This is a genomic window from uncultured Mucilaginibacter sp. (assembly GCF_903893715.1).
Classification (GTDB): Bacteria; Bacteroidota; Bacteroidia; order Sphingobacteriales; family Sphingobacteriaceae; genus Mucilaginibacter.
Genome location: NZ_CAITNG010000129.1, coordinates 1 through 57,671, shown reverse-complemented (window position 1 = coordinate 57,671; position 57,671 = coordinate 1). Strand labels below are relative to the sequence as shown.

The 57,671-nt window shown below is 44.8% G+C and carries 48 protein-coding genes (1 of these 48 running past the window's edge); 23 read left to right on the top strand and 25 right to left on the bottom strand.

What is annotated here, in order from left to right:
* Both QZX97_RS14880 and QZX97_RS14875 read left to right on the top strand, forming a co-directional pair.
* Positions 1-968: the end of an MG2 domain-containing protein gene (locus tag QZX97_RS14880; protein WP_295649596.1), read on the top strand. Its footprint begins 1,534 nt before the window's first position; the window shows 968 of its 2,502 coding nt (coding positions 1,535-2,502); its start codon lies off the left edge, out of view; it ends in the stop codon at positions 966-968.
* 277 nt (positions 969-1,245) lie between these two features.
* A complete protein-coding gene (locus QZX97_RS14875; protein ID WP_295649593.1) occupies positions 1,246-1,983 on the top strand; it encodes a rhamnogalacturonan acetylesterase in 738 nt (245 codons plus the stop codon).
* A gap of 110 nt (positions 1,984-2,093) precedes the next feature.
* On the opposite strand, the gene QZX97_RS14870 is transcribed toward QZX97_RS14875, so the two are convergent.
* Complete coding sequence (locus QZX97_RS14870) at positions 2,094-2,516, bottom strand: acyl-CoA thioesterase (protein WP_295649589.1); 423 nt, start codon at positions 2,514-2,516, stop codon at positions 2,094-2,096.
* 195 nt (positions 2,517-2,711) lie between these two features.
* Between QZX97_RS14870 and rpsO the strand changes: the two genes are divergently transcribed.
* From rpsO to QZX97_RS14840, 6 genes are all read left to right on the top strand, one after another.
* Positions 2,712-2,990: a 30S ribosomal protein S15 gene (gene rpsO / locus QZX97_RS14865; protein WP_295649587.1), complete on the top strand. Its 279-nt coding sequence runs from the start codon at positions 2,712-2,714 to the stop codon at positions 2,988-2,990.
* Between the two features lie 126 nt (positions 2,991-3,116).
* Positions 3,117-5,243: a polyribonucleotide nucleotidyltransferase gene (pnp, locus tag QZX97_RS14860; protein WP_295649586.1), complete on the top strand. Its 2,127-nt coding sequence runs from the start codon at positions 3,117-3,119 to the stop codon at positions 5,241-5,243.
* A 198-nt stretch (positions 5,244-5,441) separates the two neighbouring features.
* Positions 5,442-5,717, top strand: coding sequence for a hypothetical protein (locus QZX97_RS14855; RefSeq protein ID WP_295649585.1), 276 nt, complete (start codon positions 5,442-5,444; stop codon positions 5,715-5,717).
* A gap of 50 nt (positions 5,718-5,767) precedes the next feature.
* A complete protein-coding gene (gene rpe, locus QZX97_RS14850) occupies positions 5,768-6,433 on the top strand; it encodes a ribulose-phosphate 3-epimerase (RefSeq protein WP_295649582.1) in 666 nt (221 codons plus the stop codon).
* 200 nt (positions 6,434-6,633) lie between these two features.
* Positions 6,634-7,704 (top strand): 3-phosphoserine/phosphohydroxythreonine transaminase, encoded by a 1,071-nt coding sequence (gene serC / locus QZX97_RS14845; protein ID WP_295664748.1) that lies wholly within the window; start codon positions 6,634-6,636, stop codon positions 7,702-7,704.
* A 77-nt stretch (positions 7,705-7,781) separates the two neighbouring features.
* Positions 7,782-8,732, top strand: a complete 951-nt coding sequence (locus tag QZX97_RS14840) for a D-2-hydroxyacid dehydrogenase (protein ID WP_295649576.1) — start codon at positions 7,782-7,784, stop codon at positions 8,730-8,732.
* A 66-nt stretch (positions 8,733-8,798) separates the two neighbouring features.
* On the opposite strand, the gene QZX97_RS14835 is transcribed toward QZX97_RS14840, so the two are convergent.
* The 3 genes from QZX97_RS14835 to QZX97_RS14825 all read right to left on the bottom strand — a co-directional run bounded on the left by QZX97_RS14835 (position 8,799) and on the right by QZX97_RS14825 (position 11,365).
* On the bottom strand, positions 8,799-9,293 hold the full coding sequence (locus QZX97_RS14835) for a hypothetical protein (protein WP_295649575.1): 495 nt from the start codon (positions 9,291-9,293) through the stop codon (positions 8,799-8,801).
* Positions 9,294-9,378: 85 nt separating this feature from the next.
* On the bottom strand, positions 9,379-10,770 hold the full coding sequence (locus QZX97_RS14830; RefSeq protein WP_295649574.1) for an MBL fold metallo-hydrolase: 1,392 nt from the start codon (positions 10,768-10,770) through the stop codon (positions 9,379-9,381).
* A gap of 124 nt (positions 10,771-10,894) precedes the next feature.
* A complete protein-coding gene (locus tag QZX97_RS14825) occupies positions 10,895-11,365 on the bottom strand; it encodes a helix-hairpin-helix domain-containing protein (protein ID WP_295649572.1) in 471 nt (156 codons plus the stop codon).
* Positions 11,366-11,617: 252 nt separating this feature from the next.
* Here QZX97_RS14825 and QZX97_RS14820 point away from each other — a divergent pair, with 252 nt between their 5' ends.
* On the top strand, positions 11,618-14,119 hold the full coding sequence (locus QZX97_RS14820) for a hypothetical protein (protein ID WP_295649569.1): 2,502 nt from the start codon (positions 11,618-11,620) through the stop codon (positions 14,117-14,119).
* A 52-nt stretch (positions 14,120-14,171) separates the two neighbouring features.
* Here the strand turns inward: QZX97_RS14820 and QZX97_RS14815 are convergent, their stop codons facing one another.
* Entirely contained in the window at positions 14,172-15,137 is a 966-nt protein-coding gene (locus QZX97_RS14815) for an MlaD family protein (RefSeq protein ID WP_295649566.1), read from the bottom strand.
* Positions 15,138-15,187: 50 nt separating this feature from the next.
* A complete protein-coding gene (locus QZX97_RS14810; protein WP_295649564.1) occupies positions 15,188-16,036 on the bottom strand; it encodes an N-acetylmuramoyl-L-alanine amidase in 849 nt (282 codons plus the stop codon).
* 54 nt (positions 16,037-16,090) lie between these two features.
* Between QZX97_RS14810 and QZX97_RS14805 the strand changes: the two genes are divergently transcribed.
* From QZX97_RS14805 to QZX97_RS14795, 3 genes are read left to right on the top strand one after another with little or no spacing between them, the layout of a single operon-like run.
* On the top strand, positions 16,091-18,817 hold the full coding sequence (locus QZX97_RS14805; RefSeq protein ID WP_295649562.1) for a putative LPS assembly protein LptD: 2,727 nt from the start codon (positions 16,091-16,093) through the stop codon (positions 18,815-18,817).
* A gap of 1 nt (position 18,818) precedes the next feature.
* The gene (locus QZX97_RS14800; RefSeq protein WP_295649559.1) at positions 18,819-20,072 is read left to right on the top strand and encodes a competence/damage-inducible protein A; all 1,254 of its coding nucleotides are present in this window, start codon (positions 18,819-18,821) and stop codon (positions 20,070-20,072) included.
* A gap of 43 nt (positions 20,073-20,115) precedes the next feature.
* Positions 20,116-21,837 carry a dihydrolipoamide acetyltransferase family protein gene (locus QZX97_RS14795; RefSeq protein WP_295649556.1) on the top strand — a complete coding sequence of 574 codons (1,722 nt, stop codon included), beginning with the start codon at positions 20,116-20,118 and terminating at the stop codon, positions 21,835-21,837.
* Positions 21,838-21,878: 41 nt separating this feature from the next.
* Here the strand turns inward: QZX97_RS14795 and QZX97_RS14790 are convergent, their stop codons facing one another.
* The 11 genes from QZX97_RS14790 to QZX97_RS14740 form a co-directional block, all read right to left on the bottom strand.
* Positions 21,879-22,358 (bottom strand): hypothetical protein, encoded by a 480-nt coding sequence (locus tag QZX97_RS14790; RefSeq protein ID WP_295649555.1) that lies wholly within the window; start codon positions 22,356-22,358, stop codon positions 21,879-21,881.
* 11 nt (positions 22,359-22,369) lie between these two features.
* Positions 22,370-23,155, bottom strand: coding sequence for a polysaccharide deacetylase family protein (locus tag QZX97_RS14785; RefSeq protein ID WP_295649553.1), 786 nt, complete (start codon positions 23,153-23,155; stop codon positions 22,370-22,372).
* Complete coding sequence (locus QZX97_RS14780; RefSeq protein WP_295649551.1) at positions 23,136-24,086, bottom strand: glycosyltransferase family 2 protein; 951 nt, start codon at positions 24,084-24,086, stop codon at positions 23,136-23,138. Before QZX97_RS14780 ends, QZX97_RS14785 begins: the two co-directional genes overlap by 20 nt.
* Entirely contained in the window at positions 24,083-25,255 is a 1,173-nt protein-coding gene (locus QZX97_RS14775; RefSeq protein WP_295649548.1) for a glycosyltransferase family 87 protein, read from the bottom strand. The genes QZX97_RS14780 and QZX97_RS14775 overlap by 4 nt, the downstream gene beginning before the upstream one ends.
* 192 nt (positions 25,256-25,447) lie before the next feature.
* Positions 25,448-26,698 (bottom strand): GTP-binding protein, encoded by a 1,251-nt coding sequence (locus tag QZX97_RS14770; protein ID WP_295649545.1) that lies wholly within the window; start codon positions 26,696-26,698, stop codon positions 25,448-25,450.
* A gap of 76 nt (positions 26,699-26,774) precedes the next feature.
* The gene (gene cysD / locus QZX97_RS14765) at positions 26,775-27,680 is read right to left on the bottom strand and encodes a sulfate adenylyltransferase subunit CysD (RefSeq protein ID WP_295664747.1); all 906 of its coding nucleotides are present in this window, start codon (positions 27,678-27,680) and stop codon (positions 26,775-26,777) included.
* The gene (locus QZX97_RS14760) at positions 27,677-28,393 is read right to left on the bottom strand and encodes a phosphoadenylyl-sulfate reductase (protein WP_295649538.1); all 717 of its coding nucleotides are present in this window, start codon (positions 28,391-28,393) and stop codon (positions 27,677-27,679) included. Before QZX97_RS14760 ends, cysD begins: the two co-directional genes overlap by 4 nt.
* 3 nt (positions 28,394-28,396) lie before the next feature.
* A complete protein-coding gene (locus QZX97_RS14755; protein ID WP_295649537.1) occupies positions 28,397-29,935 on the bottom strand; it encodes a TSUP family transporter in 1,539 nt (512 codons plus the stop codon).
* Positions 29,936-29,952: 17 nt separating this feature from the next.
* Positions 29,953-32,055, bottom strand: a complete 2,103-nt coding sequence (locus QZX97_RS14750; protein ID WP_295649535.1) for a HEPN domain-containing protein — start codon at positions 32,053-32,055, stop codon at positions 29,953-29,955.
* Between the two features lie 231 nt (positions 32,056-32,286).
* Positions 32,287-32,724: an Rrf2 family transcriptional regulator gene (locus QZX97_RS14745; protein WP_295649533.1), complete on the bottom strand. Its 438-nt coding sequence runs from the start codon at positions 32,722-32,724 to the stop codon at positions 32,287-32,289.
* A gap of 229 nt (positions 32,725-32,953) precedes the next feature.
* The gene (locus QZX97_RS14740; RefSeq protein ID WP_295649531.1) at positions 32,954-33,985 is read right to left on the bottom strand and encodes a GntR family transcriptional regulator; all 1,032 of its coding nucleotides are present in this window, start codon (positions 33,983-33,985) and stop codon (positions 32,954-32,956) included.
* Positions 33,986-34,367: 382 nt separating this feature from the next.
* On the opposite strand from QZX97_RS14740, the gene rhaT reads away from it, so the two are divergent.
* The 9 genes from rhaT (at position 34,368) to QZX97_RS14695 (ending at position 47,548) form a co-directional block, all read left to right on the top strand.
* Positions 34,368-35,495, top strand: coding sequence for an L-rhamnose/proton symporter RhaT (rhaT, locus tag QZX97_RS14735; protein WP_295649528.1), 1,128 nt, complete (start codon positions 34,368-34,370; stop codon positions 35,493-35,495).
* 45 nt (positions 35,496-35,540) lie between these two features.
* Positions 35,541-37,658 (top strand): bifunctional aldolase/short-chain dehydrogenase, encoded by a 2,118-nt coding sequence (locus QZX97_RS14730; protein ID WP_295649525.1) that lies wholly within the window; start codon positions 35,541-35,543, stop codon positions 37,656-37,658.
* A 77-nt stretch (positions 37,659-37,735) separates the two neighbouring features.
* Positions 37,736-38,050, top strand: a complete 315-nt coding sequence (rhaM, locus tag QZX97_RS14725) for an L-rhamnose mutarotase (protein ID WP_295649522.1) — start codon at positions 37,736-37,738, stop codon at positions 38,048-38,050.
* Between the two features lie 122 nt (positions 38,051-38,172).
* Positions 38,173-39,447 (top strand): TIM barrel protein, encoded by a 1,275-nt coding sequence (locus QZX97_RS14720; RefSeq protein ID WP_295649519.1) that lies wholly within the window; start codon positions 38,173-38,175, stop codon positions 39,445-39,447.
* On the top strand, positions 39,448-40,836 hold the full coding sequence (locus tag QZX97_RS14715; protein WP_295649516.1) for an FGGY family carbohydrate kinase: 1,389 nt from the start codon (positions 39,448-39,450) through the stop codon (positions 40,834-40,836).
* 83 nt (positions 40,837-40,919) lie between these two features.
* On the top strand, positions 40,920-44,528 hold the full coding sequence (locus QZX97_RS14710; protein ID WP_295649514.1) for a DUF4450 domain-containing protein: 3,609 nt from the start codon (positions 40,920-40,922) through the stop codon (positions 44,526-44,528).
* A 387-nt stretch (positions 44,529-44,915) separates the two neighbouring features.
* Positions 44,916-46,508 (top strand): arylsulfatase, encoded by a 1,593-nt coding sequence (locus tag QZX97_RS14705; RefSeq protein WP_295649512.1) that lies wholly within the window; start codon positions 44,916-44,918, stop codon positions 46,506-46,508.
* A gap of 130 nt (positions 46,509-46,638) precedes the next feature.
* Positions 46,639-47,130: a hypothetical protein gene (locus QZX97_RS14700; RefSeq protein WP_295649510.1), complete on the top strand. Its 492-nt coding sequence runs from the start codon at positions 46,639-46,641 to the stop codon at positions 47,128-47,130.
* A gap of 61 nt (positions 47,131-47,191) precedes the next feature.
* Entirely contained in the window at positions 47,192-47,548 is a 357-nt protein-coding gene (locus tag QZX97_RS14695) for a helix-turn-helix domain-containing protein (protein ID WP_295649507.1), read from the top strand.
* 6 nt (positions 47,549-47,554) lie between these two features.
* Here the strand turns inward: QZX97_RS14695 and QZX97_RS14690 are convergent, their stop codons facing one another.
* From QZX97_RS14690 to QZX97_RS14660, 7 genes are all read right to left on the bottom strand, one after another.
* Positions 47,555-47,797, bottom strand: coding sequence for a DUF4342 domain-containing protein (locus QZX97_RS14690; RefSeq protein WP_295649504.1), 243 nt, complete (start codon positions 47,795-47,797; stop codon positions 47,555-47,557).
* Entirely contained in the window at positions 47,794-48,168 is a 375-nt protein-coding gene (locus QZX97_RS14685) for a TM2 domain-containing protein (RefSeq protein WP_295649500.1), read from the bottom strand. The genes QZX97_RS14690 and QZX97_RS14685 overlap by 4 nt, the downstream gene beginning before the upstream one ends.
* A 127-nt stretch (positions 48,169-48,295) precedes the next feature.
* The gene (locus QZX97_RS14680) at positions 48,296-49,588 is read right to left on the bottom strand and encodes an asparagine synthetase B (protein ID WP_295649671.1); all 1,293 of its coding nucleotides are present in this window, start codon (positions 49,586-49,588) and stop codon (positions 48,296-48,298) included.
* Positions 49,589-49,778: 190 nt separating this feature from the next.
* Positions 49,779-50,999, bottom strand: coding sequence for an ABC transporter permease (locus tag QZX97_RS14675; protein ID WP_295649497.1), 1,221 nt, complete (start codon positions 50,997-50,999; stop codon positions 49,779-49,781).
* 3 nt (positions 51,000-51,002) lie between these two features.
* Positions 51,003-51,758 (bottom strand): ABC transporter ATP-binding protein, encoded by a 756-nt coding sequence (locus QZX97_RS14670; protein WP_295649494.1) that lies wholly within the window; start codon positions 51,756-51,758, stop codon positions 51,003-51,005.
* Entirely contained in the window at positions 51,755-53,143 is a 1,389-nt protein-coding gene (locus QZX97_RS14665) for an efflux RND transporter periplasmic adaptor subunit (protein ID WP_295649491.1), read from the bottom strand. The genes QZX97_RS14670 and QZX97_RS14665 overlap by 4 nt, the downstream gene beginning before the upstream one ends.
* 11 nt (positions 53,144-53,154) lie before the next feature.
* Entirely contained in the window at positions 53,155-54,477 is a 1,323-nt protein-coding gene (locus QZX97_RS14660) for a TolC family protein (RefSeq protein WP_295649489.1), read from the bottom strand.
* A 179-nt stretch (positions 54,478-54,656) separates the two neighbouring features.
* Here QZX97_RS14660 and QZX97_RS14655 point away from each other — a divergent pair, with 179 nt between their 5' ends.
* Both QZX97_RS14655 and QZX97_RS14650 read left to right on the top strand, forming a co-directional pair.
* On the top strand, positions 54,657-55,277 hold the full coding sequence (locus QZX97_RS14655) for a hypothetical protein (RefSeq protein WP_295649487.1): 621 nt from the start codon (positions 54,657-54,659) through the stop codon (positions 55,275-55,277).
* Between the two features lie 222 nt (positions 55,278-55,499).
* Positions 55,500-56,063 carry a DUF2062 domain-containing protein gene (locus QZX97_RS14650; RefSeq protein WP_295649485.1) on the top strand — a complete coding sequence of 188 codons (564 nt, stop codon included), beginning with the start codon at positions 55,500-55,502 and terminating at the stop codon, positions 56,061-56,063.
* A gap of 251 nt (positions 56,064-56,314) precedes the next feature.
* On the opposite strand, the gene QZX97_RS14645 is transcribed toward QZX97_RS14650, so the two are convergent.
* Positions 56,315-57,277 carry a terminase small subunit gene (locus QZX97_RS14645; protein WP_295649482.1) on the bottom strand — a complete coding sequence of 321 codons (963 nt, stop codon included), beginning with the start codon at positions 57,275-57,277 and terminating at the stop codon, positions 56,315-56,317.
* Positions 57,278-57,671: the final 394 nt, after the last annotated feature.

Below are 57,671 nucleotides of genomic sequence, written 5' to 3'. Positions count from 1 at the left end.
CCGACAGTGCAGGCAGGTATCTTTTTAAAGGCCTAACGGTAGTTGGTAAGCGGCCTATTACATTGGCATCGTTTGATGAAAAGCGCAATAAAGTTGGATGGCTGCAAATGGACTCGATAGACAAAAGCACGCCTCCGACGAGTGTTGTACGCCAATACACCGTGGATGTGGCCACCGAAACGGCTTTTTTTAATGCCGATGCCGTACGTTCGCGGGGCAAGCAAAGGCTTTCCGATACCATAAAACTGAACCAGGTAAACATCAGGGGCAGGAATTACGATCAGTTGTTCGATCAAACTACAACCAAATTCGGCTATCCCGATTTAAAATACGATATCTCATCCAAATACTATTTCTATAATTCGCTGCGCGATTTTATGATACACGAAATACCCGGCGCGCATGTAAACGGTGCGGATTCGGTATATTTTTTAGGCAACCAATTTAACGTAGAAACAAACCGCAATAGCCAGACGCAGATTATACCACGGTTTTTTGCAAACGGGCGCGAAGATGTGGACGACCTGAATAACGGTATGTACCTGGACGTGACCATGGACATGATTAATAAAGTAACCGTAAGGCACGTATTGGGGCAAACGGTTTCGGCCGCTAACAGCTCGGGATCATATGCCACAGGCTCAAACGGCGATGTGTTCATCGTTTTTCTGGATATCAAGCCTAATGCTTTCGATAAGGTACAGTTAAATACCGTCAGTTCGCATATCGATGGTTACTATGAGGCTCGTACCTTTTACAAGCCTTTGTACGATAACGGTAAAGACCTGAACAAGCCAGACATCCGCAGTACCATCCATTGGGAGCCAAACATTGTTACCGATGCCAATGGCGAAGCTACCCTTAGCTTTTTTAATGCCGACCCTAAGAGCAATATCCGGGTAGTAGTGCAGGGGATAACCGACAAGGGTGTACCGGTGTATGCCACGGGGAGTTATTTGGTTAAGTAGCCCCCTAACAATTTTTGAATTTGCATATGTGTAGATGAGAAAATGTGCAAATGTTTTTTGATAAAGCGCACAAAATTTGGTATCTTGTAGTGAATGACAAGTTGTCGATTATGGGCAATAACGATTTGGTAAAACACCCATAAATACCCATAACGATGGAAGACGGAACTGAAACTTTCGAAATAAAAAAAAGAATACCCATAAATACCCATGTACTAATTTGCACATTTACATATCGGCACATTTGCACATTAAAACAACACCCATAAATACCCATATGAAAGCCTTTGCCTGTTTGCTTATCAGCATGATTACCCTGTTGCCCCTTGCCCCAAAACCGCCTGTTAAAATATTTATGATAGGCGACTCGACCATGGCCAACAAATCGCCCGATGTTTTCCCGGAAACGGGCTGGGGGCAGGTGTTCGGCGAGTATTTTACCGGCGATGTTACTATTGACAACCGCGCCATGAACGGCCGCAGCACCAAAAGCTTTATCAACGAAAAACGTTGGGACTCTGTATTGGAAGGCCTTAAACCCGGTAACTATGTTTTTATAGAGTTTGGCCATAACGACGAAAAGGTGGAGAAACCCGGTGTAGGCACCACACTGGATGAATACCGGGCAAACCTGATCAAATTTGTTACCGAAACAAGAGAGAAGAAAGGTATACCCATACTAATGACGCCTGTGGCGCGCCGCAACTTTGTGAACGGTGTTTTGCAGGACACCCACGGCATGTACCCCGATGTGGTGCGCGAGGTAGCCACAAAGTATAATGTAGCTTTTATCGATATGCAGCGTAAAAGCGAAATGGTGATCAGGCAATTGGGAGATGAGCAATCAAAAGCCTTATGGAACTGGGTGGAACCGGGCAAATACAAATATTATCCCAACGGCATGAAAGATAATACCCATTTTAACCCAGCCGGCGCCCGGCGTATGGCACAATTAGCTATCGACGGCCTTTTTGACCTCGACCTGCCATTAAAAAATTATGTAAAGCAAGGGTAGGGAATGTGCATATGTGCAAATTAGAAAATGTGAAAATGATTGGTAAGAAATTAAAAAATTAAACAATTAATAGCATTTGCACATCCGCAAATTTACTAATTTGCACATCGTCAAATGAGGTAATGATCCATTATAGACTCAGGTATCCTGATGCCTTTATTGGTTTTGATATCGATCATCACAAAATCGAACCAGCCATCGGCGCTTATTTTTTCGGTCAGTTTGCTGATGATACTGAAGATGACACGGCAGCCACGTTCGTTGATGGTTTCGATAGCGGTACGTACGGTAAAATATTCGCCAAGGGTTAGGGCTCGTTTAAAGTTGATCTCTACGGCTTTTACCACCCAACCGTAACCTTGTTCCATAAAGGTTTCCATGCTCATGCCATAGCAATGCTCCATTTGATCGTAACGGGCGGCCAATACATAGTCAAGGTATTTGCTGTTATGCACGTGCTGAAACATATCGATATCATCAGGGCGCACGCGCAGTTCGGTTTCGAAGGTTCGGTAAAGGGAATTATGTGGCATAAAAATAAAATAAAGGTCAAAAGTAAAAATTAAAAAGTAATTGCCCAATCGGGCTGAGAATCAAAACCTTTAAAGGATTAACGCTGAAGCCTACAGGTTGTTTTATTTTGCTTTTTGGATTTTAAGTTTTGATTTATTTAGTTACCTTTGCACCCAATTAACAAAATTATTTAACGCTTTAATATTATTCAAGTAATGTATTTAAGTACTGAGTGGAAACAAGAGATTTTCGCAAAACATGGTGGCGCTGCTACCAACACAGGTTCAACCGAAGCACAGGTGGCTTTATTTACACAACGTATTGCACACCTTACCGGCCATTTGAGAAATAACAAGAAAGATTTTTCAACACAATTGTCGCTTCAAAAATTAGTAGGTAAACGCCGCTCGTTGTTGGCATACCTTTACAAAAAAGATATTAACAGGTATCGTGCCATTATCAAAGCTCTCGAGCTGCGCGACATTATTAAATAACTCTTTTGGTATTTTACTAAAAAGCCATCTCTTTTGGAGATGGCTTTTTTACTTTTGTCCGAATAATAAATCACAATAAAAACCGGCACATTCAAAAGATGAAAAGTGTGCCAAAACAAAAACAAAATGAGTTTAAACGTAATTAAAAAAATTATCGATCTTGGTGACGGCCGCACCATCGAAATTGAAACAGGTAAGCTGGCCAAACAAGCCGATGGCTCGGTAGTCATCAAAATGGGTGATACCATGTTATTGGCTACTGTAGTGTCATCGCCGGAAGCAAAAGAAGGAACTGATTTCCTTCCGCTATCTGTAGATTATCAAGAAAAATATGCTGCTACCGGTCGTATCCCTGGTGGATTTTTACGTCGTGAGGCACGTTTATCAGATTACGAGGTTTTGATCTCGCGTTTGGTTGACCGTGCATTGCGCCCTATGTTCCCTGACGATTATCATGCCGACACCCAGGTAATGATTTCGTTGATATCGGCTGATAAAGATATCATGCCCGATTGTTTGGCAGGTTTAGCCGCATCGGCAGCATTGGCTTGTTCTGATATCCCTTTCAACGGCCCGATATCAGAAGTACGCGTGGCTAAAATTGATGGAAAATTGGTAATCAACCCAACTTTAAGCCAATTAAAAAATGCCACATTAGAGTTTATAGTAGCAGGAAGCGAGCACGACATCAATATGGTGGAAGGCGAAAGCGCCGAAATACAGGAAGCAGAATTGGTTGAAGCCATTAAATTTGCCCATACTGCTATTAAAGTACAATGCTTGATTCAAAAAGAATTAACTGCCGAACTGAACAAAACTGTAAAACGCACCTATAACCACGAACACAGCAACGAAGAGCTTAAAAAAGCCATCTACGCTGCCACTTACGATCAGGTTTACGCTGTAGCCAGCGCTGCATCGGGTAAAGACGAGCGTTCCGCAAAATTCAAAGAAGTTAGGGATACGTATATCGCTACTTTAGGTGAGATAGATGACATCACTAAATCGTTAGCTAAAAAATACTATCACGATGTTGAGTATGATGCTATCCGCAACCTTGTTTTAGATGAAGGCAAGCGTTTAGATGGCCGTACCACCACTCAGATACGCCCGATATGGAGCGAAGTAGGTTATTTGCCTTCAGCTCACGGTTCGGCTGTATTTACACGTGGCGAAACACAATCGTTAACAACAGTTACCTTAGGTGCTAAGGATGATGAGCAAATGATTGATGGCGCGTTTATCAACGGTTACCAAAAATTCCTGCTGCACTATAATTTCCCAGGTTTCTCAACCGGTGAAGTTCGTCCAAACAGGGGAGCAGGCCGTCGTGAGATTGGGCACGGTAATTTAGCTATGCGTTCGTTAAAACGTGTATTACCAGCCGATGATCAAAACCCGTATACTATCCGTATCGTTTCTGATATTTTGGAATCGAATGGTTCATCATCAATGGCTACGGTTTGCGCCGGTACACTGGCTTTGATGGATGCAGGTATCAAGATCAGCAACCCGGTATCGGGTATTGCCATGGGTTTGATCACCAACGAAATGGGAACAAAATACGCTATCCTTTCGGATATTTTGGGTGATGAAGACCACTTGGGCGATATGGACTTTAAAGTAACCGGTACCAAAAACGGTATTGTTGCTGTGCAAATGGACTTGAAAATAAATGGTTTATCGTACGAGGTATTGACCAACGCGTTAAACCAGGCTAAAGAAGGCCGTTTACATATCTTAGGCGAAATGGCCAAAACCATTACCGCGCCTCGCGAAGACTTTAAACCACACGCTCCGCGTATTGTTGAACTGCGTATTGATAAAGAATTTATCGGTGCCGTTATCGGTCCCGGTGGCAAGATCATCCAGGAAATGCAACGCGAAACCGGTTCAACCATCTCTATCGAAGAGAAAGACAACCAAGGTATCGTTCAGATATTTGCCGACAACAAAGCCGCTATTGATGCTGCTGTTAAACGCATCCGCGCCATAGCAGCCAAACCCGAAGTTGGCGAAATTTACGAAGGTAAGGTTCGTTCGATTATGCCTTTTGGTGCATTCGTTGAGATCATGCCGGGCAAAGACGGTTTATTGCACATATCTGAAATTGACCACAAACGTATCGAAACAATGGATGGAATATTCAATGTAGGCGATGAAGTTCGTGTTAAATTGCTTGATGTAGACAAACAAGGTAAATTGAAACTTTCGCGTAAAGCGTTGTTGCCAAAACCTGAAGCTAAAGTTTAGTTAAACTTAACTTATATACCAAAAAGCCCTCATTACTGAGGGCTTTTTTTAGTTAGTGCCCTTATACGCCGGATTGTTGTTATTTATTTGTTTTTTTTTGAAAAATGTAAAACAATTGCATAAATTTTAAATTGTAAACAAAGCGCGTTATCAACTATATGTTAAAACTATTGTAAAACCCGATACCTTTTTTCATTAATGGCACTAAATCCTGACGATCCGCTACATTTTATTAATGGCCCAGTAGGGGATGACGATCAGCGCAAATCGGGTACAGATTTGATTACCGACCTTTTATACGAGATCATTAGGGTGAAGGAAATAATAAAATACTACGAGGCAATGCCCGAAGATGAAGGTGTCCTGGCCGCATCCATTTTAACGGAATTGGTGTCAGAGGCGCATCGGTCATTGGTTGACTATGATACGGTTTTGATGCGAAAGTATTACGAACTGCTTTTAAACTGCGATTGATCCCTCGTCCGGCCATTCCCTTAAAGCTAAAATTTGCGTAAGTTTGTATTATGGATCATCTGGTTTCCCCTTCAATTCTAACCGCTAATTTTGCCAACCTGCAAAAAGATATCGAAATGCTTAACCAAAGCGATGCCGACTGGATGCACGTTGACGTTATGGATGGTGTGTTTGTGCCCAATATTTCGTTCGGGTTCGCCATCATCAAACAAATAAAGGCATTGGCCAAAAAACCATTGGATGTTCACCTGATGATTGTTGATCCCGACAGATACCTGCAGGAATTTAAAGATGCGGGAGCTGATAATATTACTGTACATTTTGAGGCCTGTACGCACTTGAACCGAACTATTCAAAAGATAAAGGAATTGGGGTGCAGGGCGGGAGTGGCGCTGAATCCTGCTACACCTGTAGCCATGCTCGACGATATAATTGAGGATTTGGATATGGTATTGATCATGTCGGTAAATCCGGGCTTTGGGGCGCAAAAGTTTCTGGCGGGCACCTACAAAAAAATCACTGACCTTAAAAACATGGCGGCTGGGCGCAACCCCAACCTTTATATTGAAATTGACGGCGGCGTTGATCAAAACAACATCGAAAAATTGGTAAAAACAGGTGCTAATATATTGGTTGCCGGTAATTCGGTGTTTTCTTCAAGCAATCCAAATAAAGCGATATCTGCATTGAAACATTTCGAAAAAATGAACGGCTAAATCTGTGTTCAAACAATCAATTTTTTAGTGTAAAAATTGAAATAATTAGGTGCACCCAATCCCAATTTATTTAACTTCGTGCCATTAAAAAAATGAAAAAAGCAAGTTTTTTTAACATTTAATAAAAATTATACAAAGCCTATAGTTTTAATTTGCATTTTTGTAAAAACTTTGAGCAATTGTATAGCAAAAACATAAATATGAAACATAATTTTGGTGCCGGTCCGGGCATTTTACCACACGAGGTTTTGAAACAGGCAGCCGCAGCTGTTGTCGATTTTAATGGAATTGGTTTATCTATTCTCGAAATATCGCACAGGTCGCCGGAGTTTGAGGCTGTATTAGATGAAGCCGTTCGTTTGGTAAAGGAACTATTTAATGTACCCGAAGGATACTCCGTATTGTTTTTACAAGGCGGTGCCAGTACCCAGTTTGCTATGGTGCCATACAACTTATTACCGTCTGATGGAAAAGCCGCCTATGTGGAAAGTGGCGTGTGGGCTAATAAGGCGTTGAAGGAAGCCAAATATTTTGGTGGTGTGGAAGTGATAGCGACAGCTAAAGAAGATAACTTTAAACATATCCCTAAAGATTTTGAAGTACCTGCTGATGCAGCTTATCTGCACCTTACTTCAAATAATACCATTTATGGTACACAATTGCACTCTTTTCCAAAATCATCTATTCCGGTGGTCTGCGATATGTCGTCTGATATATTCAGCCGTCAGATCAACGTAGCCGATTTTGGTTTGATATACGCAGGAGCGCAAAAAAATATGGGGCCTGCCGGAACAACTTTGGTAATTGTTAAGAATGACATTTTAGGCAATGTCGACCGCAAAATACCTGCTATGTTAAACTATCAAACACAAATTGAAGGTGGTTCGATGTACAACACCCCGCCGGTATTTGCCATATACGTATCTATGCTAACCCTACAATGGCTTAAGGCTAAGGGCGGCGTACCTGCGATCGAAAAAGAGAACAACGCCAAGGCGAAAGCGCTATATCAGGAAATAGACCGCAATCCATTATTTAAAGGCGTATGTGTTCCCGAAGACCGTTCGGCTATGAATGTTTGTTTTGTTACTGAAAACCCTGAGCATGAAAAACCATTCCTTAAACTCTGCGAACAAAAAGAGATAGTAGGTATCAAAGGCCACCGCAGCGCGGGAGGTTTCAGGGCATCTATCTACAACGCATTACCCATTACCAGCGTACATGTGCTGATTGACGCCATGCAGGAATTTGCAGAGAAGAATAAAGCATAGTAAAGTGGTTGATTAAGTTGAGAACTTACTTTCAAAACTTAGTCAACCAAATCAACCGATAAACTTTATAAACCACAATGATTAAAATATTAGCCAACGATGGTATCGACCCTGCAGGCAAAGCTTTGTTAGAAGCAGCAGGTTTTTTTGTTGATACTTTAAATATCCCCCAAGACGAATTACCAGCCAAATTAGGCGCATATGACGCAATAACTGTTCGCAGTGCCACAAAAGTGCGCAAAGCCCTGATAGATGCCGTGCCAACGCTGAAACTAATTGGCCGCGGTGGCGTAGGGATGGACAACATCGACGTTGAATATGCCAAAGAAAAAGGCGTGGCTGTGTATAATACGCCTGCTTCGTCGTCATTATCAGTTGCCGAACTCGTATTTGCGCACCTGTTTACAGGCGTCCGTTTTTTGCAAGACAGTAACCGCAAAATGCCTGTTGAAGGCAGCACCAAATTCAACGACCTCAAAAAAACTTACGCTAAAGGCGTTGAGTTGCGCGGAACAACCATTGGTATACTTGGGTTTGGCCGTATCGGTCGTGAGGTGGCTAAGGTAGCTATTGGTTTGGGTATGGATGTATTGGCTTACGACCTTTTCCCTTTCAATCCTGAAGTTGAAGTGACTTTAGGTGGTGGCTTAGTTGTGAAAGCAACCGTTAAGGCGGCAACCAAAGAAGAAGTGATTGCTAATAGTAATTTCATAAGCATACACACACCGTTTACCGACAAGCCTGTTTTAGGCGCTGAAGAATTTGCGGCGATGAAGAAAGGCGTTGCTGTAGTAAACTGCTCACGCGGCGGAACCATCGATGAACTTGCATTAATTGAAGCTTTAGACAGCGGTAAAGTAAGCTTTGCAGGTTTAGATGTGTTTGATAATGAGCCAACACCTCGCGAAGAAATATTGAAACACCCTAAAATATCATTAACACCACATATTGGAGCTTCGACCAACGAAGCTCAGGAACGCATTGGTGTTGAACTTGCCAATTTGATTATCGATTTCTTTAAGAAATAATAACCTCATTTGTTATTCTAAAACAAAAAGCCCGGAATACCGGGCTTTTTCAATATAATTAAGTTTTTACTGCTGTATTGTGAATAAACCGACCACATTGGCGGTATCGTTTGCTGCCACCAAAACTTTACCCGTAAAATTACCCGACATGTACCCTTTGTTAACATTGATACTATCGATTGTAGCTGTTCCGTAGTTTTGGCTCGATGTAGTTAATAGTGTACCCGATTTCTCTAACACTGTAAGGGCAAGGTTGGTCAGGGTAAAGGTGCCTTTGGCATTGCCGCTAAACTGTATTACACAACTTGTATACTTTTTGCCGTTCTTGCCGGTAACGGTAGTTTGAGGGGTAGTATAGCTGGTGAAAGAAACCGTATCCGACGGCGTAGCTAAAATATGCGTAGTATCGCCTTGGAGGTAAAATTGCATCGTAGCCGATTTAACTGTGGTAGTTGTTGATAAAAGATGCCCGGCCTCTTTAGCACACGAAGCAATGGCGGCAATACCAAAAAAGGCGAGTATGAGGTAAACAACCAATCTTGCAGTAATATTTCTTTTCATGATACCAAATATAGCAATCAAAAACAACAATTAAAATGGTTAACGTTCTTTGTACGTATATAGTATAGTGCCAGGTTGCAATCTTTTATAAATCATAAACCACACCTTTTTGCGGTAGGGTAACCTTATAGCCATCTGGTTGAAGCGCGGCTGCCAGTGCCTGCATGCTTTCGGTTTCGCCATGTACCAAAAAAACATTCTTAAGTTGTTGTGCATCTTGCTGTTTGATGGTGTTCAACAGGTCATCATGGTCGCCGTGTGCGCTAAACAGGTCCGTTTTTTTGATGGTGGCATATACCGCCAGGTCGCGGTCGCGGATGTGTACGATTGGGTCCCCGCGCAATAGTTTGTAACCCAATGTACCCTTGGCACAATAACCTATAAATAAAATGGTGCAGTAGTAATTCTGTATGTTGTGGTACAAATGGTCCTGTATACGGCCGCCCTCCAGCATTCCGGCTGAGGATATGATGATACAAGGCTCAAAATAATTGGATACCTGCCTGCTTTCGTGCAGGTTTTCAACATAACTTAAATTATCAAACTCAAACTCATCGCCTTTGCGGTTATAAAAATCGTGTGCTTCTTCGTTCAGGAGGCTATGGTATTTCCTGAAGATGCCAGTTGAAGCGGTAGCCATCGGACTGTCAACAAAAACCTTAACCGGCGGCAACAATCCGCTGCTGAAAATCTTATTCAACGAAAACACCAATGCCTGGGTGCGCCCGATGCTGAATGCCGGTATAATCAATCTGCCCGACTCTTTGATACAAGCTGTACTGATCACATCTACCAAAGTTTCCTCTATGGTTTTGTCTTTAGTATGATAACGGCCTCCATAAGTCGATTCTGATACGATATAATCAACTTTGGGCAGTTCCTGCGGGTCATTCAGTACGGGGTAGTTTTTTCGCCCTATATCGCCTGTAAAGGCTATCTTTTTTTCGATGCCCCCGTCATTTATGGTAAATATGGCGGCTGCGGCGCCGAGTAAATGCCCTACCGGAATAAACTCCAGTTCAATATCGCCGTTAATGCGGAACGGGCGGTTAAAGCCAATGGTTATAAATCGTTCTACCGTATCCATTACATGCTTTTGCAGGTAGAGCGGCTGCCGGCCCTGGCCCGGCCTTTTGCGGTTATGCTTGCGCGATTTCTCCTCCTTCCGCATAAATATGTTCACCGAATCGAGCAACAACAGCTCGGTGAGCTCGGCGGTAGGTGGGGTACACAATATCTGCCCGTTAAAACCCATACGTACCAACGTTGGCAAATTGCCTGAGTGGTCGATATGCGCATGTGTAAGCACCACCACATCTATTTCCTCCGGCCTGAACGGGAAATCCTCGTTCAGCATTACATGATGGTCCTTTTCGTAATCAAGCCCGCAATCAACCAGTATTTTGTATTTTCCTATCTCGAGCAGGTGCATGCTCCCGGTAACCTGTTGCGCCGCACCGTGTATGGTCAGTCTCATTCAGTATCTTGTATCCTGTTTTTTGTTGCAATATGATGAAAAAGCCGCTCATATTGAACAATGTTAGCATTTTATGTTGGGCTGCCCAACGGTGCGGTAATTTTAAAGCAGACCATCCAAGAAATTATTGTTCAGTTAAAATCCGCTCATGCCAGGCTTTTTGTGGTCGGCTTTCGGGATAACCAAAAGCCTCGCGGAATATTTTGCGCTCGCAGGTAAAGTTCCACCATTGCTTTTTGCTGCCGGGGTTGTTTGCATAATGCACCACCAGCCTAAACTGGTCTTCAACACAGGGGTCGGTCCAAACACCCATCAGGCGTTCGTGCTCGTTCAACAATTGCGCGCCGTCTTTGTCTTTCAGTTCGGCAATGCTGAAATAACCCATGTCCACCAAATCCTGTGCAAATATCGGCCCTACCGAAGGAATGCTTTGAAACTCAATATGTGCCAAAATACATTTGGCCCGGTGCAGGGTGGTACTCAGTATCATCGCCAATTCGTCGGCAGCGTAATGGGCTAGCTCGCTTATGCGTATGCCCGCGTTTTTGAGCAGTATCTTTTCAGTATCGGTCAGGTCGAGTTTGGGTGTTTTCATGGTATTGCAAATTTGTTAATCAAAATCCCGACAGGGGGGGGGGGGATTTTGTAAGATTATTTTACTTGATATTGTTACTTTAAGCTCGATAAATTATGAAAATCATAATTATCTGGCCCTTACTTAATTCTTTACAATATCGCGAAAACGGAGCGTATATGCAAGCGGCGCAGGTAATTTCTGTATCATATTATTGTGGCATATCATGGTTTAAATGGCTATATTTGGTATAACCAAACATAAACCGCTCTTATGCATTTCACTGCAAAGCGTTTAATTTTCCTGTCTTTTATATTGGCGTACAGCTTTACCCTCCGCGCGCAGGACAAACCCTCGTTCAAACTCTTTTTCGAAAAAGTATACCTCCATACAGATCGTAACCTGTACGCCCAGGGCGATACGCTATGGTTCAAGGCTTATCTTGTAAACGCCCAGAACAACCAGCCTATTGGCACCAGTGGCAATTTGTATGTCGATCTGATTGAGCAGGACTCGGCCAAAATCATCAACTCCGAAATCATCCGCATGGACTTCGGCACAGGTAACGGCGATATTTCATTATCCGATTCCATTCCTTCAGGCAAATACACCCTGCGCGCCTATACCAACTGGATGCGAAACTTTGGCGACAATTTTGTTTTTGAAAAGGAGATAACGATCCTCAATACAACAACCAAAAAAGCGGATACTGTTGCTGCCAGCAATAAATCCGCCAACAAAGCGACTAAAACAAGCGCGGCAAAAGTTCCAGCCATTGTTCATATTCCCGTTGCACGCTTTTACCCCGAAAGTGGTTCATTGATAACCGGCGTCAGTTCCATTGTCGCTGTAAAAACCGAAGACCGTTTTGGCAAAGGTATCCCGGCAAAGGGGGCGGTATTAAGTTCGGCAGGCGATACGGTGGCGCATTTCAGTTGCGATACTTTAGGGATGGGTTTGTTTGTGCTTTTGCCGATGCAGGGGCAAAACTATCACGCCATCATCAATACCAAAAACCAACAAGGCCTGAACGCCGATTTGCCACAACCTTTAACCAAAGGCTTTTCTATCCGGGTAAGCCATTCCGACTCCTTAACCAACGTTATCATTAGTTGCAACGATGCTGAATTTGCCGAAGTAAAAGGTCATAGCTTTGCCTTATCGGGAAAACATGGCGGCAAAACATACTTCAATAAAAATATACAAATAAATGACAGTCAATCGCTTATCAGGATAGACAACAACCTTTTGCCAGACGGCATCACCGCCATCACGCTAACCGACGACCAGAACAAACCCCACTGCGAGCGTTTGGTTTATATCAACCACAAATCCGTACCGCTGACCATCATAACCGACAAAACGGAATATCAATCGAAAGAAAAAGTTACCGTCGACATCAAAACCAACGGCGGCAAAGCCAACATTTCAATGGTCGTTGTGGATGCGGGAATCGTCCCCGTGCAGCCCGAAAACATCCAATCCTACCTCATGCTGCAATCGGAATTGAAAGGTGAGATAGAACAGCCAAACCGCTATTTCGATACCACCAACGTAAACCGCCATAAACAACTCGACATGCTGCTGCTAACCCAGGGCTGGCGTGATTTTATATGGCGGCGATTGGCCGATACGGCTATCAGGATTAGTTATAAGGCGGAAGATGGATTTGATATTGTAGGAAAGGTTCGTCAAAAGTTAGCTGATAAAGCAATGCCGGATCTGAATATCACACTCAATGCTTTCAAAGCCAGAGGGACAAAAATATTTACTAACAAAACAGATTCAATAGGCCATTTTTCTATTAATAACGTTCTATTATATGGCCCGCAGGTAATTAAATTGACCACGAGCAATAATGTGGGGAAAAGGGTTGGCTGGATTACTATCGATTCGCTATTTAAGCCATTATCGGGAATAGTTCCCCATTCGAATAATGTCTTAGACTCTGGCTACTCTTCAAATGAAGTATTTTATAAAAGGCTTGCGGACATAAAAAACGGAAAGATTAAGGGTTCGCGGGTTTTAAAGGAAGTAACCATTAAAGCCGATAAAAGGGTAATGATAGGGGATATTATTGGCGTCCATTTCGGCTATCCGGACGAATTTTTTAACATTGAAAAAAAAGATTACTATTTTGAAACTTTAGATAATTGGTTAGCACATAATTTAAAGAACGCGATAGTTATGGATACCCCCGGAGTGGTGTTTTACGGGGTCGAACATCATCATGTTAGAAACACATACATCGAATCTCCTGGGTACCATAAAGTTTATCCACATTTTGTTATTAACGGGCAAGAAGTTTACACACTAAGCAGGCCCGTTATTACAGACGTTGTTACAGATTATGAATTTGATCATATGATCGATGATATGTATATGCCTTATTTCACCTTACCAATGGACAAGGTAAAACAAGTTGTTTATAAACATTTGATGGGTCCGGGTGGGGAAGATTTCTATATGATTTACTTAACTATCACTGATGATGCGTTCGAAAAACAGGATTTTGGTTTGGTTACAACCCAAGTAAAGGGTTATTATCAATCCCGCATTTTTTACAAACCCCTATACGATAGCCCGAAAGACCAAAGTAAAACCGACCTCCGCACTACCATTCATTGGGAACCAAACATAATCACCGATGCCAACGGCCATGCAACAGTAAACTTTTACAACGCCGACCCCAAAACCAAAGTAAGGATTATTGTAGAAGGCATAAAAGCCACCGGCGGCCCAATAACCGGCACGTCAGTTTATACGGTGAAATAAAAGTAAGCAAAAGTCTCTTCACCCATGAACCAGTGAACTAATGAACCAATGACTACTGCGGGTCAGCAGCAGCCTTATTATCCTTCCCTCCAAAAACCGAGAAGTGTACATAACGTTTCGGGTTGGCTTTCAGGTCGATGAGTAGTTTATTGAGGTTGTTGGTAGCGTCGCTCAGGTTGTTGTAAACCGTTTTATCGTTCAGCATTAAACCTATCGAGCCATCTTTACTGTTCATTTTAGCAATGGTAGCTTGCAGGTCGGCTACTGCCTTGCTGGCGTTGTCGAGCGTTTGTTTGATGTTCGATTTGGCAATATCGTCGCTTATCTTGTTAAAGTTCGCCATCGTACCCGTCAACGATTTGTTGCTGGTTTTCAGGCTCGTTGTAATGTCTTCCACATTGGCCATAATATGGTCAATATGGGCGCTTTGCGCACCTACGAGGGCATCTACCTTTTTGGTTGTACCTTCCAACGACTGCAGCGAGTTGGCAATACTGGTAAAGCTGCGGTCAACATTCTTTTGGAACTTGGGGTTCATAATATTGTTCACCGAAGTTAATATTGAATCCATTTTGGCCACAATGGCTTCAGCCTTTTTTTGTACCGGCTCCAGGCTTTCGGCAATGCCGCCTTTTATATCGGCGCGGAGGGTATCTTTGTCGGGCGCCATTTCTTTGCTGGTGCCCAGTTCAAATACAATGGCTTTGCCGCCCAGCAGGTCAGTACCTTCCAATTTAGCTAAAGTGTTTTTCGGGATATCGTATTTCGAGTCTACTTTCAGTTCGCAAAGTGTGCGCCCGTCGGATAGTAAAGTCATATTCGATACCCGGCCTATCGGGAAACCGTTTACCAATACAGGTTTTGATATGGCAAGCCCGTCAACCGAATTATAAATGGCATAAAACCTGTTCTCGTTCGAAAAAACATCATTGCCCTTTAAAAAGCTATACCCTAAAAGCAGGATAGCTAATGATACAACTGTTAATGCGCCGATTTTGGTTTCGTTAGATATTTTCAAAATGATGTGTGTTTATGGGTTTTGGTGGTGTTTGTTTTGGCTTTTTTCAGTCAAATGGGTTCAATCTCCTTTTTGTAATTGATGATGGCCCGCACAATTGATGCCACAATTTGGTTCTGCCCGTCTTCCGAGTTCAAAAAGTCTTCTTCAGCAGGGTTATCAATAAACCCGGTCTCTATCAATACCGATGGCATGGCAGTATGGCAAAGCACGTGTATGCTTTGCTCTAAAACACCATCGCTTGGCCTGCCGTCGGTTTGTACAAACTCATCGTTTACCAAATTGGCAAACAGGATGCTGTTTTTGCGGTATTTGGCCTTAAAAGCGTTTAGTATAATCATTTGCCCCGGGTCGGTAGGGTCAAAACCCAGGTTGGGACCGCCTTTGGTATCTTTTTCATCAAATAAATTCTCGCGAAGGGCAGCGCCTTCTTCCTTATCGCGGCGAAGAATATACACCAACTCTAAAACGCCTTTGCCCGAATGATCGGGTATGCGTACTTTTTTGCCATGTACAATGTGTATTTTTTCGGGCAAGGCATTACAATGGAGCGATATAAACAGATCGCCCTTTGCTTCGTTGGCAATATCGGCCCTGGCTTGCAGCGATACACCATCGGGAGTAGTACGTGTCATCACTACCCTGACATCCTTTATTTCTTTTTGTATGGCTTTTTGCAATTTAAAGCCTAATGCCAGCGTTACTTGTTCTTCGGTAGAATATGTGCCTTTGGCGCCGGTATGGCCGCCGTGTCCGGGGTCTATTACTATTGTGCGTACACGGAAATTATTAGTAGTATCTTTTTTAACAACAGGGTAATATGCGTAAACATGCGATGCTGATAAACAAAGGATTACCCATAAACAACAAATCAATCTTTTCAATGCCTTATTTTTCATTATTTTTGAACCGCGAATAAACATTTTCTGCAAAAATACTATTCATAATCAATTTTGAAATTTATCCGTCTTTTTTTTATCGTACTACTTCTTCTAAACACCCCTGCGTTTGCCGCATCGTATAACTACGTAAAAACAGGTGGTTATAGTATAGCCCGCGATACCATTGTGCAGCTGGATACTGCTAAAGATAGGAAACTATTAAGACAAAGGCGAAAAAAACCATCAGACGCAAGTAAAATTAAAGCACCGGCCGATACCGGAAAGAACAAAAAACCTGCAGTAAACTCTGAAATAAAGGCACATTCGAGTGATAGTACCTCCGCAGACAATGTTAACCAAATAATCTATTTAAAACACGCGGCGCGTGTCTCGTTCGAAGATATTTCCTTAGACGCGGAGTACATCCGGTTAGATAAAAAGAACCATCTGTTATTTGCCAGCGGGCTGATAGACCCTAAAACCAAAGCTTATATAGGCAGGCCCATATTTAAACAAAAAGGGCAGGACCCAATTATCGCCGACTCGCTTATTTTTAATTATATCACCAAAAAAGGGAAGATATATAACGTTGATTCAAAACAGGATGAAAATTATGTTTCGGGCGGAGTGGCCAAACGTTTGAACGATAAAGAAGTGGCGTACCATAACGTGCTGTTCAGTACCTGTAACAAACCATATCCTAATACCGATTTCGGTATTGTGATTACCAAGGGTATTGCCGAGCAGCACGTCATCATTTCGGGTCCGGCTTATCTGGAAATAGAGGGTGTACCTTTACCGCTGGCCATTCCTTTTGGCTTTTTCCCCAAGCCCGACCAGCGCACCTCGGGTTTTATCCTGCCAACCTTTGGCGAAGACCAGCAACTGGGTTTCTACTTGAAAGGCTTTGGTTACTATTTGGCCTTTAGCGATTACCTCGACATGTTAAACACGGGCACTTATTATTCTAAAGGCTCGTTCGATTTGAATACAACGTCGCATTATCTTAAACGTTATAAATACCAGGGCACATTTTCTTTTAGTTATGGTTCGCATAAATATGGCCTCGAAACCGACCCGGCATCAAAGGATTTTAATATTCAATGGACGCACACTCAGGATCCGGATGCACACCCGGGCACCAATTTTTCGGCATCGGTAAATGCGGGCACCTCTACTTTTTATCAAAATTCGCCTGCGCAAACTAATTATAACTTATTGGCCTTAACGCAAAACAACCTGCATTCCAGTATATCGTATGGGCATACCTTTGCCGGTACGCCGTTCAACTTTACCGCCAACTTATCGCACAGCCAAGACCTTACTGCCAAAACTGTAACCCTCGAACTGCCAACCTTTAGCTTGAACATGACTACCTTAAGTCCGTTTGCTACAAAAGATCAGGTAGGGCCGCAAAAATGGTATGAGCGTATCACCATCGGCTATAGCTTACAAGGTACCAATAAAGTAACCTCTGTACCTGAAAATCTCTTGTTTACAAGCCAAACTTTAAGCAAAAGGTTTCAAAATGGGTTTAACCAGAGCATACCGCTCAGCTTAAGCCTGCCTATACTTAACTATTTCCAGTTTAACTCAAGTGTCAACTATAATGAGGTCGATTATTTCCAGACCATCCGCAAGCATTTTGCACGTGGCAGTGTTTCGGGTATGGATTCGTTGGTTACAGATACTGTGCCGGGCTTCAGAAGGGCAGGTTATTATTCGCTGTCAACAGGTCTTTCTACTAAGGTGTATGCTACCAGGTATTTTAAAAGCGGCGCCTTAAGGGCTATCCGGGCGGTAATGACTCCCTCGGTGAGCTTTCAATACCGTCCGGATTATTCGAATCCCAATACCGGATACTATCAAACAATTGTAAGCAATGCCACCATACCTTATCCTTCCACCTATCAAACATATTCCATATTTGAGCAGGGTGTTTATGGGGGCCCTGGCGGGGGCAAATCTGCCGGGTTGGCCTTTAGTTTAGATAATACCGTTGAAGCGAAGATTAGGGCAAGCAAAAATGATACTTCGCAAACAGAACGTAAGATATCGATTCTGCAAGGCTTGTCGTTCTCCACTTTTTACAATTTTGTAGCCGACTCCATGAAGCTTTCGCCCATTAGCTTTTCGGGCCGCACGGCTTTTTTCCACGATAAGCTAGCCATTAGTTTTGGTGGTACCCTAAATCCTTACGTTAATCAGGTGCGCGACTCGGTAACCAACGGGCAATTGATCCGCTACGCGCATCCTATCAATCGCTATACTTTTCAGGATGGCAAGCTGCCTACATTAACCAACTTTAACCTGTCGACAGGCTTTAACTTCAATTCAACGGCACTACATCAGCCGGCAGGCACCAGCGGTCAGCAACAAGTACCTAATAACACGCTGAACGGAATGACAAAGGAACAAGCTGTCAGGCTGGCTATGCTCAACTCGGATCCAAACGCCTATATCGATTTTAACATACCCTGGAACATCAGCATGAGCTATAGTTTTTCGTATAATAACACAGGCGTGTCTACTTTTATCAGTAATACGCTTAATTTTAGCGGCGATGTCAGTGTTACCCCGGGCTGGAAGATTCAATACACTTCCGGGTACGATATAAAAGCGGCAAGGTTTAGTGCTACCTCGCTTTCGCTATACCGCGATTTACATTGCTGGGACATGTCGTTCCAATGGATACCCTTTGGATATTATAAATTTTATAACGTTACTTTAAAGGTAAAAGCCTCTATCTTACAGGATCTTAAGATCAGTAAACGTAAAGACTACTATAACAACAACTAATATGCTGGCCGAAATTATAACTATTGGTGATGAAATATTGATTGGCCAGATTGTGGATACCAATTCGGCATGGATTGCGCAGCAGCTCAATGCCATAGGTATCCGCGTAAAGCAAATCAGTTCAGTATCCGACGATGCCGCCCACATTGTGAATGCTTTAAACGAGGCGAAGACCCGAGCGGATATTATTTTGATGACCGGGGGCCTTGGCCCCACAAAAGATGATATAACCAAAACCACACTCGCCGCTTATTTTGGCGTCGGATTTGTGCAGGACAAAGACGCGCTGGAGAACGTTAGCCGGATATTCGCACGGTTTAACCGCCCGCTGCTCGAAGTGAATATCAAACAGGCCGATGTACCCGAAAATTGCGAGGTCATCCTCAATAAAAACGGTACGGCACCGGGTATGTGGTTCGACCATGAAGGGAAAGTATATGTTTCGATGCCGGGCGTGCCGCACGAGATGATGTACATGATGGAAGAAACCGTCATCCCAAAACTAAAGAATACCTTTATTTTACCATCAATTGTACACAAAACCATCCTTACGGTAGGCGAAGGCGAATCTTTTTTAGCGGAGAAGATAGCTGATATAGAAAGCGCTTTGCCATCGCATATAAAACTAGCCTATTTGCCCAAGCTGGGTTCGGTTAGGTTACGTTTGAGCGCTTTTGGTCAAAATGAAGCCGCTTTACAAAACGAGGTTGATATTTACGCCACTCAACTGGTAAATCGCATCGGTAAAAACGTAGTAACCGATAAAGACGTACCGATTGAAAAAGCCATATTGGACGAAATGGCTGCTCAAGGGCTTACGCTCAGCGTTGCCGAAAGTTGCACCGGCGGTTATATCTCACACCTGTACACGCAGCATCCGGGTTCATCAAAAGTATTTTTGGGAGGGGCGGTATCATATGCCTACGAATTAAAAGAAAGTATACTCGGTGTAACCAATGAAACCCTTTGGAAATACGGCGCGGTAAGCGAGCAAACCGTTGTGGAAATGGTGGAAGGCGCGCTGCGTAATTTCAAGTCAGATTATGCCATCGCGGTAACCGGCATAGCAGGCCCGGATGGCGGTACCGATGATAAACCGGTGGGTACAGTGTGGATTGCAGTTGCCAACAGTAAAAAAACTTTTGCACATAAGTTTGTTTTTGGTAAAAAGCGCATGCAAAACATTGAGCGTACGGCAATTACAGCCATGGGTATGTTGATAAATTTAATGCGCGAAAACAGGCCCCAAGCCTGATTTTATCCTAAATTTCGGGGGTTGATTACTAATGCGACATTGAATGGCTAAATTTAAACTATTGTTGCCCAGAATGGGGGAGAGCGTTGCCGAAGCTACCATTATAAAATGGAACAAAAACATTGGCGACCTGATTGAAATTGACGACGCGGTAATTGACATAGCCACTGATAAAGTTGATTCAGAAGTACCTTCGCCCGTAAAGGGGAGATTGGTTTTGCAGCTTTGCAAAACAGACGAAGTAGTACAGGTTGGAAGTGTGCTGGGCATTATTGAAACCGAAGAAGCCACAGCTTTCACTCCCGAACAAACCAAAGCTATTGAAACCTATACGCCATTTAAAAACGACGAATCTGTAACTGAAGCGGTTATTATACCCGAAACCGAGCAAATAATAGAGGAAGAGATACTTTCGGAAGAGACGGACGAGGATGACGATAACGCGGCCATATTGACCGATATCAACGAAAACGGACACGATGAGGAAATTTTGCCGGATGTTGCGCCTGAAAGCATACCGGGTGTTGAACAACTAAATAACTTGCCGAAACCTGAGGTTCAGAACTTCGGTTCGCGGTTTTACTCGCCTTTGGTGCGTAATATTGCCCATACCGAAGGGATAACCGGTGCAGAACTGGATACTATTCCCGGAACAGGCGCCGATGGCCGCCTGACTAAAGACGATATTTTACTGTATCTGCAAAACCGCAGCAAAGCAGCAGCTAAACCTGCCGCAACTGTAGTTCCGCCAACTACGCCGGTTTCGTCATCCGCTGCGCCATCGCCAAGGCCATCCGAAGCGCTTGAACAGCCAAAGTTTGTTGCACCCATTGCACCACCACCGGTGGTGCCTAAAGTAGAAACGCCAATAGCGTCTACTTTGACCCCGCCGCCTGTTTCGCCATTGCCACCGCCGATTGTGCCGCAGCAACCCAAACCGGTTGCCGCAGCTGCACCGGCACCACAGCCGGAGCCGCCAAAAGCTGCACCTGCCGCATCGACATCCGAACAACCCAAAACTTCTACGCCACCGCCTGTTGCTAAATCAACCGGTGGAAGCGACGAGATCATCGAGATGGACCGTATGCGCCGCCTTATAGCCGACCATATGGTGGCCAGCGTACATACTTCCCCACACGTTACCTCGTTTGTGGAAGCTGATGTAACCAATTTGGTTATATGGCGCGAAAAGATAAAGACCGCCTTCGAAAAACGTGAGGGGACCAAAATCACCTTTATGCCGATATTTATAGAAGCTGTAGCTAAAGCCATAAAGGATTACCCCATGATCAATGTATCAGTTAACGGTACGCAGATCATCAAAAAGAAAGATATCAACATCGGTATGGCAGCTGCCTTGCCAAGTGGTAACCTTATTGTGCCCGTTATCCGCAAAGCCGACGAGCTGAACCTAATTGGCCTGAGCCATGCTGTTAATGATTTGGCCAACCGTGCACGTACCAGCAAACTGGTGCCCGACGAGATACGTGAAGGTACTTTCACTATTACCAATGTTGGTTCGTTTGGTAACGATATGGGCACGCCCATCATCAACCAGCCGCAGGTGGCCATATTGGCCGTAGGCGCCATTAAAAAGAAACCAGCCGTTATCGAAACGGAAACCGGCGATGCCATTGCCATCAGGCACATGATGTTTCTGTCCTTATCGTACGACCATAGGGTTGTGGATGGCGCACTCGGTGGCTCATTTATCCGCCGCGTAGCCGATTATTTGGAAAAATGGGATTTGGATAGGGAAGTGTAGAATTGATGTAAGAGGGCAGATTTAAGATGTTTCATTTCATCTCAATCCGCTATAATAAAACTTGCATGAGTAATTATGTTGTCTTTATCAACATTTATCCTCATAAATGAACCGATGTGGGTTATGCGTGGTTGTTCCATTTTTTTTACGGCCGCGGCCGATGTGTCAAGATTAGGGTATTTAGATTTTAGGGATTTTAATAGCTCTGAGTCTACCTTTAGTTTAGGGCTATATTTACAATCTATGTTATACTCATAAATAGCACCGACAGTTGTTTTTATTGTATCAATCGGCATCCCCAACTTATCAGTAAGATAATCCATTTTAACACCTATCATCAATCGTTTATTCTTTGAAAGGGTATCTGCAAGTTTTTGCCTCAAACGCAAACAACCTGTTGAATCGGACTTCCATTCGGTACAAAATTTGGGGCTAATAAAAGGCAAACAATCTTCCTCTTTATGATGACAAGCGACGAAGATAAATCCCAATAATAACATTAAACTCGTTGTCCTTTTCATAATTTCCAAGATTACTTAGGCGCAATAATCTCCTCTACAAACCTATCTGTTCGGCTGAAAGCGTAGCCTGCTTTCCAACCCCAACGAATAAACTCATCTATCCGCGCAACAAACGCGTCACCGGTATTTTTGGTAACATAGCCCGGGAAGCCATATTTTTCGGGCTGATCAATATTCATAAACTCCCAGGGGTGGAAGTACAGGTTTACGTAGCCATCTTTTTTGATGGTGATTTTGCTCAACCATTTTAGTGTTCGCAAGGGCAGGTTGTGGAAACTCAACCAAAACAAGGGGAAACGTACCACCGGTGATACGGAGGATGGCATTTGCAACACACCATCCTGAAAAAACCATTTACGCGGTTTGCCCAAATTATTGTATCGTCCCGGCAAATACGTCGGGTTTATGGATGAGTTGTACACATATCCCGCCTTTTTTATCTCTTTCTCGTCAACCGGCATCATACGTGCCATTCGGTAGCCCTGTACGGTTTGCCCGGATATTTGCTCCAGCGCGTCTTTCGATTGTTTGAGATGTTCGGGCTTAAAATCGGAATGGTAATAGCCATGCGATGCTATTTCGTGCCCTTCGCTTACTATTTGGCGGATAATTTCGGGCTTGTTATTGGCATAATTGGCTGTGCAGTAAAAAGTAGCTTTTACATCATACTTGCGGAGAACATCCAGTATCTTTAATGTTCCTTCGGTAGACACGCGGAGCTGCTCATCAAAACTGATGGTTTTGCCATACTCAAAGGGCATGTCAAACTCTTCGATATCAAAGCTTAGTAGGATCATCCTTTAAATTTGTTGAACGTATGATATAATTGGGCCTTTGTTTGGCCTGCATAAACAGTTTACCCAGATAGGTACCAATGATGCCAAGCACCATCAGATGCATCCCGCCAAAAAAAGCCACCGTGGCTAAAAGTGATGCCCAGCCCTGAACCTCGTATTGTGGACGAAAGAAATAGCTATACAAAATGTATGGTATATAAAGCAGCGACGCGAACGAGAAAAATACACCTATACCGGTGGCCATATACAATGGCCGCACGCTAAATGCCGTAATGCCCTCAATTGCAAACCGGAACATCTTTTTAATGGTGTATTTGCTCTTACCCGAAAAGCGGGCATCGGCCTGGTAATGTATGGCGTATTGTTTAAAGCCCAGCCACTTGATAAGGCCGCGCATAAACAAGCCGTTCTCATTCAATTGTACCAATACGTTGGCCACCTTGCGGTCAATCAAACGGAAATCGGCAGTGCCCTTTTCCAGCTTGGTTTCCGACAGCGAATTGATCATGCTGTAAAACAGGTCGCTGGTTTTGGTTTTGAATATAGTGGTATCGTCCTGGTATTCGCGGCAGCTGTATACCACGTCATAGCCTTCTTCCCATTTTTCGGTAAATTGAGGGATCAGTTCCGGCGGGTGCTGCATATCGCCATCCATACTGACGATGGCATCGCCTGTAGCAAAATCATACCCGGCCTTTAACGCGTTTTGGTGTCCAAAATTCCGCGAAAGCTCCAGATAGAACAGGTTATGGTCCAACTTGCCAAGGCCTTTCAGTTTTTCAAGCGTGCCATCCGAACTGCCGTCATCAATAAAAATAACCTCATAAGTATAAGGCAGTTTTTTTAAAACAGCTAATAAGCGCGCGGCCAGTTCCTCAATATTGCCTTCCTCGTTAAAGGACGGTATCACAACCGATAGTTTCTTCTTCATGATGCTGTAGCCAATATCGGGGTTTCTTCCTTATTAAAATCCCTTGTCCAGGTTTCGTAAATTATCTTTAGCCATACCACAAACACAGGTAAAGCTTTTAATCCATATTTTTTGGTAACCTGTTCACTCAAATACCGTGGGAACAGGTCCGACGGGGAGAAGCTGGTGATAACCAAAGCAAAAATGATCAAAAAAATCTCAAAATTAGTAACCGGCCGGTCTAAGTTCATATACCAGATGGCCACACCCATAAAAGCGATGATATAAGTTGGCGATTCGGAGCTGCTGCTGAAAATGATGGGGAATATGAGTGTTGAAGCCAATATCAATAACTGAAACTTAATGCTTTTAAAGTTACCGATGCGTATGTACGATGAAAAGAACACGATAACACCCGGGATAAGAACAGTAATATCCGACAATCGGATATCAAATATCCGCCTGATCATGCCCTTAACCCCAATGTCCTGCATCCGCGATGCGTTGTTCTCAATGTCCTTTGCGGCGAGGCTATGGTACCAGTCGTAGTATGATTGTATCACAAAATGCGGGGTAGATACCAGCATGGTCAAGCCCATCAACACAACCGACCAGAACACCAGCCCCCATATCAGTTTCCATTTATGATCGGAAAAGAAGAAGAACGCCAGGCCCACAATGCCGTACAGCTTAATATAGGTACCTATAATAATCATCAGCGCCGCCCAAAAATCCTTTTCCCTGCGGATAAAAATAAAGCTGAACAGGATGAGCGCCGTTATAAAAGGATTAACCTGTACACTAAACGATGATGTCATCAGTTCGTGGGCGCAGATGAGCAGGATGAGCAGTTGTTTTTTAGGATCCAATGGCAGCATGGTAACCGCCTTGTACAACATAAAAGTATTAAATATGCTCCACAGCATTACACCGATATAGTCTGGAAAAACAGAGAATGGCGCGATGATCAAACCAAAAAACGGCCCGTAATGGTGGCAGTCTTCAAACAGCGCCGGGTAGTGCAGGTAAATGTTTTTTTGTTGGATAAGGTGCAGCCACGACCATTTGTACAACAGGTAATTGTTAATACCATGTGTTAACACCTGTTTAAAAGCGGCTAGGGTTGCCAAACCAAACCATAAGCCCAAAACAACATATTTATTGGTAAAAAAAGCCTTAATTTTTTGCATTCAAATGGATCAGGGTAGCTTAACATTGCATGTATGCGTTTACACAGGGGGGGGGGTAAATATGGGTGTTTTTTAATATTTTACACCCGCTCCCCCAAGTTTTGCAACATGCTTTCCGCTGAAACAAAAATACGGATTTTTACCCAAATTATGAGGTATGCACACTTACCTATTAAAGCATGATGCCATCACCTAATCCGCGTTGGCCCTGAACATCAAAGCCCCAACGGTTAAATTGGTGCGGCTGTCTATCAAAATAGCACCGCCATTGGCTTTGTTGTCCTGATAAAGGTCGAAGGCCAAAGGCTCGGCGGTTTTGATGACAATGCGGCCTATATCGTTCAAATTAAAGCTATCGGCAGGAACTTTTTCGAGGGTGTTGATGTTGACCTTGTGCAGCACATCGCTGATCTTGCAGCGGGTGGTTTTGCTGTTGTGTTGTATAAGGTAGGTTAGCGAGGTATCCATCGGCTTGGTGTCCATCCAGCATAAGTCGGCTTCTATGAGTTGAGATACAATAGGTAAGTGATTGGCATTCACTAAAATATCGCCACGGCTAATGTCTATCTCGTCCTGCAAATGCAAGGTTACCGACATACCTGCCAAGGCTTCTTCAGGCTCTTTATCAAAAAACTCCACCTTGCTGATGGTAGAACTAAAACAAGAGGGCAACACGGTAACGCGGTCGTTTACCTTAAACGAGCCGCTGACAACACGACCTGCATAACCACGGTAATCGTGCAATTCGTCGGTTTGCGGGCGGATGATCCATTGTACCGGCATACGGGCATGGTCAGTACTGTCGTCAATTGCCACCGGCACAGTTTCCAAATGATCCAACAGGCTTTTGCCTTTGTACCATAGCATGTTCAGCGACTCGTGCACAATGTTATCGCCTTTTAAAGCACTAACAGGTATATAGGTTACTTCGTTCAGGTTAAGCTTAGCAGCCATGGCCTGGTAAGCTTTAACGATGTTGTTGAATACTTCTTCGCTGTAATCCACCATGTCCATCTTGTTTACGGCAACCACTACGTGCTGTAAGGCAAGCAATGATACTAAATAGGAATGGCGTATGGTTTGCTCAATAACGCCTTTGCGGGCATCAACGAGGATGATAGCCAAATCGGCGTTGGATGCACCGGTAACCATGTTACGGGTGTATTGGATATGCCCAGGCGTATCGGCAATAATGAATTTGCGCTTTTCGGTCTGAAAGTATTTGTAGGCCACATCGATGGTGATACCTTGCTCACGTTCGGCCTTGAGGCCATCGGTCAAAATAGCCAGGTCAATCGTACCATCGTCGTTTTTACGGTTGGATGCTTGCAAAGCTTCCAGTTGATCCTGTAATATCGATTCGCTATCGTACAATAAACGCCCGATGAGGGTACTTTTACCATCATCAACACTGCCTGCCGTTAAAAATTTAAGTATATCCATTTGTTTTTATGTAAGATGGAAGACGTAAGACGGAAGAGGGGTTTTACATTTTCCACCTTCCATTTTACATCTTACATCAAAAGTAACCGCCTTTTTTCCTGTCTTCCATTGCTGCTTCCGACACCTTATCGTCCATACGGGCACCGCGTTCGCTTATTTTGGATGCGCTGATTTCGTCGATGATATCGTCAATCTCAAAAGCGTCGGATGCTACGGCCGCTGTACACGTCATATCGCCAACGGTACGGAAACGCACATTACGGCGTTCAATAACGTCATCCTTATCCATATTAAGCGCTGGGTTAGCTGCCATCAATTGCCCGTTACGGGTAATTACATCGCGCTGGTGCGCGAAGTAAATAGATGGCAAGGGGATATTCTCGCGACGGATATAGTTCCAAACGTCCAGTTCGGTCCAATTGCTTATGGGGAATACCCTTACATTTTCGCCTTTGTGTATCTTGCCATTGTACAAGTTCCATAACTCGGGGCGCTGGCGTTTTGGGTCCCACTGGCCAAACTCATCGCGTACCGAAAATATACGCTCTTTAGCTCTTGCCTTTTCTTCATCGCGGCGCGCACCGCCAATACAGGCGTCGAATTTATATTTTTCGATGGTATTCAGTAGGGTAACGGTTTGCAACGCATTGCGACTGGCGTTTTTGCCTTTTTGTTCTATCACGCGCCCTGCATCAATATCATCCTGTACATAACCTACAATCAGCTTTTCGCCGATACGCTCAATCATCTCATCACGATAGGTGATGGTCTCTCCAAAATTATGTCCGGTATCGATGTGCACCAACGGGAATGGGAATTTACCAGGGCGGAAAGCCTTCTCAGCCAAACGCACCAGGGTAATCGAATCTTTACCACCCGAGAACAACAAGGCCGGTTTTTCAAACTGCCCTGCAACCTCGCGCAAAATGTATATCGCTTCGGCCTCCAGGTCGTCTAAATAGTTTAGTTTATTTCTACTCATTTTTGTTCGGTACTTACTTCATGCAAACCACACTCTTTCTTCGACTGATCTTCCCACCACCAACGGCCGGCACGGAAATCTTCGCCTTCGGCAACGGCGCGTGTACAAGGCGCACAGCCAATGCTGGGGAATCCTTTATCATGAAGCGGATTATACGGTATATTGTATTGTTTTATGTATGCTTTAACTTCGTCTAAGGTCCAGTTGTAAATCGGGTGGAACTTGATGAGTCGGTGTATCTCGTCCCATTCCAAATCGCTCATACCCTGCCTGTTGGCCGATTGTTCGGCGCGGATGCCGGTTACCCAAACATCGTTCCCGGCAAGGGCACGGTTCAATGGCTCGACCTTACGGATGCTGCAACATTCCTTGCGGTTCTCTACCGATTCATAAAAGCTGCTTGGCCCTTTGGTGCTTACCATACGTTCCACAGCTTCAGTATTGGGATAGTAGGCGTGGATATTTTCTCCATAACGCTCTAAAGTGCGCCCCCAGGTATAATAAGTTTCGGGGAAAAGGCGGCCGGTCTCTAAAGTAAAAACCTTAATGGGCAGCTTGTTGGCAAAAATCATGTGGCTAATTACCTGGTCTTCCCAGCCAAAACTGGTAGAAAAAACGATTTTTCCGGGGAAAAGGTCAGCCAATAATGCCAATGCCTCCACCGGATCGAGGCCGGCAATCTGCGCGCTTATTTTATTTATCGAACTTTCCATGTCTTACAACACTTTCACAACAAACTTCTCGATGCTGTAAATACTGATCAAAATTACGATAACCCCAACAGATACCATAATGGCTTTGGTAGATATTTTATTGGATACCCTTGCGGCGATAGGCGATGCCAAGGCGCTGCCGATAACGAGGCCGAATACTGCTTCCCATTTTGAATGAGAATTGGCCAACATAGTGATGAAAGTTATCGAGCTGATTAACGCGATAAAAAAGCGCGAAAGCTTAACAGTTCCCAACGAAAATCTTGGACTACGACCACCCGCAATTAACGATGATAATACGATAGAACCCCAGCCACCGCCACCAACGGCATCGATAAAACCACCGCCAAACCCTAAGAAGGCAATGCGTTTAATTTTACCAGCAGCTTTTTTGTATTTGGGTTTAAAAGCTTTTGACAGGATAACCCAACCTAATATCAGGGTGTACAATGATACTACCGGTTTTGTATACATGCTGTAATGCTCCAGCGACGACAGAAGAAAAGCACCTAAGCCTGCACCAACGGCGCCGGGCACCAACAACAGCCAAAACAGGCGCCAGTTGATATTGCCCATGCGATAGTGCATCCAGCCGGCAATACCGTTGCTCATTATTTCGGAAATATGCACGCCCATGCTGGCAACAGCGGGAGGGATGCCCATGCTTAACGAGAAGGTAGTTGATGTTACACCGTACGACATACCGATGGCGCCATCAATCATGGCGAAGACAAAGCCTGCCCCTAAAAAGTAGTAGAATATCGGCTGTATGTTTTGTAAGTAGCTTTGAAAACCGGGGTCTTTTAACCAAAACGCGTAAATAACAATGGCTAACGATGCCACGATGGAGCACCACAATATCCATTTAAAATTTTTTCCTTCGGTAACGGTTTCTTCGGCCTGCTGTTCTTCAACGGGCTCTACCAATATCGATGTAAGTTCGTTCAGTCGTTGCACTTTGAATGCGAAATCGCCTTTCAGCGTGTCGCGCAACTGGCTCATTTGTTGAAGCGTTGTATCCAACTCTTCGGGTATACTTTCGTTTAACACTTGTTTTAGTCTTTTGGCAATGGTTGGCGATTTGCCGTTTGTAGATATGGCCACTTTGAGGTCGCCTTTTTGTACGATGGAACCTAAATAAAAATCGCAAAGCGATGGTTTATCGGCCACGTTGATCAGTAAATTATGTTGTTTGGCTAATTGCCTGATATAGGTGTTTAGCGAATCGTTACCGGTGGCAACCACTACAAGGTTCACACCTTTCAGGTCGTCTTCAGCAAAAGATTTTTGCAATACAGTAACCTTCGGAAATTTCGCGGAAAGCTCATTAACTTCTTCCGATACCTGCTCGGCAACAATGGTGACCTTGGCTTCAGTACTGTTGCCAAGTATCGCGGTCAGTTTTTCGAGACCGATAGGCCCTGCGCCAACCAACAAGGTATGCAGCTCGTTCAATTTCAAAAATACAGGGAATAGCTGGTTACCATCCGGTTTTTTATCCGGAGCCAATGTAGGTGCATTGTTTTTTGGTAACGTGCTCATGGGTATTTATGGGTATTTTATAATTGAATCAAAGCCTCGCGCTTGTCTTTAACGGTTTGCAGGAACACTTTGGCTTGTAGCAGGTAGTGTGTTGCAAAAGCTTCAGTCGGTTCGTTTTTATTGATTTGTAAAATCAGTTCATCAAATGTACCATCCAGTTCAATTTCTCCGGTTGTTACGTAATTGGTATCAAACTCGCGGATGATCCCTGCCTGTGTGGAACTGTTAATGCCCTTATCCAACAACAAAGCTTTAGCCGCGCTGATAAAGGTGCTATAGGCATGGTAAATGGCGTCGGCGTAAGCTTTTCTTTCAAAGGCTTGTTGTGCCCAGCCAAATTTTTCTTCTGCCTCAAACAATAGAGTTGCAATCAGGTCTATCACCACACCGGCACATTCGCCAACACCAATGGCGGTTTCAAATGTCTCTTCGTGGCCCCAATCAACAAATTCTTCATCTTTCAGGTTGGTCAGATCGGCGAGGGGTTTTAGCATCTGGTAAAAATAGTCTTTGCCTTGCCTGTCGTAGTATGATAAGAATGTTTCCCCCTCGTTGGTATTGGCCTGGTAGTCGTTCAATACGGTCCTCAACACATCTGTAGCGCGCTTAGCGGGTACTTTTATTACCTTATCGGCGGCGCGGCCAAGGCCATCGCCAACAATACCACCACCCAACAATACCTGCATTGATGGCAGTACTTTGCCCATGGCCTTTAACGAGCTGCCATGAAAGCCGATATGCGCCAGGCCATGCTGTCCGCAGGAGTTCATGCAGCCGCTTATTTTTATTTTGATTTCGCGGTTGTAAACCAGGTCTTCGTATTCGTTGTAGATGAGGTCTTCCAATACGCGCGCAAATGTCATGCTGTTGGATATGCCGAGGTTACAGGTATCCGTACCGGGGCAGGTGGTTATATCGGCAACGCTATCGAAACCGGGTTTTGCCAGCCCTAATTCGTCCAATTTGTTATACAGATGCGGCAAGGCTTCTTTGCGCACAAACTTTAACAATAAGCCCTGGTTTATGGTGATGCGTATCTCATCGGCCACATATGGGCTGATGGCCTCAACTAATTTGCGTGCCTGGTCTGTAGGGATATCGCCAACCTCAACTTTAATATATACGCCGTAAAAGCCTTTTTGCTTTTGCTCAAAAACGTTGGTGGCTAACCAATGCTTATAATGTGTTGGCTTGCTTATTTCTGCTTCAGGATAGTTGGTGTTTTCGGGTAAAGCAGGTTGCGGAACGGTATTCCTATCGATAACAAAACTTTTCGATTTGATGGCTACGCGTTCTTCTTCAACCAAACGTAAAACTTCGCCGAGACCTAATTTCTGGATCAGGAACTTCATGCGAGCCTTGTTGCGGTTGTTGCGTTCGCCATAACGGTCGAACACGCGGATAACGGTTTCGGTATAAGGTATCAGTTGGTCTTCGGGTAAAAACTCGTGCACCACATGCGCCAATACCGGCTGTGCGCCTAAGCCGCCGCCTAATAGCACTTTAAAACCGCGTTTTTCTTCACCGTTTTCTGTTCTTACTTTCGGGATAAAACCCAAATCGTGGATAAAAGAAAATGCCGTATCCCTTTCGCTCGATGAGAACGCTATTTTGAATTTACGGCCCATTTCCTGACAAATAGGGTTGCGCAAAAAGTACTCGAAAGTGGCTTGTGCGTATGGCGAAACATCAAATGGTTCGTCCGGGTCGATACCGGCATTGGGGGAGGAGGTTACGTTCCTTACGGTATTTCCGCAAGCTTCGCGTAAGGTAATATCGTCCTGCTCCAATTTGGCCCAAAGTTCGGGTGTGCGGCCGAGGCTTACGTAATGTATTTGTATGTCTTGACGGGTAGTTAAATGCAGGTTGCGACTGGCGTATTCATCGGATATATCGGCAATCTTTAACAATTGTTTAAAAGTAACCTTACCGAACGGTAATTTGATGCGGACCATTTGCACGCCTTGCTGGCGTTGCCCGTAAACGCCGCGGGCCAGGCGCAGGCTCCTGAACTTTTCATCATGTATTTCGCCGTCGCGAAACATGCGTATCTTTTTTTCAAGGTCAATAATGTCCTGTTCAACTATCGGGTCCTCTAACTCGGTCCTGAAACTCTGCATATTGTTGTATTGATGCTTATCTAAAAAAAATCCCCTTCGAGTGCGTTCTGAAGGGGCGTTTGTAATATTTCTCTGTCTAACTCCGCCTTGCCGCAAAAATACCGCTATTGAACTACAAATTATGTAATGATCGCGTTATATTTTGTTTTCGCGCTACAAATATATATAAAGCATATAGAAATGATAGTCTTTATTCAAAAAATTTCACTCTTCTGACTTTTGCCTGTTAGTTTAGGCGTCGGCTATTAAGTTCATTTCGCGGCTGATGATATCGGCAATGCTGGTTTCGCTCAATATGTGCAGGGTGGCGTCGCGCACATCAATAAACACGCTGCGGATGCCGCAGGTCCCTTCGGCTTTACATTCTTCGCATTTGTGATAAAAGTTGAGGCTGGCGCAAGGTACCATGGCAATGGGGCCATCGGTTATTCGCATAATTTGCACCAGGAAAATATCCTTAGGGTCTTTATTGAGGCTATAACCACCGCCGGCACCCTTTTTACTGTAAAGATAGCCGGCATTACGCAGGTCTAACAATATCTGTTCAAGGAACTTTTTTGGGATTTTTTCCTGTTCTGCAATTTTTGAGATCTGTACCGGTGGATTTCCGGCATTTTTGCCCAGGCTAACCAAAGCTTTAATTGCATATTTCGTCTTTTTAGAAAGCATATATCGAAAAACGTAAGAATTATGATATAAAGAAAGTCAAATTATTGGTCTTCGCAAAATTTAAAAACAAAATATGGATATACTATACCTGAATTGTCGTTAAAATTAACAAAAATCCTAAATTTTTCTTTTATAACGCCTCAAAAGCAAAATTGGTTGGCTCGTTGCAATAAAAAAACTGAAATTATAAAAATTATGGCCAAATAAAACGAGGTGTGCGGTGGCGTTCTTACAATGATGCCCTTAGTGTAAGGTAAAAAGGCGTCTCGATATGGTCTGTCAGGTTGTTCAGTATGAGTTCTGCTGTTTTGCGCCCCATATCTTCAAAATCCGACGAAATGGTGGTCAAACCATCGAGGATTATTTTCTTAAGCGGGGTTTCATTATAGGATATCACGCCGACATCTTTCCCCACTTTCAATTTGGTCGAAATGATGCGTTCTATCAGCGTAACCAGGTCGCTTTCCATCAGGTTGATATATGCCTCACCTGTCCCTATCTCTTCAGCTTCGATGTGGTGTACTACCTTACAATTAAATGCATACTGGTGGCAAAAATTATAGTATCCTTTTAAAATTTCGCCCGGGTAATAAGAGTTTTCAGGGAAAATGATTTTGATGGTATGGTATTTACTCAATTGCTCCAGGCCTTGTTCCAGGGCGTGATAAATATCGTGTTCAAAATTTTCGTAAACCGCAGCAAAATTGCCTTCCACCCCGGGTATCAGTTTGTCCAATAGTATGAGCTTTTCTTTCGGGATGGTATTGATGATTTCGTGCGCCTTTTCGCCCCCTTCAACAAAGTGGGGGATAATTACATAATGCGTATAATCGTCGCTTTTGTTTTGGAGCAGTTTTTTAAAAAGGGTGTAGTCGTTGTTATATATATAGAGGTCAACAGCTGCCATCTCACCCAGCGACTCGACAATGGAATCGTAAATGAGTTTTTTGTGATAGCTTAACTTGTTGAATAGCAGGAAAACTTTGAGTTTATGACTCCTGTCGGTACTTTTAACATAATAGCCCTTACCGGGGACAGAACCCAACAGGCCTATCTTTTTAAGGTACTTATAGGCTTTTTCGGCCGTATCGCGCGATATCTCGAAATTATAGCTTAGCTCGTTTATGGATGGTAAAATATCGTTCTTGCTAATCTTGCCATCGGATATGCCGGTAATGATGGAATTTGCCAACTGCAGGTACTTTGGTGTCGACGAATAGTAGTCAATAAAAATACATTCAAAAATTGGGGGCTGTTTCATCGAATACCTGTGCGTTATTAAATTAAAACTACTATCATTTCACTTCCTGTCAACAATGTTGACTTGCAAAATTATCACTAATATTTGCCATAACCCAGAAGAAAATATAGTTTTCGGATGTTTTTTTAAGCATTGCAAGCAATATTTTACACACAAAAACTAGGGCTCACGATAGTTTGCGCTATAATTGCAGCTGCAATTATAATGAATAAGGAGTAATAAACGAAGCTTGGTTAAATAAGGCTTATTTTTTGTCCGATTTAGTAATTAAATTTAACCAAAGGTTAAAAATGTATAAAAACATGACAGTCCATGACGGCTATATTACAGGCCTTTTCTACTTTTAGTTCCTCTTTGTAACCAGTTATAAACAATAAAATAAATGCAAGTAATTTTTGGTGTTATTTTCCATTTTTTTGGCGGCTTCGCCTCGGGTAGTTTTTATTTACCATACAAAAAAGTTAAAGGTTGGGCCTGGGAAAGCTTTTGGATAGTAGGCGGTATATTTTCGTGGCTCATCGTTCCGCCATTGGCAGCTTATTTAACCATTCCTGCTTTTGCTGATATTATAAAAGCAACCGATGGGAAAATTATATTGCTCACCTATTTCTTTGGCCTTTTATGGGGAATAGGCGGCTTGACATACGGATTGGGCGTGCGGTATTTGGGCGTGTCGTTAGGCAGCACTATTATACTGGGCCTTTGCTCGGTATTTGGCGCGTTGGTGCCGGCTGTTTTCTATCAATTTTCACCTCAAAACGGTAAGGACAGCATCGGTATGATGCTATCTTCGGAATGGGGGCATTATGTATTGATAGGCATACTGATATGTGTTGTCGGTATTATTGTATGCGGCAGGGCCGGTACACTAAAAGAGCGCGATTTGGCTAAAGATGGCGCCGCTGCTAACGAGAACAAAGACTACCGTTTTGGTATGGGTATTTTTGTGGCCATCGTATCGGGCGTTTTAAGTGCTTGTTTTAATTTTGGACAAGAGGCAGGCAAGGCCATGGCCGATGATGCCAACCATTTATGGCAGGTGGCACACCATACTACCGATAGTTTTCTGTTCCAAAACAACGTAATCTACGTGGTAATACTGTGGGGCGGTTTAACCACCAATTTTATTTGGTGCATGATACTGAACAGTCGCAATAAAACTTTTAGCAACTATACCGACAAAAAAACACCCTTATTAAAAAACTATATCTTCTCGGCCTTAGCCGGCACAACCTGGTTCCTGCAATTCTTTTTTTACGGCATGGGTGCCAGTAAATTAGGAAATGGCGCCAGTTCGTGGATATTGCACATGGCTTTCATTATCCTGATTGCCAATATGTGGGGCATCGTTTTAAAAGAATGGAAGGGTGTAAGCAAAAAAGCCCTTACCACATTAATAGCAGGGATAATTGTTATTATCCTTTCAATTTTAATGGTAGGCCGTGGCAATTACATTCACGACCAGCTGAAAGACGCGCCAAAAACAGCGCAACTGCAATCAAACAAATAAGCAAAAACAAAAAATCATCACATAAGCTATTAACAACACACAAAAATGTCTACTACAAAACAATTCAAACACGTGAGCTATTTATGGGACGACGCGGAGGCCGCTAAACTGGCCGGCGACGAAGTGGCCCTTTTGATATATCGGTCAAATCTGTTGGGTGCCGATTTGCGCCTGACCAACTACGGTGGCGGAAATACATCCTGCAAGGCCATGGCCAAAGACCCGTTGACGGGTAAAGATACCGAAGTAATGTGGGTTAAAGGTTCGGGCGGCGATTTAGGTACGCTAAAAGCCAGCGGCCTTGCAGCACTTTACGTTGACCGCCTGCGCAGCCTCAAAAACATCTATCGCGGTGTGGAGCACGAAGATGAAATGGTGGAACTTTTCAATCACTGCATTTTTGACCTATCATCAAAAGCGCCGTCCATTGATACGCCGTTGCATGGTTTCTTGCCATTCGCGCACATCGACCACCTGCACCCTGATGCGGCTATAGCTATCGCGGCAGCAAAGGATGGCAAAAAAATCACCAAAGAACTATTTAACGGCCAGATAGGCTGGGTGGAATGGAAAAAACCCGGATTTGAATTAGGCCTGCAATTAAAGGCTTGTTTAGATGAGAACCCAGGCATCCGCGGTATCATGTTAGGTTCGCACGGTTTGTTTACCTGGGGCGATACCGCTTACGAAAGCTATATCAACACCTTAGAAGTAATTGAAAAATGCGCCGAATACCTTGAAGCTAACTATGGCAAAAAAGGCCCTGTTTTTGGCGGTCAGAAAGTAACCAGCTTAGCTGAAGCCGACCGTAAAAAACAAGCGGCAGCAATCGCGCCGATACTGCGCGGTTTTACATCAAGCCAGCGCAATATGATCGGGCATTTTACCGATGACCCGCGTGTATTGGAGTTTATCAACTCGAACGACCTGGACCGTTTGGCGCCATTGGGTACCAGTTGCCCCGACCACTTTTTGAGGACCAAAATCAGCCCATTGGTGTTGGATTTGAAACCAAACGAAGATTTATCGGACGTACAAGCAATAAAAGACCGTTTAGCCCCTGCTTTTGAGGCTTACCGAAAAATGTACACTGAGTACTACGAAACCTGTAAACATCCGAACAGCCCTGCTATACGCGATACCAACCCGGTAATCATATTGTACCCGGGCGTAGGCTTGTTCTCGTTCTCTAAAGATAAACAAACCACCCGTGTAGCAGCCGAGTTTTATACCAACGCTATCAATGTAATGAAAGGCGCCGAAGCCATTTCGGAATATACTTCTTTGCCACGTCAGGAAGCTTTTAACATAGAGTACTGGTTGCTGGAAGAAGCGAAACTTTCGCGTATGCCTAAGCCTAAAGCATTATCGGGCCGTATTGCCTTAATTACCGGCAGCGCGGGCGGTATTGGCAAGGCCATTGCCAAGAAATTTGTTGAAGAAGGCGCGGTAGTTATCCTGAACGATATGAACGCTGAGCGTTTAGAAAGCGCCGGCGAAGAGTTCAAAAAGCTCTATGGTAAAGATTCATACGCTACCGCTGTAATGGACGTAACCAAAGAAGATCAGATTTTGGCTGCTATGGAAACAGCAGCTTTGGCTTTTGGCGGTGTAGACCTCATTGTGAACAATGCGGGCTTATCCATATCAAAAACCATTGGCGACCATACTGAAAAAGACTGGGACCTGTTGTATGATGTATTGGTAAAAGGCCAGTTCTTTGTTACCCAGGCAGCTGTTGCCGTAATGAAAAAACAAGCCATTGGTGGCGATGTGATCAATATTGTGAGCAAAAACTCGTTGGTGAGCGGCCCTAACAATGCAGGTTATGGTTCGGCAAAAGCCGCCCAACTGCACCTGAGCAGACTGAATGCTGCTGAGTTAGGGGCAGATAAAATACGTGTGAACGTAGTTAACCCTGACGCGGTGATAAGCGATAGCAACATATGGGCAGGCGGATGGGCCGAAGGCCGTGCAAAAGCATACGGAATTACCGTTGCCGAATTGCCTGCCTACTATGCCAAGCGTACATTATTGAACGAGATTATTTTACCGGACGACATCGCCAACGCGTGTTTTGCATTTACAGGTGGTTTGCTGAGCAAATCGACAGGTAACATGCTGAATGTTGATGGCGGTGTTGCGATGGCGTTTGCACGATAGTAAAGAGTTAAGTGTTGTGGGTTGCGGGTCATGTGTTAACCCCAACCCGCAACCCGTAACCTAAAATTCACAACCAAATGGACAGAGTAGCTTTTAAAATGAAATTGTTCCCCGGTTTTAAAGCGGAATATGATAAACGTCATAAAGAGATATGGCCCGAATTGGTAGCTTTGCTGAAACAAACAGGTATTAGCGAATATTCGATATTTTTGGATGAGGAAACCAACTCGCTGTTCGGGGTATTGAAAGCTGAGGATGCCAAACTGTTGGATAACTTGCCAAGCCATGCCGTAATGCAAAAATGGTGGAAGTATATGGGCGACATCATGGAAAGCAATCCGGATAATTCGCCGGTAAGTGTTCCGTTAGTAGAGGTGTTTTATATGCCTTAGTTTGGAGTAAGGAATAAAGAACAAAGAATAAAGACCAATAACCAAATAAAGAACCGGAAGAGGAGCAGGATAGCAGGCGGAGTCCTTGATCCTTATTCCTTGTTCCTAAATCTAATACACACATGCAAGTAGAGAAGTACAAGGTTAACGAGCTTAACAATGCGGCGTTAGCAGACCACAAACGCAGGCTGGACTTTGTTAAGGCCGATGTAAAGAATGTTGACGATGTTTTAACCAAGCTACAAGCTTTTCAGGTGGCTATACCGAGCTGGGCTTTGGGTACCGGTGGTACGCGTTTCGGCCGTTTTTCGGGTGGTGGCGAACCACGCAGCCTGGAAGAAAAAATTGAAGACGTTGGCGTTATACACGCTTTGAACCAATCGAGCGGAGCTATATCGTTGCATATTCCATGGGATATCCCGCAAAACCACCAGGCCATCAAAACATTGGCTGCACAACATGGTTTGGCTTTTGATGCTGTTAACTCAAATACTTTTCAAGATCAGGCCGGTGCCGCGGAGAGCTACAAATTTGGTTCGCTGCAACATGTGGACAAAGCGGTGCGCGACCAGGCTATCGCACACAATATCGAAGTAATTAAACAAGGTGTTGCCTTGGGTTCAAAAGCATTGACCGTTTGGTTGGCCGATGGTTCAAGTTTCCCGGGTCAGTTGAACTTCCGTGGTGCGTTTGAGCGTACACTGGATAGTTTGAAACAAATTTATGCTGCTTTGCCTGATGATTGGAAGATGTACCTGGAGTACAAATGCTACGAGCCTAATTTCTACTCGACTACCGTTGCCGATTGGGGACAATCATTACTATATGTAACCAAATTAGGCCCTAAAGCATACACTTTGGTGGATTTAGGCCACCATTTGCCCAATGCCAATATCGAACAAATTGTATCGTTGTTGCTGATGGAAGGTCGTTTAGCCGGCTTCCACTTTAACGATTCGAAATATGGTGATGATGATTTGACCGTGGGTTGTATCAACCCTTATCAATTGTTCCTGATATTTAACGAACTGGTTGAAGGTATGGATGCCCGCGGCATGAACCATGCGACCGATTTGGGCTGGATGATTGATGCATCGCACAATTTGAAAGATCCTATTGAAGATTTGTTGCAATCGGTACAGGCTATACAATTGGCTTACGCACAGGCTTTATTGGTTGACAAACCAGCCTTGCAAGCTGCCCAAAAGGTGAACGACGTAGCTAAAGCGCAAGAGATATTGCAGGCTGCTTACCGCACCGACGTACGGTCTTTGGTATCGGAAGCGAGTTTGCGTGCAGGCGGCGCCATCGATCCGATAGGTGCTTACCGCGCGTTAAAAGTGAGGGAGAATTTGATAAAAGAACGCGGCGCAAAAACCGTTGCTACAGGATTATAAATGAAAACTGTTCCGGTTATAGCCATTTTTGATATCGGGAAGACCAATAAAAAGTTCTTCCTGATTGACGAGTATTATAAAATTGTGCTGGAACGCACCGTTAACTTTAAGGAAACGGCAGACGACGACGGCGACCCTTGCGAAGATGTGGACTTATTGACCAATTGGGTAAAAGAATCGCTGGCTGAGATATTGGCTTTAAAAAAGTTTGAGGTAAGGGCGCTCAATTTTTCGACCTATGGTGCCAGTTTTGTGCACATTGGTCAGGATGGTAAAGTTACCGGCCCCTTGTGCAATTATTTAAAGGCCTATCCGGATGATTTGAAGGATGAGTTTTATGCCAAATACAATGGCGAGGCGGTTGTTTCGCGCGAAACGGCATCTCCTGTTTTGGGCAACCTTAATTCGGGCATGCAATTGTACCGCATCAAACACCGCAAGCCGGAGCTGTTCAAGCGCATCAAATATTCGCTGCATTTGCCGCAGTATTTGAACCATTTGATTACCGGTGGCTTTTATTCGGATATTACCAGTATTGGTTGCCATACCCAGCTTTGGGATTTTGTAAAGAACGATTATCACCGTTGGGTATATGAAGAAGGTATCGACAAGATACTGGCACCCATATTTCCTTCGGATGGCGCGATGACAACGACCATTAACGGTCAGGATTATCAGGTAGGTTCGGGTTTGCACGATAGTTCGGCGGCTTTGATACCGTATTTGGCAAGCTTTTCGGAGCCGTTCATTTTGATTTCTACCGGTACCTGGTGCATCAGCTTAAACCCCTTTAACGAAAACCCGCTAACGGTAGAAGAGTTGAACAGCGATTGTCTTTGCTATATGGAATACCACGGGCATCCTGTAAAGGCATCGCGATTGTTTGCGGGTAACGAACACGAAATACAAACCAAACGCCTTGCTGAGCACTTTAAAAAACCGGTGGACCATTTTAAGAAGGTAAAATACGATGCCGATCTGGTTACCTCGAGTACGGCGGTTAGGGCCAAAGTAGGCACTAATGATATGTTGATGCAACAATCGGAATTTGGCAAGCGCGACCTGAACGACTTTACATCTTATGAGGAAGCTTATCACTGTTTATTGCTCGATATTATGAGCCAGCAACAGGCATCCACACAATTGGTGGTGCAGGATACCGGCGTTAAACGGATATTTGTGGACGGCGGCTTTGGTAAAAACGTGGTGTACATGAATTTATTAGCTTCGGCATTCCCGCATTTTGAGGTGTTCGCGGCATCAGTTGCGCAGGCTACGGCCATAGGCGCTGCCCTGGCGATACACAAGCACTGGAACGGCAAAACCATTCCGGGCGATATGATAGAACTGAAATACTTTGCTTTGGCAAACAAAATGGAAGTGCAATAATCAGCTCAAATAAAATGGTTAAAAAACTGATAAAGAGGACGGTATGTTTAGTATTCGTCCTTTTTTTGTTTTTGTGCAACACGATGAATGCGCAAACGCCAAAGCTTTGGCATAACAAAGAGCGCGAGATACATTACCACCCTGACGGCGAGGATATCGTTATCAATAACGGAACGCGCCGTTTTAACCGGGCTATTTATGGTACCAATACGGCATTCAGAGTGGAAGCAGGCGACTTACCCGAGTTCGCGATGTATTTGCCCGGTATGGGCGGCAATTTGCATTTTGGGATAAAAGCAGGCAACGAAAGCAAGTGGCTCATCAACATGGCGAATATTGAGGCCCGCTACCGCGCCGGTTCCATGCTCTATACCATACACGACCCCATGTTGGGGAACGGCATGCTGAACCTAACCGTTTTGGCAGGTGGCTCTACCGAAAGTTTGATTGTTAAAGCGGAGGTTAAAGGAACGACCACACCAATTACCCTGTTTTGGGCATTTGGCGGTGTTACGGGCAAGAAATTTAGTCGGGATGGTGATCTGGGTGCTGACCCGGAATCATCGTTTTATTTTAAACCGGAATACTGCGCCAACAATGCCTACCAGGTTATCGGAAATAGTTTTTATTTGAACTATACCGCCGTCGCGACAAGCGAGGCAGACCGTTATGAAATAAAACAACCGGGCACGGCCGGCAATACCGTAGTTACCACGGATAAAAATGTAATGAATGGCACCTTCCCGACGGGCGCTGAACTGCATATTGGCGATGCCACGCAATTGAACTCGCCGGATGCAGTATTTAATTCGAAGGTGGATAAAGCGCCGCTCATCACCGGAAAGGTAAGCGCAACCAACCAACAGCCCTTATATTTTTTGATACAAAGCCCGGCCGAAAGGAATGTGGTACCCTACAGCGCTTTACCGCAATTATTTGCAGATACGGAACTTGCAAGGCAAAAAATAGCCAACCGTATCAAAGTTGAAACGCCCGACCCGTACATCAATACCCTGGGCGGGGTGCTGGCCATTGCTGCCGACGCGATATGGGAATCGCCATCGTATATGCACGGTTCTATTGCCTGGCGGATGCGTTTGAATGCCTGGCGCGGGCCTTATGTGGCCGACGTGCTGGGCTGGCATGACAGGGCCGAATCGCACTTTACGGCTTATGCCGCTTCGCAAACTACGCTGCCACCTGGTCCGGTGGTGCCCGATACGGCGATGCATTTGGCGCGGCAGCTCGAAAAAATGGGCACAGCCATGTTTAGCGACGGGTATATCAGCCGAAACCCCAACAATAACAAAATAGCGCACCACTACGATATGAATTTGGTGACCATTGACGCTCTGCTGAACCATTTTTACTGGACGGGCGACCTGGACTATGTGAAAAAGATGTGGCCGATGCTTACACGGTCATTAGCTTGGGAAAAGCGCAATTTTGACGCCGATGGCGACGGTTTATATGATGCCTATTGCGCCATTTGGGCCAGCGATGCCCTGCAATATAGCGGGGGCGGGGTAACGCACTCGTCGGCTTATAACTATCGCGCGAACAAGGACGCGGCTTATTTGGCCAAACTCATCGGGCAAGACCCAAGGCCTTATCAAAATGAAGCCGACCATATCCTTGCGGCCATCAACAAAACGCTTTGGCTGCCGCAAACCGGGCAATATGCCGAGTTTGTGGATTTGTTAGGCAATAAATTAGTACACCCCAACGCCGCGCTCTGGACGGTTTACCATGCTATTGACGAGGGTATTGCCGATAATTTCCAGGCGTACCAGGCCACACGATATATCGATAATAACATACCGCATATCCCCATTATTGTTAAGGGTCTGGATACCGGTTTGTACACGCTGAGCACCACCAACTGGATGCCTTACGACTGGAGCCTGAACAATGTGGTGCTGGCCGAAGAACTGCATACGTCGCTGGCTTACTGGCAGGCGGGCAGGGCAGAGGATGCCTTTAAGTTGTGGAAAGGTTCGCTGGTGGAATCGCAGTATTTGGAAAGCAGTCCGGGTAATTTTGAAAACATGTCGTACTACGATGCCAACCGCGGCGAACTGTACCGTGATTTTGGCGACCCGATTGGCATGGCAGGCCGCTCATTGGTAGAGGGTTTGTTCGGTATCCATCCCAATGCATTGGCAGGAACTTTGACCATTAAGCCGGGTTTCCCGATGGCCTGGGACCATGCATCGCTGCATACGCCGGATGTGCAATTTGATTTTAAGCGGACAAAGGATATAAAAAATTATCAGATAACTGACTTGTATTCGATAATTCAGAATTTCCCAAAAAAAATGAGGTTAGTTTTTGATGTTAAAGCAATTGAATATTATGTACAATCAGTTACCGTAAACGGTCAGAGGGTTTCATGGAAGAATGTAGATGATGCTATCGAGATTCCGATGTTTCAATTAGAAAGCGGAATAAATGAAAAGTACAATATAAAAATTCAATGGGGATTAGACGGAACTGATAAGACTGAAATTATTCCGGTAACTACATCAAAGACATTTCACATAGGAGATACCTTTTCTGTTTTGACAAGTAGTAGACCGAGTAAATTGGCAGATTACGACCCACAGGGCGCATATAAGATGTTGGGAAGCGGGGCGAAAGTTCAGTACGGTCCCCATACTACGTTCACTCGTGTTGAGTTTGGGAACTTTAAATGGTGGGCGCCTCTGAACTTTGATATCAAACCTGATTTTGAAATCGCAAACGATGAAAAACAGCAGCCTAATACTCTAAAGTTTAAAATAGATTGTTATCAATGTAAGATAATTATTAATCCAGGTAATAATCAATATGCAACTAATGTTACGTCAAATGCCGTGAGCGTTCCACTATCAAATTTAATAGAAGGTAGTAATGTTATACGCATTGAGTATAGTAATAAAGTCTTTCAACAAACCATCACCAACTGGAATATCAAAAAAGAAACACCAAACCAGGAAACCATAAACCTTACCCCATACTTTAACGACCAGGTAACGAATATCTTTAAAAACAAATACCTCACACCGAGGCCAACATCGCCAACGCTGCAATTGCCATGGCAAGGTATTGGGGATTGGTGTTATCCGTTAGTGGAAGCTAATATTGATGATTCGGGTCTGCGAAAGGCGGCAGGGGATAAGAACGAGTTTGATACACCGCAGGGGCTGAAATTCGCTACGCCGGGTAAAACGGGCGAGAAGAATATATTGTTCACTTCGCAATGGGACAATTACCCCAAGCAGGCGGAAGTGCCGCTGTCGGGCAAGGCATTGCACGCGTATTTCCTGATGGCGGGTTCGACCAACCCGATGCAAAGCCGTATTGTAAACGGTGAAGTGGTGATTAATTATACCGACGGCACCAATGATATACTCGAACTGAAAAACCCGCAAACCTGGTGGCCCATTGAGCAGGATTATGAGGATGATGGTTACGCCTTTCAACTGAACGCGGCAAGGCCGATACGGGTGTACCTGAAGAGCGGCATCGCGGCTACGGAATGGAACACGTTTAAAGGCATCAAGGGCTTCGCGAGCAGGGGTATTGATGGCGGCGCGGCTACGATATTGGACCTGCCCTTAAATCCCGCCAAGGAGCTGAAAAACCTGCAGCTAAAAACGATTGCCAATGATGTGGTGATCGGGTTGATGGGGGTGACTTTGGTGCGTTAGCGATGTGCAAATGTGCGGATGGGTAGATGTGCAAATGAGAAGAATTTAATGTGTAGATGAGCAAATGTGTCCCGATAGCTATCGGGATGCAAATGAAGGAAAATGTGTTTTTTGGGGTGTTTAGATGGTGATAATTTGGGGCGATTTTTGTATTTTTGTGTGAGTGCGCATGGCGCAAAGAGCGGGGCGCAAAGCGTGAAAATATTCTTACTTTTTCCCCCTGCTGCTGAACCAATTTTAAATTGATAACCGATAGAGAATATAAAAGTGATGTTGAAAATACCTACTTTTTCCCCCCTTGATAGAGAGTCAAGAATCGAGAGTCAAGAATCAAGACGGATAGAAAATCTGTTAAAATATCTTACTTTTTCCCCCCTTGTTTTTTTTATGCTGTTGTTGGTAGTATCTACAGCATTGGCACAGGTAAAGAAACCGGTGGCTAAAAAGCGGCCCAATATCATCATCATTTTGGCGGATGATATGGGTTATTCGGATATAGGCTGTTATGGTGCCGAAACGCAGACGCCCAATCTTGATCAATTGGCCAAAACAGGCATGAAACTGACGCAGTTTTACAATGCTTCACGTTGCTGCCCTACAAGGGCTTCGCTGATGACTGGCTTATACCAACACCAGGTCGGGGTGGGCGATATGGTAAACACCCGTACCGCGCCTGCTTACGAGGGATACCTGAACCAAAACTGCGTTACTATTGCCGAGGCTTTAAAATCGGGCGGATATAATACCTTTATGGCGGGTAAATGGCATATCGGGCAGGCACCTGAGCATTGGCCGGTTAAACGGGGTTTTGACCATTATTTTGGTTTGATAGACGGTGCTAGCAGCTATTTTAACCCGACGATGCCTTACCGCCCCAACCAAAAGCTGACGATTGCTTTGGATGACAAGGAATTTACGCCGGGGCCGGGTTGGTATTCTACTAATGCCTATGCCGATTATGCTATCAAGTTCATCCACGAGAATAATGGCAACCAAAAACCTTTCTTTTTGTACATGGCTTTTACCAGTCCGCACTGGCCCATACAGGCTTTGCCCGAAGATATTGCCAAGTACAAGGGCAAGTATATGATTGGTTGGGACAAGCTGCGCGAACAGCGCCTTGCCCGACAAAAAGCTTTGGGTATTTTACCGCAGGATGCGCAGCTTTCGCCCCGAGACAAGAACGTACCTGAATGGGACAGCCTGACCCCCGAAGAAAAAGACCGTTGGGACACCAAAATGGCCGTTTACGCGGCGATGGTCGACCGTATGGACCAGAACATAGGCCGCATACGCGCCGAACTGAAAAAGAGCGGAAAAGACAAAAATACTGTCATCATGTTTTTGAGCGATAACGGCGCCAGCAGCGAGAGCATAAAAGGCGCAGGTTTTACACCCGAAGTGCAAGCCGCCAACAACAAACCAGCCAGCGACCCGACCAGTTTTACCGCTTATGAATATTGGGGCGCCAACGTGAGCAACACGCCCTTCCGTTTGTTTAAGCATTGGGAATATGAGGGTGGTACGGCCACGCCATTTATTGCCAATTACCCGGGTGTGATAAAACCGGGCGGCCAGTCGAACAAACCTGCGCATATTATCGATTTGATGTCGACCTGTTTGGATTTTGCCAAGGTTCCATATCCAAAAACTTATAACGGGAACAGTATTTTGCCTACCGAGGGCATCAGTTTAACACCTTTGTTTACCGGTAAAACCTGGAAAGGGCACAACGCCTTGTTTTTTGAGCATGAGGGCAACCGGGCCGTAAGGCAAGGGGAATGGAAACTGGTATCGCAAAAGCCCGATAACAAATGGGAGTTGTATAATATTACGACGGACCGCTCGGAAATGAACGATTTGAGCGCTCAATATCCCGAAAAGGTAAAAGCGTTGTCGGCCTTGTATGATGCCTGGGCGGTGCATGCGGGTGTAATACCATTTGATAAGCTTGAAAAACGAAAAGGAGAGGAGTTTTAATATAATTTGTTAAATGATTTATAAATGCTATTGATTTGTAGTTAATTGGTTATATTATTGTTACAATGACAACAAATAGGGGATTTGATTGTTAAAACATGTAAATTAGCCAATCCTAATTAAATTTAACATGAATAGAATATGTCCCCTGTTTCTATTGCTTGTGCTGCTATCGTCGTGCAACCATTCGAACGATGAAAAAGCGCAGGAGTGCGTAAAGAATTATTGTACAGATAATTTTTTTAACCCGGAGTTGTATCAACCCATATCCTTTGATCATGTAAAAGTTTACAACCAGGAATATGAAGAGACCGACGATTATAAATCGATGGTGGGCCGGATAAAATGGCTTGGGCACCAAAAAGACAGTCTTTATATTTTAATGTACCATGTTGAGGGCAGGGAATACCATGCCAGGCAAGTAGATACCATCGATAAAAAGATTGAGGACATAAACGCCAACTTAAAAGCCGGCAAAAAGGAGTTCAAAGGTATACAGGAGGGTTGGACAATAACCCATACTTATATCAAAAGCGATGAAAAAGGCAAAACGTTTCCAGATAGGTCAACTTTTGTGTTAAATCGCGACTTTACCAAAGTAATGCAGGTAATAGATAAATAATTGTTACATTTGTAATATAATAAGCCTTGATGGGATAAAAACAGGCTTTAATTGAAGATAAATGTCAGACAGTCAGTTACTTAAACGATTACGCATCGTAATAAAAGCCTGTGGCGGGCAAACCAAGTTTGCCAAAGCCTGTGGAATATCACAATCATTGGTGAGCCTGATGTTATCGGGCGACAGGGAAGTTAATTTCACAACCATCACCGCGGTTTGCCATGATTTGGGGTACTCGCCCGAATGGGTAATCCTCGGCACAGGCGACAAAATGCTGAACGGCAAAGAAGCTACCAAGTTGGTTACCGAGATACAGATACTCCGCACCGAAGTGGAGTTGTTGCATGCCCGCATGCGCCATTACGAAAAGGAGTTTGAGCTGATGTCGCAAAGGTTTAAAGAGCAGGAGAGCAAGTAAGTTGCCTTAGCTTGCTCTTTCTACGGTAATGGTGCATTCGCCCAACAAGGCAGCCATGGCACCCACAGCGGCCAATACCGGCGCGAGCACCACGCCAACCAAACCGATGGTGAGCGGGAAACTCATGAGTTCTTTGCCTGCTTTGTCAGTAATGCTTATCCGGGTTACGTTGCCCTCGGCAATCAGCTCCTTTATCTTTTTGAGAAGGGATTCGCCGTTGATGTGAAAGGACTCTTTTGTCTTAGTCATATTGTTGCGTAGTTATACATGCCCATTTTAATGATTTGGCAGCTTTCGTAAGCCATTTTGCGGTTGTATTCGTTGGTCAAGCGGTAAATGCTTAACAGGTCGACGAGTGTACCTATCCAGAAAAGCCCAAAGGTGAAAAGATAAACAATACCAAGTCCAACCTGACCCATTGCTATGCGATGTATACCAGCCAAGCCGAAGAAGCCCAGTATGCAAAGCAATAGCATATCTTGAGTGTTTTTCCTTTTAGAGGCGTAGAGGTTGTAGAAGTTTTGTTGTTGTTTGTCGTCCATGCCGTCGGTTGCGTGTTGCAAGTGCATCATTTCTTCGGTTGTGATACCCGGAAATGCCATATAAAGATTTGCGTTCATAACTTTTGATTTAGATTATGATATAAAGTTATGTTGTACTACTTAGTTGCCCTATACTAAATAGGCAAGCGCCTGCAAAAGGTCGGTAAAGTGCGGCATTTTTACGGTTAACATCCCGGTAAGGACATCAGGTTTTCTGCTTCTTCTTTTTAGCGGCAGGGAAGAGCACATTGTTCAAAATCAGGCGGTACCCCGGCGAGTTTGGATGCAAGGAAAGGTCGGTGGGCGGTTCGTTCATACTGTGTTGGTAGTCCTCGGGATCGTGCCCGCCGTAAAAGGTCCATTGACCTTTGCCGTACTCACCGTGGATGTAACGGGCCTCGTTGGCAGTTTTTAGCTCGCCCATAATGGTAACCCCAGGCTTAAGTTTGCTGATATCGAAAGCCGTTGCCAAACCCTTAAAGCCCTTGATTACACGGTCATGGTCTTGCGTAAGCATACTGGGTACCACATCCCATTTAGCCGAGAAGTCGAACAGGGTAAAGAAGTCGTGCTCCCTATCAACACGGCGGCTGCGCGATACATCGATATCACTGAACTGGCGCGAGTAGGGGTTAACATCTACAGTAAAGTTTTGGAAGGCCAGCGTTTGGCTAAAATCCAACTTGGACTGAGCTTTTGGGTCGGGAGGGTCGCCATCGTAAACCGCATCCACAATATCGGTATTGCATGCTGCCAGGGCTATGTCGAAACTATCCGCACCAGAGCACATGGCGAACAAAAAGCCACCACCACCACAAAAGTCGCGTATCTTTTGTGCCACGGCCAGTTTCATCTTCGATACCTTGGCAAAGCCCAAGCTGTGCGCCCTTGCTTCCTGGGTTTGTTTGTCCTCAACATACCATTCCTGGGTATTACCGTTAAAGGCTCCGTTGCTGTAACCGCCACTCATACCGCCGGGGTTACTTCTACCACCAAAATTTCCGGCACCCCCTCCGTATCCGCCGGCGCGGCCACCACCAAAACCACGGCCGCCCGAAAACTTACTGTATTGCCCTGTAAAGTCCTCATGGTGCAGGTGCAACCAGTCGTATTTGCTGAGGTCACCTTTTATAACTTCTTCATCATAGAGCAAATCGAACGGTATCTCTGCGTACTTTAAAACCAAAACTACCGCATCTTCCAGCGGACCTTTATTTTGGGGCGAATACACGGCTATTTTGGGGGCTTTCTGCAGTTTTACTACATCCATGTTCACCGATGGGTCGTTTATCAGTGTAATGATTTCGGCAACCTTGGCATCGGCAATTACTTCATAACTTACACCGCGTATCTTGCACTCATCTTCGGTTTTCTTGTCGTATGGTGCTAAAAAGCTACCACCGCGATAGTTTAGCAGCCATTGCACTTCTTCGCCGTTTTTGAGCACCCAAAAAGCTATCCCGTACGATTTAAGATGGTCATTCTGCGTTTCGTCCATCGGCAATAGAATGGACGATGCCCTGCTGATCATCGCAACAAGCAGCAGACAAAAGGCTATCAAATAGCTGAGGAGCTTCATTATATCAAATATAACAAACAAAACACGAAGCTATTGTTCTGACCTGCTTAGTATTAGCGTAACTTTCGTGCTACAAAAAACAAAACAGAAGAATGAGACTAAAGTCTGTCTATTCGTACCTCAAAGCTTCGATTGGGTCTAAACGCGCAGCTTTTTGTGCCGGGTAATATCCAAAGAATATGCCGGTTACAGCGCACACAATGAATGATAGTACAACCGATGACTCTGACACGATAGTTGGCCAACCCAATGTAGCGGTAACCAGCCAGGTTGATACCATGCCCAACACCACACCGATAACACCGCCGGTTATACTGATGAGTATCGCCTCCATTAAAAACTGGAGCATGATATCGGTACCGCGTGCACCGATGGCCATACGTAAGCCTATTTCACGCGTACGCTCGGTTACGGAAACGTACATGATGTTCATGATGCCAATGCCACCAATAACCAACGAAATGCCGGCTATGACCGTCAACAAAACGGTCAATAAACCACTTGTTGCACTTAGGGTATTAATCAGTTCAGCCTGGGTACGCACGGTGAAGTCGTTATCCTCATTGCTGCGCAGCCGGTGCGACTCGCGAAGTATACTCGTCATTTCGGTAACGGCCGCATCGGTAACGTTTTCATTGGCAGCCGAAGCGTAGATATTCTGGTAGTAAATGGTGGCCGATATTCTTTTTTGAACGGTGCCGATAGGGGCAATGAGGATATCGTCCTGGTCTTGCCCAAAAGCATTTTGACCTTTTGGGTTCAATATACCGATGATTTGGAAAGGTATCTTGTTAAATCGTATCACTTTTCCAATGGGGTTCTCACCACCAGGAAACAGGTTGTCAATTACAGTTTGGCCGATCAAGCAGACCTTTGCCGATGTGGTTACATCGTTCTCGTTAAACGGGATGCCGTCCTTTAGTGTTAGTTTTCGGATGTCGAGGTAGGAGGGACTGACGCCCTGCATGGAAGTAGGCCAATTCAATGCCCCATTAATAGCCTGGCCCCGCGAAGTGATAGACGGTGATATCTCCGTAATATATTGGACCTGTTTTTGCAGCGCGATGATGTCTTTTTGGGTGAGCGATTGGAAACTTGAACCAGCTATGCGCACGCCGCCGTTGAGGTTACTGGCAGGCGAAACCGTGAGCATATTTGAGCCCATGCTCGACAATTGGTCGTGGATGCTTTGTTTAGAGCCCTGACCTATGGCTACCATCGCGATTACGGCCGCCACGCCAATAATGATACCCAGCATGGTTAAAAAGGCACGCAACTTGTTGCGCTGCAATGCCCTGTAAGCTATCCGTATCAGGTTTAAAATATCCATTGCTTATATTTTGTAATCATCGGTAACCGGCAACTCGGCCAAAACTTGCTTCGCCGAACGGGGCTTCTCGTTTTTGGTATCCTTTTGTATCATTCCGTCGCGCAACAATATGGTGCGGCTGCTAAATGATGCGATATCCGGCTCGTGGGTTACAAACACAATGGTTTTCCCATGTGTTTGGTTCAGCTCCTGCATCAGCGCCATAATGCCATATGATGTGCGGCTATCCAGGTTACCGGTGGCCTCATCCGCCAATATCATTACCGGTTCGTTTACCAGCGCGCGGGCTATGGCAACACGCTGCTGTTGACCACCGGACAATTGGCTGGGCGTATGGTCGGACCTGTCGGCCAGCTGTACCGACTCCAACGCGTGCATGGCACGCTCCCTTCGTTCAGATACGCTCACATCCTTATTATACAGCAAGGGCAGTTCAACATTCTCCAATGCCGATGTGCGGGGCAACAGGTTGTACGACTGAAATACAAAGCCAATCTTACGGTTGCGTAATTGAGCCAGTTCATCGCGGGTCAGTTTTTTAACATCAACACCATCCAAAAAGTAATTGCCAATGGTAGGCTGGTCAAGGCAACCCAATATGTTCAGTAAGGTTGTTTTACCCGAACCGCTACTTCCCATTATGGTTACAAACTCGCCGGTTTCAACATTAAAGTTGATGCCCCTGAGTGCGTGAACCGTCTCAACACCCATCTGGAAGTCCCGTTTCAGGTCTTTTATTTCTAATATCGTCTTGCTCATCGTGGTCTTGTTGCGCCTCCGCCCGCGCCACCACCGGTGTTGCGTCGTGCAGGCATAAACGGACTTGCTGCAGGTTTGCCCGCAGCTGCAATGCCGTTAGGTCCGCCGGTGTATCCGGTAACCACAACATCAGTGGCACTTAGTCCTGACAGAACCTCTACCTGTGTATTATCATCAAGGCCGGTCTCTATTCTTTTTTGTACCAGTTTGTTGCCTTGCAATAACCAAACAAAGGCTTTTGTTTTAGGTATGCCCGATGTATCCTTCCGGCTTTTTACAGCGTGACCGCTCTGTGCAGCACCTGCTACGGTTGCGGTTGCATCTCCCTTTTTGCTTTTGTGAGGCGTACGGCCCACCACCTGGTATTTTGTCGACAGCACGGAATCCGGTGTGAAATTGATGGCCTTTACAGGGAGGAGCATCGCGTTGTTCACCTCTTTGGTATAAATGATGATATTGGCTGTCATACCCGGCTTTAATTTCATATCATCGTTCGGCGCATTGATAATGGTAGTATAGGTAACCACGTTGGCCGAAACAGATGGGTGCAGCCTGATACTCGAAACCGTGCCGCCAAACGAATCGTTTATAAAAGCATCAACCGTGAATGATGCCCGGTTACCGGGTTTAACATCACCAATATCGGCTTCATCCACATTGGCTTCAACCTCCATTTTGGTGATATCCTTTGCTATTACAAACAGGGTAGGCGTACTAAAACTTGCTGCTACTGTTTGCCCCACGTTGATATTACGGTTCAATACCACACCATCAATGGGAGAGTAAATATCAGTGTACGAAAGGTTCTTTGTTGCCAGCCTAACCTGTGCTTGGGCACTGGCAACGGCGGCTTTTGCTTCATCTAAAGTGTTCAACGCGGTATCAAAGTCGGCTTTGCTGATGGCATCTGCTTTGTAAAGCGTATTCTGCCGGTTAAAGTTGTTCTGTGCAAATACAAGTTGGCTCTGCGTGTTTTGCAGGTTGCCTTTGTATTGGTCGAGCGTGGCTTGCAACAATGATTTATCCAATTCGGCTATCAGTTCGCCCTTTTTCACAGTCGAATTGTAGTTTACATACAACTTGCTTAATATGCCCGATATCTGTGTACCTACGGTAACCGTATCCACCGGTTCAATCCTGCCGGTTGCGGTTACACTTTGCGCGATGTATCCCGTTGTCGGCTTTACCGTTTGCAATACAACAGGCTGTTCCGGTTTCCTGATAAAGAAAAACCAGGCTGCTACTCCAAGTATCGCGACGGCTAGAACAATCCAAACGGCTTTAGATTTCTTTTTAGATGCGATGGGTTTTATACCCGAAGCATCAGACTTTGTGCCTGGTGTAGCAGGTATAGGTGCCGGTGTATCGGTTTTTGGGTTGTCCATGTCGGTCGGTTTTATAGTTTAATAGGTACACCTCTGTAAAAGTCATATATTTTCATCGTGAGCAAAGCGTTGTATTTGGCCTGTACAAAAGCCTGCTCGGCCTGTACAAACTGGTTCTTTACCAGTAAAAAGTCCACTGTATTGGTCGCGCTTACCTTCAATTGCTCGTTGGCTATGCGATAACTTTCTTTACTGAATTTCAGTTCTTCGTTGGCAGCATCATACTGGCTTTGGGCGTTTTGTACGTTGATGTACGCCCGTTCCACTTCCTGTGATAGTGTTGTCCGCGTGTTCTTTAGGTTCAGTTCGGCCTGCTTAACGTTTATCTTTGCCTCTTCTACCTGAGTTTTTACCACCCGCCTGGTGAATATCGGCACCGAAAGCGTAATACCTACTTGTTGGTTAAAGTTATTGCCAAACTGCGGGAAAAGGTCTCCCTGCCCGGTTGTATAGCCCGTGCCTATCGAACCCCCTGCAATCAGGCTTGGTTTATAACCCGCATTGGCCAGATCCACACTATATTGGGCTATCTTCAAACCCAACTCGCCATTCTTTACCTCCGGACGGTTTTGCAAGGCGGTTTGCTCAGCATCCCTAAAAGGCGACACCACATTGGCCGGTGCCGCAATACTGTCCGGCTTCACCACATCAAAATGGATGTCAGTCGGTAATAGCAACAGTTGCTTCAGCGTAATCAGGTCGGTGCGCTCCAGGTTTTGCGAACTGATGAGTGTAAACTGGTCGGTAGCTTGTTGGGCCTGTAACTGTATCAGGTCCTTTCGCGCCACAGCGCCCACATCATAGCGCTGTTGCTCCAGTTTCACCTGCGCTTTTGTGGTATTGAGCAGGTCGGTATTGTATATGATGCTTTCCTTGTCGAGCAATACCGCGAGGTAAGCTTGTGTTATTTGTAGGGTGATGTCGTTTTCCTGCTGTATCACGCTCAGGTTGGCCGATTGCACCTCCAGGTTCTTTTGCAGGATATTGTTGTTGATATAGTTACCGTTGTACAGCGTAACGCTCGAGTTTAAACCATAATTACCATTTGCACTAAAGCCTGACGCACCATTATGCCCAAAATTCTGCGATGCCGTCCCCGAAAGGTTGGGCAATCTTGCCGCCTTGGCCAACAAAAACTCCTGCTGACTAACCTGTTGCGACAACTGCAGCGTATTGATTTGGATATTGTTCTTTCTGGCGTACTCAATGCACTTTTGCAGGTCCCATTGTATGGTGGCGCCTATCAGGGTACTGTCTTGCGCGAATAACTTAAAGCAACCCGTAACAAAGGCGATAATCAGCGTAAAACAACATTTCTTTAGTAGGGGCATCATTCAAAGGTTCTTCGGTCAATTAGCTGTGTCTCAATTATTATACAATGTAAATAACATTTTCTCATAATTGTTTGACCTAAATCACCAATACTCCCTTTTTTTTTCAGACCATCGATTATCACCTAAAAAATGGCCTCCACAAACAATTAAGTCACCACGATGTTACATACCGAAAAACCATGAAACCACTTTTAACCATACTCATCATCCTATATGCCTCATGTTTGTTTGCCCAAACACATAAGCCGGTAGCACCCAAACCTCAAACCAAAGTCGCGTCAAAAGATACCGTTATCGAAAAAGACACCTCTAAAGAAAACAAAGAACCCCGCTATTTCTACCTCTCGGCAAATACCAATGTGTTTGTGAACAGCAAAGGCGGTTTTGCCAAAAGGTTTTCTCCATCCATGGAGTTTGGCCGCACCTATGGCATATTCGATATCGGCCTGGCAACCGGAATGCTCAACACCCTCAGTTCCGGCAGCGACACCACCCATTTCATCGAGTTCCGTCCCACAATCAACATCTTCTCCAAGGGCCGTTTTGCCGAAGCCCTCTGTTTGGGTGGGGGCTATGTATTCAACGCCCAACAAGGCCTCATGACCGAAGTCTGCAACAGCATCAACTTCAACATCTCCGAAAACTGGGCTTTGGCCGTAGTACAAGGCTACTATTACTTCGACGGCACCAACAGCAGCCGCGGAACACAGTATATGGGCTTTAACCTCACCTATAACTTTCTGCGCAAGCACAGCACCAACAGCCAGCGTAAAAAGGACGCCATCATCAGCGATAAATAGAGCCCTTTATCCCGTTACCAGCCATGGCTTCTTGACGCTTGACTCTCGATTCTTCAATCTCTGCCATAGGGGGGGGGGAAGTAGGAATATCTTCCCTAAATACTTACATCCATTTCAATAACCTAATGACCTAATGACTAATGACCCAATGACCTAATGACTTCCACAACTTCTTAACAAAAGTTTAATAACTAAAACTCATTCCCATTGCATTGCGTAGGTATGTTTGTACAACAATTAACCATGCAGGCATTTAACAAACTCAGGGGCCTTTTTGCCGAAACCATTACGGTATGTACCGCCTTTGCCTATGCCAAACCAGCTTGGCTGCGCTCCCTGTTCTCCAAACAAACCCTGCAAAAACTCGGCACCCAACTGTACGACCCCACCCAAAGCGACGAGCGCAAAGCCCTCTCCGCCGCCATCGGCACATTGGTAGGTATTATGCCCATTTGGGGTTTCCAAACGCTGGCGGTTATTGCCCTGGCCATGCTGTTCAGGCTCAATAAGGCCCTGGTCATCATCTACTCGCAGGTCAGTTTCCCGCCCCTTATGCCCCTTATCATCTGGCTCAGTTACCGTACGGGCGAACATCTTATTGCCAACAACCCCTCCGCAAAACTCGTAACCCAACTCAAACAATACCTGTTCGGTAGCATTACCCTGGCCCTCGTGGCCGGTACAATCACCTTTATATTAACCCTTACAATCCTCAAAGCAAGTAAAGCCTTCACCCGACGTCGCTTAAGCTATGGCGGGCACGAAAAAGCAATCCAACCTGCCTGATATAATAACCCCCGTCATTGCGAGCGGTAGCGAAGCAACCCCTGCACATGCTATTCGATAATGCCCGTGTAGCACTAATCAGTCATCATACTATGTAAATCGTTCAGGGATTGCTTTCCCAAAGCATCGGGACAGGCCGTGCCTCGAAATGACAGAGTTTGATAGGGGGGAATTAGTAAGAATATTTAAACACATTTCCCATTCAATCATTCAAAAATCAATTAATCGATCAATCAATCAATAGTCCCCTTCTAATTGGGCCAGGCCTCACTTTCATCCATCACCTCATCCTCATCCCACATCAAATCCCTTTCAACCGTTTTAGTCTCCGCAATAATATCCCGGTCATGCTGTCCGTACCGATAGCTATCGGGAGCCAACGGATTCCGCACCCCATCATGCCGCCCATCTACTCCAGACTCAGAACTCCCCACTCCCGACTTCCCACTCAAAACATCTCCCTCTACTTCAATCATCCGACCTCCGTCCTCCGACTTCTGACCTCCGTCCTCCGACGTCTGACTTCCGTCCCCCGTCTCCCCCATATACCATCCCGCCGCCTCTATCTGCGGGCGCAGGTCGGCCATTATTTCCTCGCACACCTCCTCGGTATAGCCGCTCACATGCGGCACCTTGCTGTCCTCCGCCTCAAAGGCGATGTCTTCCGGCGTATCGCTGCGATCCACCTCGGGCAGGGGTTCCCATTTGGCCTTGTAAAAGCCCGTATGCTTGCACAACTTGTCCAGCGCCTGCATTTTGTTGTGGAGCTTAATTTTCACCAGCTCCCCATAAATATAACCGTCTTCGTGGCACATATCAGCGCGCTGGTAATAGCTCACCGCCGCTTTTTCCTCATCCGTTAGCTGGTGCATCTTCTTCGGCAGGCCGTAATCATCATAATAATTGCCCATATTACAAAAAGCGATCTTCATCAGCTCGCGTAATAGCATATCGTGCGTCAGCTCCGCGCGGGCGGCACTGCGGTTCATCGCCGCTTTTAAATACGCCTGAATTTTGGGCACATGCAGCAAACTCCCTTTAGCCGCCGTATTTTCGGTATACCCGGCATCCAAGGCCGCACGGTACGCGTTGAAACTCAATAAATACCCCTCACAAAATTTTTGTTGCTTAAAGCTCAGTTCTTGTAAAATTGCCATTGTTGTTATGTTTTTTGGTTTGAAAATGAATTTGTTGTTGTTTGGTTCATAGTTCATAGTTGATGGTTCATAGCAAAAAGTAATGGTTCATTCACCATGAACTATGATCCATGAACTATGAACTGCGAAGCATTACCATGAACCATGATCTATGAACTATATGCCGCGAAGCATCACCATGAACTATGATCCATGAACTATGAACCAACAACAAAGGTCGCAACAATTCACCTCAAAATAAAGCAATTCGGGAAAAATATTTTAGTTAAACTATTGAATTCCAATAACTTACTTGAATTCCAACTTTCCCCACACCGCTACCGCAAGCGTCCCCGTGGCTGTTGCGCAACGAAAGGATTATTTTCAATAATATTTTGTTAAGATATTGATATTTAGTATCTTAACATCATGCAAGGGAAGAAAAACTATCAAGAGAAGCTCTTTACCAATT

Coding starts and splice junctions, on each gene's coding strand:
- QZX97_RS14875 (WP_295649593.1), top strand. CDS start 1,246: ATGAAAGCCTTTGCCTGTTTGCTTATCAGCATGATTACCCTGTTGCCC.
- QZX97_RS14870 (WP_295649589.1), bottom strand. CDS start 2,516: ATGCCACATAATTCCCTTTACCGAACCTTCGAAACCGAACTGCGCGTG.
- rpsO (WP_295649587.1), top strand. CDS start 2,712: ATGTATTTAAGTACTGAGTGGAAACAAGAGATTTTCGCAAAACATGGT.
- pnp (WP_295649586.1), top strand. CDS start 3,117: ATGAGTTTAAACGTAATTAAAAAAATTATCGATCTTGGTGACGGCCGC.
- QZX97_RS14855 (WP_295649585.1), top strand. CDS start 5,442: ATGGCACTAAATCCTGACGATCCGCTACATTTTATTAATGGCCCAGTA.
- rpe (WP_295649582.1), top strand. CDS start 5,768: ATGGATCATCTGGTTTCCCCTTCAATTCTAACCGCTAATTTTGCCAAC.
- serC (WP_295664748.1), top strand. CDS start 6,634: ATGAAACATAATTTTGGTGCCGGTCCGGGCATTTTACCACACGAGGTT.
- QZX97_RS14840 (WP_295649576.1), top strand. CDS start 7,782: ATGATTAAAATATTAGCCAACGATGGTATCGACCCTGCAGGCAAAGCT.
- QZX97_RS14835 (WP_295649575.1), bottom strand. CDS start 9,293: ATGAAAAGAAATATTACTGCAAGATTGGTTGTTTACCTCATACTCGCC.
- QZX97_RS14830 (WP_295649574.1), bottom strand. CDS start 10,770: ATGAGACTGACCATACACGGTGCGGCGCAACAGGTTACCGGGAGCATG.
- QZX97_RS14825 (WP_295649572.1), bottom strand. CDS start 11,365: ATGAAAACACCCAAACTCGACCTGACCGATACTGAAAAGATACTGCTC.
- QZX97_RS14820 (WP_295649569.1), top strand. CDS start 11,618: ATGCATTTCACTGCAAAGCGTTTAATTTTCCTGTCTTTTATATTGGCG.
- QZX97_RS14810 (WP_295649564.1), bottom strand. CDS start 16,036: ATGAAAAATAAGGCATTGAAAAGATTGATTTGTTGTTTATGGGTAATC.
- QZX97_RS14800 (WP_295649559.1), top strand. CDS start 18,819: ATGCTGGCCGAAATTATAACTATTGGTGATGAAATATTGATTGGCCAG.
- QZX97_RS14795 (WP_295649556.1), top strand. CDS start 20,116: ATGGCTAAATTTAAACTATTGTTGCCCAGAATGGGGGAGAGCGTTGCC.
- QZX97_RS14790 (WP_295649555.1), bottom strand. CDS start 22,358: ATGAAAAGGACAACGAGTTTAATGTTATTATTGGGATTTATCTTCGTC.
- QZX97_RS14785 (WP_295649553.1), bottom strand. CDS start 23,155: ATGATCCTACTAAGCTTTGATATCGAAGAGTTTGACATGCCCTTTGAG.
- QZX97_RS14780 (WP_295649551.1), bottom strand. CDS start 24,086: ATGAAGAAGAAACTATCGGTTGTGATACCGTCCTTTAACGAGGAAGGC.
- QZX97_RS14775 (WP_295649548.1), bottom strand. CDS start 25,255: ATGCAAAAAATTAAGGCTTTTTTTACCAATAAATATGTTGTTTTGGGC.
- QZX97_RS14770 (WP_295649545.1), bottom strand. CDS start 26,698: ATGGATATACTTAAATTTTTAACGGCAGGCAGTGTTGATGATGGTAAA.
- cysD (WP_295664747.1), bottom strand. CDS start 27,680: ATGAGTAGAAATAAACTAAACTATTTAGACGACCTGGAGGCCGAAGCG.
- QZX97_RS14760 (WP_295649538.1), bottom strand. CDS start 28,393: ATGGAAAGTTCGATAAATAAAATAAGCGCGCAGATTGCCGGCCTCGAT.
- QZX97_RS14755 (WP_295649537.1), bottom strand. CDS start 29,935: ATGAGCACGTTACCAAAAAACAATGCACCTACATTGGCTCCGGATAAA.
- QZX97_RS14750 (WP_295649535.1), bottom strand. CDS start 32,055: ATGCAGAGTTTCAGGACCGAGTTAGAGGACCCGATAGTTGAACAGGAC.
- QZX97_RS14745 (WP_295649533.1), bottom strand. CDS start 32,724: ATGCTTTCTAAAAAGACGAAATATGCAATTAAAGCTTTGGTTAGCCTG.
- QZX97_RS14740 (WP_295649531.1), bottom strand. CDS start 33,985: ATGAAACAGCCCCCAATTTTTGAATGTATTTTTATTGACTACTATTCG.
- rhaT (WP_295649528.1), top strand. CDS start 34,368: ATGCAAGTAATTTTTGGTGTTATTTTCCATTTTTTTGGCGGCTTCGCC.
- QZX97_RS14730 (WP_295649525.1), top strand. CDS start 35,541: ATGTCTACTACAAAACAATTCAAACACGTGAGCTATTTATGGGACGAC.
- rhaM (WP_295649522.1), top strand. CDS start 37,736: ATGGACAGAGTAGCTTTTAAAATGAAATTGTTCCCCGGTTTTAAAGCG.
- QZX97_RS14720 (WP_295649519.1), top strand. CDS start 38,173: ATGCAAGTAGAGAAGTACAAGGTTAACGAGCTTAACAATGCGGCGTTA.
- QZX97_RS14715 (WP_295649516.1), top strand. CDS start 39,448: ATGAAAACTGTTCCGGTTATAGCCATTTTTGATATCGGGAAGACCAAT.
- QZX97_RS14710 (WP_295649514.1), top strand. CDS start 40,920: ATGAATGCGCAAACGCCAAAGCTTTGGCATAACAAAGAGCGCGAGATA.
- QZX97_RS14705 (WP_295649512.1), top strand. CDS start 44,916: ATGCTGTTGTTGGTAGTATCTACAGCATTGGCACAGGTAAAGAAACCG.
- QZX97_RS14700 (WP_295649510.1), top strand. CDS start 46,639: ATGAATAGAATATGTCCCCTGTTTCTATTGCTTGTGCTGCTATCGTCG.
- QZX97_RS14695 (WP_295649507.1), top strand. CDS start 47,192: ATGTCAGACAGTCAGTTACTTAAACGATTACGCATCGTAATAAAAGCC.
- QZX97_RS14690 (WP_295649504.1), bottom strand. CDS start 47,797: ATGACTAAGACAAAAGAGTCCTTTCACATCAACGGCGAATCCCTTCTC.
- QZX97_RS14685 (WP_295649500.1), bottom strand. CDS start 48,168: ATGAACGCAAATCTTTATATGGCATTTCCGGGTATCACAACCGAAGAA.
- QZX97_RS14680 (WP_295649671.1), bottom strand. CDS start 49,588: ATGGACGAAACGCAGAATGACCATCTTAAATCGTACGGGATAGCTTTT.
- QZX97_RS14675 (WP_295649497.1), bottom strand. CDS start 50,999: ATGGATATTTTAAACCTGATACGGATAGCTTACAGGGCATTGCAGCGC.
- QZX97_RS14670 (WP_295649494.1), bottom strand. CDS start 51,758: ATGAGCAAGACGATATTAGAAATAAAAGACCTGAAACGGGACTTCCAG.
- QZX97_RS14665 (WP_295649491.1), bottom strand. CDS start 53,143: ATGGACAACCCAAAAACCGATACACCGGCACCTATACCTGCTACACCA.
- QZX97_RS14660 (WP_295649489.1), bottom strand. CDS start 54,477: ATGATGCCCCTACTAAAGAAATGTTGTTTTACGCTGATTATCGCCTTT.
- QZX97_RS14655 (WP_295649487.1), top strand. CDS start 54,657: ATGAAACCACTTTTAACCATACTCATCATCCTATATGCCTCATGTTTG.
- QZX97_RS14650 (WP_295649485.1), top strand. CDS start 55,500: ATGTTTGTACAACAATTAACCATGCAGGCATTTAACAAACTCAGGGGC.
- QZX97_RS14645 (WP_295649482.1), bottom strand. CDS start 57,277: ATGAACTATGAACCAAACAACAACAAATTCATTTTCAAACCAAAAAAC.